The sequence below is a fragment of the Streptomyces sp. NPDC020965 genome, from assembly GCF_044333555.1.
Classification (GTDB): domain Bacteria; phylum Actinomycetota; class Actinomycetes; order Streptomycetales; family Streptomycetaceae; genus Streptomyces.
Map to the genome: position 1 here is coordinate 115,344 of NZ_JBIRRE010000006.1, position 55,527 is coordinate 170,870.

Annotated in this window: 52 protein-coding genes and 5 pseudogenes (1 of these 57 cut by a window edge); 31 read left to right on the plus strand and 26 right to left on the minus strand. The window is 69.2% G+C overall.

Features of this window, described 5'->3' with window-relative positions; translation table 11 throughout:
* Positions 1-192, plus strand: partial view of an ATP-binding cassette domain-containing protein gene (locus ACH4S7_RS19580; protein WP_398522470.1) — the 3' end only. Its footprint begins 1,770 nt before the window's first position; the window shows 192 of its 1,962 coding nt (coding positions 1,771-1,962); the start codon falls outside the window, past its left edge; the stop codon is at positions 190-192.
* A 1,108-nt stretch (positions 193-1,300) separates the two neighbouring features.
* Here the strand turns inward: ACH4S7_RS19580 and ACH4S7_RS19585 are convergent.
* Positions 1,301-1,873: a TetR/AcrR family transcriptional regulator gene (locus ACH4S7_RS19585; RefSeq protein ID WP_398522471.1), complete on the minus strand. Its 573-nt coding sequence runs from the start codon at positions 1,871-1,873 to the stop codon at positions 1,301-1,303.
* Between the two features lie 82 nt (positions 1,874-1,955).
* On the opposite strand from ACH4S7_RS19585, the gene ACH4S7_RS19590 reads away from it, so the two are divergent.
* On the plus strand, positions 1,956-2,906 hold the full coding sequence (locus ACH4S7_RS19590; protein WP_398522472.1) for an NADP-dependent oxidoreductase: 951 nt from the start codon (positions 1,956-1,958) through the stop codon (positions 2,904-2,906).
* Positions 2,907-3,151: 245 nt separating this feature from the next.
* Positions 3,152-3,775 (plus strand): multiprotein-bridging factor 1 family protein, encoded by a 624-nt coding sequence (locus tag ACH4S7_RS19595; protein WP_398522473.1) that lies wholly within the window; start codon positions 3,152-3,154, stop codon positions 3,773-3,775.
* A gap of 40 nt (positions 3,776-3,815) precedes the next feature.
* On the opposite strand, the pseudogene ACH4S7_RS19600 reads toward ACH4S7_RS19595, so the two are convergent.
* Positions 3,816-4,271, minus strand: a pseudogene (locus tag ACH4S7_RS19600) (transposase); the annotation flags it as partial.
* On the opposite strand from ACH4S7_RS19600, the pseudogene ACH4S7_RS19605 reads away from it, so the two are divergent.
* Positions 4,267-4,448, plus strand: a pseudogene (locus ACH4S7_RS19605) (transposase); the annotation flags it as partial. The pseudogenes ACH4S7_RS19600 and ACH4S7_RS19605 sit on opposite strands and share 5 nt — an antisense overlap.
* Positions 4,449-4,501: 53 nt before the next feature.
* Here ACH4S7_RS19605 and ACH4S7_RS19610 read toward each other — a convergent pair.
* From ACH4S7_RS19610 to ACH4S7_RS19620, 3 genes and pseudogenes are all read right to left on the minus strand, one after another.
* Positions 4,502-5,659, minus strand: a pseudogene (locus tag ACH4S7_RS19610) (IS110 family transposase).
* Between the two features lie 1,350 nt (positions 5,660-7,009).
* Positions 7,010-7,687: a hypothetical protein gene (locus ACH4S7_RS19615; protein WP_398522474.1), complete on the minus strand. Its 678-nt coding sequence runs from the start codon at positions 7,685-7,687 to the stop codon at positions 7,010-7,012.
* Positions 7,688-8,225: 538 nt separating this feature from the next.
* On the minus strand, positions 8,226-8,387 hold the full coding sequence (locus ACH4S7_RS19620) for a hypothetical protein (RefSeq protein ID WP_398522475.1): 162 nt from the start codon (positions 8,385-8,387) through the stop codon (positions 8,226-8,228).
* A gap of 115 nt (positions 8,388-8,502) precedes the next feature.
* Here ACH4S7_RS19620 and ACH4S7_RS19625 point away from each other — a divergent pair, with 115 nt between their 5' ends.
* The 3 genes from ACH4S7_RS19625 (at position 8,503) to ACH4S7_RS19635 (ending at position 9,638) form a co-directional block, all read left to right on the plus strand.
* Complete coding sequence (locus ACH4S7_RS19625) at positions 8,503-8,763, plus strand: DUF4240 domain-containing protein (RefSeq protein ID WP_398522476.1); 261 nt, start codon at positions 8,503-8,505, stop codon at positions 8,761-8,763.
* Entirely contained in the window at positions 8,651-9,076 is a 426-nt protein-coding gene (locus ACH4S7_RS19630; protein WP_398522477.1) for a DUF4240 domain-containing protein, read from the plus strand. The genes ACH4S7_RS19625 and ACH4S7_RS19630 overlap by 113 nt, the downstream gene beginning before the upstream one ends.
* Positions 9,077-9,227: 151 nt before the next feature.
* Entirely contained in the window at positions 9,228-9,638 is a 411-nt protein-coding gene (locus ACH4S7_RS19635) for a nuclear transport factor 2 family protein (RefSeq protein ID WP_398522478.1), read from the plus strand.
* Positions 9,639-9,657: 19 nt separating this feature from the next.
* Here the strand turns inward: ACH4S7_RS19635 and ACH4S7_RS19640 are convergent, their stop codons facing one another.
* The 4 genes from ACH4S7_RS19640 to ACH4S7_RS19655 form a co-directional block, all read right to left on the minus strand.
* Positions 9,658-9,789 carry a hypothetical protein gene (locus ACH4S7_RS19640; protein WP_398522479.1) on the minus strand — a complete coding sequence of 44 codons (132 nt, stop codon included), beginning with the start codon at positions 9,787-9,789 and terminating at the stop codon, positions 9,658-9,660.
* Positions 9,790-10,326: 537 nt separating this feature from the next.
* Positions 10,327-10,521: a hypothetical protein gene (locus tag ACH4S7_RS19645; protein ID WP_398522480.1), complete on the minus strand. Its 195-nt coding sequence runs from the start codon at positions 10,519-10,521 to the stop codon at positions 10,327-10,329.
* A gap of 453 nt (positions 10,522-10,974) precedes the next feature.
* Positions 10,975-11,199 (minus strand): hypothetical protein, encoded by a 225-nt coding sequence (locus ACH4S7_RS19650; protein ID WP_398522481.1) that lies wholly within the window; start codon positions 11,197-11,199, stop codon positions 10,975-10,977.
* Positions 11,200-11,647: 448 nt separating this feature from the next.
* Positions 11,648-12,187 (minus strand): sigma-70 family RNA polymerase sigma factor, encoded by a 540-nt coding sequence (locus ACH4S7_RS19655; protein WP_398522482.1) that lies wholly within the window; start codon positions 12,185-12,187, stop codon positions 11,648-11,650.
* A 545-nt stretch (positions 12,188-12,732) separates the two neighbouring features.
* On the opposite strand from ACH4S7_RS19655, the gene ACH4S7_RS19660 reads away from it, so the two are divergent.
* Entirely contained in the window at positions 12,733-13,017 is a 285-nt protein-coding gene (locus ACH4S7_RS19660; protein WP_398522483.1) for a hypothetical protein, read from the plus strand.
* A 115-nt stretch (positions 13,018-13,132) separates the two neighbouring features.
* Here the strand turns inward: ACH4S7_RS19660 and ACH4S7_RS19665 are convergent, their stop codons facing one another.
* Entirely contained in the window at positions 13,133-13,759 is a 627-nt protein-coding gene (locus ACH4S7_RS19665) for a hypothetical protein (RefSeq protein ID WP_398522484.1), read from the minus strand.
* A 578-nt stretch (positions 13,760-14,337) separates the two neighbouring features.
* On the opposite strand from ACH4S7_RS19665, the gene ACH4S7_RS19670 reads away from it, so the two are divergent.
* The 5 genes from ACH4S7_RS19670 to ACH4S7_RS19690 all read left to right on the plus strand — a co-directional run bounded on the left by ACH4S7_RS19670 (position 14,338) and on the right by ACH4S7_RS19690 (position 17,597).
* Positions 14,338-14,484, plus strand: a complete 147-nt coding sequence (locus ACH4S7_RS19670) for a hypothetical protein (protein WP_398522485.1) — start codon at positions 14,338-14,340, stop codon at positions 14,482-14,484.
* A 404-nt stretch (positions 14,485-14,888) separates the two neighbouring features.
* Positions 14,889-15,329, plus strand: a complete 441-nt coding sequence (locus ACH4S7_RS19675; RefSeq protein WP_398522486.1) for an STAS domain-containing protein — start codon at positions 14,889-14,891, stop codon at positions 15,327-15,329.
* A complete protein-coding gene (locus ACH4S7_RS19680; RefSeq protein WP_398522487.1) occupies positions 15,326-15,691 on the plus strand; it encodes a hypothetical protein in 366 nt (121 codons plus the stop codon). The genes ACH4S7_RS19675 and ACH4S7_RS19680 overlap by 4 nt, the downstream gene beginning before the upstream one ends.
* Before the next feature lie 291 nt (positions 15,692-15,982).
* Positions 15,983-16,291 (plus strand): GAF domain-containing protein, encoded by a 309-nt coding sequence (locus ACH4S7_RS19685; protein WP_398522801.1) that lies wholly within the window; start codon positions 15,983-15,985, stop codon positions 16,289-16,291.
* A 139-nt stretch (positions 16,292-16,430) separates the two neighbouring features.
* Positions 16,431-17,597, plus strand: coding sequence for a PP2C family protein-serine/threonine phosphatase (locus ACH4S7_RS19690; protein ID WP_398522488.1), 1,167 nt, complete (start codon positions 16,431-16,433; stop codon positions 17,595-17,597).
* Here ACH4S7_RS19690 and ACH4S7_RS19695 read toward each other — a convergent pair.
* Positions 17,575-17,916, minus strand: coding sequence for a hypothetical protein (locus ACH4S7_RS19695; protein ID WP_398522489.1), 342 nt, complete (start codon positions 17,914-17,916; stop codon positions 17,575-17,577). The genes ACH4S7_RS19690 and ACH4S7_RS19695 overlap by 23 nt on opposite strands.
* Positions 17,917-18,295: 379 nt before the next feature.
* On the opposite strand from ACH4S7_RS19695, the gene ACH4S7_RS19700 reads away from it, so the two are divergent.
* On the plus strand, positions 18,296-19,318 hold the full coding sequence (locus tag ACH4S7_RS19700) for a helix-turn-helix domain-containing protein (protein WP_398522490.1): 1,023 nt from the start codon (positions 18,296-18,298) through the stop codon (positions 19,316-19,318).
* A 1,197-nt stretch (positions 19,319-20,515) separates the two neighbouring features.
* On the opposite strand, the pseudogene ACH4S7_RS19705 reads toward ACH4S7_RS19700, so the two are convergent.
* A pseudogene (locus ACH4S7_RS19705) lies at positions 20,516-20,911 on the minus strand (transposase); the annotation flags it as partial.
* Between the two features lie 221 nt (positions 20,912-21,132).
* Here ACH4S7_RS19705 and ACH4S7_RS19710 point away from each other — a divergent pair.
* Positions 21,133-22,161 carry a helix-turn-helix domain-containing protein gene (locus ACH4S7_RS19710; protein ID WP_398522491.1) on the plus strand — a complete coding sequence of 343 codons (1,029 nt, stop codon included), beginning with the start codon at positions 21,133-21,135 and terminating at the stop codon, positions 22,159-22,161.
* Between the two features lie 103 nt (positions 22,162-22,264).
* Here ACH4S7_RS19710 and ACH4S7_RS19715 read toward each other — a convergent pair whose 3' ends face one another.
* The 3 genes from ACH4S7_RS19715 to ACH4S7_RS19725 all read right to left on the minus strand — a co-directional run bounded on the left by ACH4S7_RS19715 (position 22,265) and on the right by ACH4S7_RS19725 (position 24,222).
* The gene (locus ACH4S7_RS19715; RefSeq protein ID WP_398522492.1) at positions 22,265-22,525 is read right to left on the minus strand and encodes a hypothetical protein; all 261 of its coding nucleotides are present in this window, start codon (positions 22,523-22,525) and stop codon (positions 22,265-22,267) included.
* Positions 22,526-22,675: 150 nt separating this feature from the next.
* The gene (locus ACH4S7_RS19720; RefSeq protein ID WP_398522493.1) at positions 22,676-23,809 is read right to left on the minus strand and encodes a DUF721 domain-containing protein; all 1,134 of its coding nucleotides are present in this window, start codon (positions 23,807-23,809) and stop codon (positions 22,676-22,678) included.
* A complete protein-coding gene (locus ACH4S7_RS19725) occupies positions 23,806-24,222 on the minus strand; it encodes a hypothetical protein (RefSeq protein WP_398522494.1) in 417 nt (138 codons plus the stop codon). Before ACH4S7_RS19725 ends, ACH4S7_RS19720 begins: the two co-directional genes overlap by 4 nt.
* A gap of 242 nt (positions 24,223-24,464) precedes the next feature.
* Between ACH4S7_RS19725 and ACH4S7_RS19730 the strand changes: the two genes are divergently transcribed.
* Together ACH4S7_RS19730 and ACH4S7_RS19735 are read left to right on the plus strand one after the other, a co-directional pair.
* Positions 24,465-25,967, plus strand: coding sequence for a hypothetical protein (locus tag ACH4S7_RS19730; RefSeq protein ID WP_398522495.1), 1,503 nt, complete (start codon positions 24,465-24,467; stop codon positions 25,965-25,967).
* A 367-nt stretch (positions 25,968-26,334) separates the two neighbouring features.
* Positions 26,335-26,616, plus strand: a complete 282-nt coding sequence (locus ACH4S7_RS19735; RefSeq protein WP_398522496.1) for a hypothetical protein — start codon at positions 26,335-26,337, stop codon at positions 26,614-26,616.
* Positions 26,617-26,828: 212 nt separating this feature from the next.
* Here the strand turns inward: ACH4S7_RS19735 and ACH4S7_RS19740 are convergent, their stop codons facing one another.
* The 3 genes from ACH4S7_RS19740 to ACH4S7_RS19750 form a co-directional block, all read right to left on the minus strand.
* Positions 26,829-27,014, minus strand: coding sequence for a hypothetical protein (locus ACH4S7_RS19740; RefSeq protein ID WP_398522497.1), 186 nt, complete (start codon positions 27,012-27,014; stop codon positions 26,829-26,831).
* A gap of 251 nt (positions 27,015-27,265) precedes the next feature.
* Positions 27,266-28,357 carry a hypothetical protein gene (locus tag ACH4S7_RS19745; protein ID WP_398522498.1) on the minus strand — a complete coding sequence of 364 codons (1,092 nt, stop codon included), beginning with the start codon at positions 28,355-28,357 and terminating at the stop codon, positions 27,266-27,268.
* An 823-nt stretch (positions 28,358-29,180) separates the two neighbouring features.
* Entirely contained in the window at positions 29,181-30,062 is an 882-nt protein-coding gene (locus tag ACH4S7_RS19750) for an NAD-dependent epimerase/dehydratase family protein (RefSeq protein ID WP_398522499.1), read from the minus strand.
* Between the two features lie 133 nt (positions 30,063-30,195).
* Between ACH4S7_RS19750 and ACH4S7_RS19755 the strand changes: the two genes are divergently transcribed.
* Positions 30,196-31,173 (plus strand): AraC family transcriptional regulator, encoded by a 978-nt coding sequence (locus ACH4S7_RS19755; protein WP_398522500.1) that lies wholly within the window; start codon positions 30,196-30,198, stop codon positions 31,171-31,173.
* Positions 31,174-31,637: 464 nt separating this feature from the next.
* On the opposite strand, the gene ACH4S7_RS19760 is transcribed toward ACH4S7_RS19755, so the two are convergent.
* The 3 genes from ACH4S7_RS19760 to ACH4S7_RS19770 form a co-directional block, all read right to left on the minus strand.
* The gene (locus ACH4S7_RS19760) at positions 31,638-34,970 is read right to left on the minus strand and encodes a S8 family peptidase (protein ID WP_398522501.1); all 3,333 of its coding nucleotides are present in this window, start codon (positions 34,968-34,970) and stop codon (positions 31,638-31,640) included.
* A gap of 655 nt (positions 34,971-35,625) precedes the next feature.
* Positions 35,626-36,066, minus strand: a complete 441-nt coding sequence (locus tag ACH4S7_RS19765) for a hypothetical protein (protein ID WP_398522502.1) — start codon at positions 36,064-36,066, stop codon at positions 35,626-35,628.
* A 286-nt stretch (positions 36,067-36,352) separates the two neighbouring features.
* Positions 36,353-37,033, minus strand: coding sequence for a TetR/AcrR family transcriptional regulator (locus tag ACH4S7_RS19770; protein WP_398522503.1), 681 nt, complete (start codon positions 37,031-37,033; stop codon positions 36,353-36,355).
* 153 nt (positions 37,034-37,186) lie between these two features.
* On the opposite strand from ACH4S7_RS19770, the gene ACH4S7_RS19775 reads away from it, so the two are divergent.
* On the plus strand, positions 37,187-38,113 hold the full coding sequence (locus ACH4S7_RS19775; RefSeq protein WP_398522504.1) for an NADP-dependent oxidoreductase: 927 nt from the start codon (positions 37,187-37,189) through the stop codon (positions 38,111-38,113).
* Between the two features lie 297 nt (positions 38,114-38,410).
* On the opposite strand, the gene ACH4S7_RS19780 is transcribed toward ACH4S7_RS19775, so the two are convergent.
* Positions 38,411-39,472, minus strand: coding sequence for a trypsin-like serine peptidase (locus tag ACH4S7_RS19780; protein WP_398522505.1), 1,062 nt, complete (start codon positions 39,470-39,472; stop codon positions 38,411-38,413).
* Between the two features lie 537 nt (positions 39,473-40,009).
* Here ACH4S7_RS19780 and ACH4S7_RS19785 point away from each other — a divergent pair.
* Positions 40,010-40,390, plus strand: coding sequence for a hypothetical protein (locus ACH4S7_RS19785; protein ID WP_398522506.1), 381 nt, complete (start codon positions 40,010-40,012; stop codon positions 40,388-40,390).
* 223 nt (positions 40,391-40,613) lie between these two features.
* Here the strand turns inward: ACH4S7_RS19785 and ACH4S7_RS19790 are convergent, their stop codons facing one another.
* Positions 40,614-41,015 carry a RidA family protein gene (locus tag ACH4S7_RS19790; protein ID WP_398522507.1) on the minus strand — a complete coding sequence of 134 codons (402 nt, stop codon included), beginning with the start codon at positions 41,013-41,015 and terminating at the stop codon, positions 40,614-40,616.
* Between the two features lie 140 nt (positions 41,016-41,155).
* On the opposite strand from ACH4S7_RS19790, the gene ACH4S7_RS19795 reads away from it, so the two are divergent.
* Positions 41,156-41,536 carry a winged helix-turn-helix transcriptional regulator gene (locus ACH4S7_RS19795; RefSeq protein ID WP_398522508.1) on the plus strand — a complete coding sequence of 127 codons (381 nt, stop codon included), beginning with the start codon at positions 41,156-41,158 and terminating at the stop codon, positions 41,534-41,536.
* A 454-nt stretch (positions 41,537-41,990) separates the two neighbouring features.
* Here the strand turns inward: ACH4S7_RS19795 and ACH4S7_RS19800 are convergent, their stop codons facing one another.
* Positions 41,991-43,499 (minus strand): alpha/beta hydrolase, encoded by a 1,509-nt coding sequence (locus ACH4S7_RS19800; protein WP_398522509.1) that lies wholly within the window; start codon positions 43,497-43,499, stop codon positions 41,991-41,993.
* Positions 43,500-43,788: 289 nt separating this feature from the next.
* On the opposite strand from ACH4S7_RS19800, the gene ACH4S7_RS19805 reads away from it, so the two are divergent.
* From ACH4S7_RS19805 to ACH4S7_RS19815, 3 genes are all read left to right on the plus strand, one after another.
* On the plus strand, positions 43,789-44,409 hold the full coding sequence (locus ACH4S7_RS19805; protein ID WP_398522510.1) for a disulfide bond formation protein DsbA: 621 nt from the start codon (positions 43,789-43,791) through the stop codon (positions 44,407-44,409).
* Between the two features lie 294 nt (positions 44,410-44,703).
* The gene (locus tag ACH4S7_RS19810) at positions 44,704-45,720 is read left to right on the plus strand and encodes an MDR family NADP-dependent oxidoreductase (RefSeq protein WP_398522511.1); all 1,017 of its coding nucleotides are present in this window, start codon (positions 44,704-44,706) and stop codon (positions 45,718-45,720) included.
* 23 nt (positions 45,721-45,743) lie between these two features.
* The gene (locus ACH4S7_RS19815; protein ID WP_398522512.1) at positions 45,744-46,142 is read left to right on the plus strand and encodes a MerR family transcriptional regulator; all 399 of its coding nucleotides are present in this window, start codon (positions 45,744-45,746) and stop codon (positions 46,140-46,142) included.
* A gap of 218 nt (positions 46,143-46,360) precedes the next feature.
* On the opposite strand, the gene ACH4S7_RS19820 is transcribed toward ACH4S7_RS19815, so the two are convergent.
* Positions 46,361-46,960 carry a choice-of-anchor C family protein gene (locus tag ACH4S7_RS19820; protein WP_398522513.1) on the minus strand — a complete coding sequence of 200 codons (600 nt, stop codon included), beginning with the start codon at positions 46,958-46,960 and terminating at the stop codon, positions 46,361-46,363.
* A 422-nt stretch (positions 46,961-47,382) separates the two neighbouring features.
* Between ACH4S7_RS19820 and ACH4S7_RS19825 the strand changes: the two genes are divergently transcribed.
* The 4 genes from ACH4S7_RS19825 to ACH4S7_RS19840 all read left to right on the plus strand — a co-directional run bounded on the left by ACH4S7_RS19825 (position 47,383) and on the right by ACH4S7_RS19840 (position 52,692).
* Positions 47,383-48,036, plus strand: a complete 654-nt coding sequence (locus ACH4S7_RS19825) for an ArsR/SmtB family transcription factor (RefSeq protein ID WP_398522514.1) — start codon at positions 47,383-47,385, stop codon at positions 48,034-48,036.
* 303 nt (positions 48,037-48,339) lie between these two features.
* Entirely contained in the window at positions 48,340-50,886 is a 2,547-nt protein-coding gene (locus ACH4S7_RS19830) for an FtsX-like permease family protein (RefSeq protein WP_398522515.1), read from the plus strand.
* A gap of 273 nt (positions 50,887-51,159) precedes the next feature.
* Entirely contained in the window at positions 51,160-51,759 is a 600-nt protein-coding gene (locus ACH4S7_RS19835; RefSeq protein ID WP_398522516.1) for a cysteine hydrolase family protein, read from the plus strand.
* Between the two features lie 21 nt (positions 51,760-51,780).
* Complete coding sequence (locus ACH4S7_RS19840) at positions 51,781-52,692, plus strand: GlxA family transcriptional regulator (RefSeq protein ID WP_398522517.1); 912 nt, start codon at positions 51,781-51,783, stop codon at positions 52,690-52,692.
* Positions 52,693-52,784: 92 nt separating this feature from the next.
* On the opposite strand, the gene ACH4S7_RS19845 is transcribed toward ACH4S7_RS19840, so the two are convergent.
* A complete protein-coding gene (locus ACH4S7_RS19845) occupies positions 52,785-53,393 on the minus strand; it encodes a hypothetical protein (RefSeq protein WP_398522518.1) in 609 nt (202 codons plus the stop codon).
* A gap of 363 nt (positions 53,394-53,756) precedes the next feature.
* Here ACH4S7_RS19845 and ACH4S7_RS19850 point away from each other — a divergent pair, with 363 nt between their 5' ends.
* From ACH4S7_RS19850 to ACH4S7_RS19860, 3 genes and pseudogenes are all read left to right on the plus strand, one after another.
* Positions 53,757-53,927, plus strand: coding sequence for a hydrophobic protein (locus ACH4S7_RS19850; protein ID WP_398522519.1), 171 nt, complete (start codon positions 53,757-53,759; stop codon positions 53,925-53,927).
* Between the two features lie 424 nt (positions 53,928-54,351).
* Complete coding sequence (locus ACH4S7_RS19855) at positions 54,352-54,795, plus strand: ATP-binding protein (protein ID WP_398522520.1); 444 nt, start codon at positions 54,352-54,354, stop codon at positions 54,793-54,795.
* Between the two features lie 336 nt (positions 54,796-55,131).
* Positions 55,132-55,363: pseudogene (locus ACH4S7_RS19860) on the plus strand (esterase); the annotation flags it as partial.
* Positions 55,364-55,527: the final 164 nt, after the last annotated feature.

Below are 55,527 nucleotides of genomic sequence, written 5' to 3' on the forward strand. Positions count from 1 at the left end.
CGGACGGTCGTTCTGATCACGCACCGACTTCATTCGGTGCGTGATGCTGATCTGATTCACGTCTTGGAGCACGGTCGGGTCGCGGGTTCGGGGACGTTCGAGGAGCTAATGGATCCGGATACCGGAACGGCGAGTTTTCGCACCGCGTACCACGTCCAAGCTCAGGCGTTCCATCCCTTGGGACCCCGGTGAACCCATCGGCTCGACTGTCGTCGGCCGCCTGCGTGAGCCGTTGCCAACGGTAACTTCGATAGAACCGACAGAATGCGCACCTCCGGCGAGCAGGGCGCCGGCCGTTCCCCAGCGATCAGATCGCCTTTCTGCCGGTGAGTGCCACTGCCACTCTTCTTCTGGGTGACGGGCCTTGATTTCTCGTGGGCTGAAGTGCGAATGCCACCGGTGCACGACGGGCCGATGCCTCGCGCCGCTGGCGGCGGACGGTCATCCCAGTGGATCGGGCGCAGCGGGTTGGGTTAGCTGTGAGCGGAGAGCGGCTGCGGGCCAGGGCGGTGGTACGGCTCCCGGTTGGCACGCTCGTCATCTGCGGGGACCGTGCCGACACTCCGTTGCGCGCCCCGACGCAGGAAGCTGTGGGCGATGGCGCGCGACGCGACGGTGTCGATGTTTTTGGCGGCGGGGCGGGGCACGGTGGAGGTAGGGCAGCGGCATTACCGGCACGGGAAGTCGGCCTTGCGGCGCCGCCTCGACCGTGCTGGAGAACCTGCTCGCCGCGCATCCTGTGTGTGCGACATCCCGTGAGTTCCTCTGAGCCTCGCTGAGACCTTGCCCCCGTGGCCAGGACCTTCTGCCTCCTTGAGGTGTTCTTCGAGCCGGTGACGTGACTTCGGGATTCTCGAAGCGCTCTCACTTCGTCCGATCGATCTGCGATCAGGCTGAAGGCGAGGAGGCTCGGGTTGGCGCTGGCAGCCGTACGCGACCTGCGCGAGTTCCGAGATCCGGTCCCGGTAGAGGAACTCGAACAGTTCGAGACCGACGTGCTCGCCGGGTACGTTCTCGCGCGGGCTTCGGCGGGGCTGGCGGACGGCACCATCCGCGGGGACGTCGGGCACCTGGATCAGCTGCGGGGATGGTTCGGCCGGCCGCTGTGGGATATGGATCCGACCGATGCCGACGGGTACTTCGGGAAGGTACCGCGGGGCTCGCCGAGCGGCACCCGGCTGGCCCGCGCGCAGGCGCTGACCACGTACTTCCTGTTCCTAGAGCTGCGGCACAAGTCGAGATCCACCGGATGGCCGGGCGGGTCGTCGAGTGTCCGATCGTTCGGGAGTCGTGGGCCGACTCAGCGGGCTGTCGGAGCCGACATCGTGACCGCCTCGCACAACTCGTCGGACGCCTGGGTAATCAGCTGGGAGAGGGAGGCGTCCGGGGAGGCCAGCCAGCGGGACGTGGCGCGCCGGTGGATCGCCAGCACCACGTCGATGATGAAGCGTGCCTTGCCTGGCTCGACGCCGCGGCGCTCGAGCGCCAGCGCCAGCGCGTCGGCGATGTCGGCGAGTTTGATCAGATCGCGCTCAGCCAGTGCCGGGTTGGCGGCGATCACTCTGACGCGGCGCAGCAGGAACTCGCGCGGGCGAAAGATCTCCTCGGTGGTTCTCAGCGCGGTCAGCAGCGCCTCGATCGGCGTGAGGCCCGGGTCGGTCGCCTCGACCTGGGCGACGAGGTGGGCCTCGAGTTCGTTACCTGCGAAGAGGACTTCCCGTTTGTCGGGGAAGTACCGGTAGAAGGAGCGCTCCTTCAGACCGGCGGCGCCCGCGATCTGTGCGACCGAGGTGCGCTCGAACCCCTGTGTCTCGAACAGCTCCAGCGCCGCGCGTTCGAGCCGGCCTTGTGCGTCGGATTCCCATCTCGGCATACCACCAGGCTACGACAACAGCATCTGTTGTCACGATGGTACTGTCGATGACAACAGATGCTGTCATCACTCGGAGGTCGTCGTGAAGGCTCTTCAGTTCGACCGGTTCGGGTCCCCGGACGTGATCGTGCTCCGCGACGTCCCACAGCCGGAGCCGGGACCTGGTCAAATCCGGATCGCCGTGCAGGCGTGCGGCCTGACACCGGCCGACTGGCACGTCGTCGACGGTCTCCTCGCCGACCATCTGCCGCCGCTGCCGCGCGGGCTCGGCCTGGAGATCGCGGGCACGGTCGACGCGCTCGGTGAGGGCGTCACGGGCGTCCGGATCGGCGACCGCGTGTTCGGCCCGGCCACCTTCGACGGTCCGACGGCCGGTGCTGCCGAGTACGCGCTGATGCCGGCCTGGGCACGTATCCCCGAAGGCGTGACCGTCGAGCAGGCCGCCGCGTTGCCGATGGCGGCCGAGACGGCGTGGCGCGCGCTCGACGACCTCGACGTCCAGCCGGGTGAGCTGCTGCTCGTCCACGGCGCGGGTACCACCGTGGGTGAGGCGGCGGTGCGCTTCGCGCTGCACCGGGGTATTCGGGTGATCGCCAGCGCCGGGCGGACCCGGGCAGCAGCTCTGGATGAGATCGGCGCCCAGGTGGCCGCCTACGGCGAGGGCATGGCCGAACGTGTCAGGGCATTGTCCGGAGGCCATGTCGATCGTGCCCTCGACGCGGCGCCGACCGGGGGCCGGATCGACCGCGCCGACCAGCCCAGCCCGGCTGGCGGCTCGCTACCGACCTTGATCGAGCTGACCGGGGATCCGGACCGTGTCCTGACCGTCTCGGACTTCGCCGCCGCGGCCGAGCTGGGCGTCCGGACCACCACCGAGATCCGCTATGAGCAGATGGACGAGTTCGCCCGGCTCGCCGGCGAAGGCATCCTGGTCGTACCGGTCGCCCGCACCTACACGCTCGACCAGATCCAGGAAGCGGCCAAGCTCAGCCTGTCCCGCCGACCAGGCGGCAAGCTCATGCTCGTCCTGTGATCGCCCTGCCGGCCCGACAGAGCGAGACCACCTCGACGAGGAGCGGGAGCAGGCCCTCTTTTCCAGGCCGGCCCTCGAAGCCGCTCCCGCGTGTTCGACGAACCCACAGGTCCACCCCCGAGAATGGCACCCCTGGACCCTCGGATTCCTTCAGTTTCCCGCACCCGCAGGGATCTAGTTGCCGCATCAGACAACGTTTGCCTGGTCGTGGGAGACTGCGCCGTCGACTGGGGGAGAGTGTGGCCGTGGAGACTGCTAACCGCGTGCTGACGGCGGATGTGATCGCGGCACTGAGGTACTGGCCCGGTGTCATATGGGGAGGGCAGAAGAATCCTCCGGACCCAGTGGACGTGACTGTCCTGCCGCCCTTCTTTAACGAGGTGCTGCAGGACCTTCCGTGGTGGAACCGCGACTGGAAAGTCGACCGGGTCCAGCCGGGACTTCCCGCAGAGACCGGGGATCACCGCTGTGATCCCGCCATAAGGTTCACAGAGGTGTCGATCCCGGGAACGGTCGCCTCCGGCAACGGCGAGAGCCTGCCGTTCGTCGCGAAAGTCGGGTTCACGGGCGACCGGCTGATCCGCTTCCAGGTCAAGATCGGTGACGTTGTCATCGGCCCGGCTGTTGCCCCTGCCGGGCGGTCAGAGCCGCATCCGTTCGGACGGATGCTTACCGGCTTGATGGACCTGCGCGGGATTCCGGTCAGGGAGATGGCCAGGGCCGCCGGACTGTCGATGTCCACCATCCACATGCTCCGTCGCGGGCACAACCCGAATCTGCTGCAGGCCCGCCTGATCGCCGGGATCCTGGACATGTCCGAAGCGGACGTCAGGGTCGTTGCCGGACTTGACGACGGCAGTACGCAGTAGCTGATAGGTGGCGGCGTCACGATGCGGCCTTGGCGCTGCGTCAAGCGACGTTCGCCTTGGTAACCACTTCGCGTAGGCGCTCGTCCGAGGTGTGCTTGTTCCGCCAGATGATGTAGCGGCGGATCATGCTGCCCTGGGCCTTGTGACTGGCATGGTCGGTACCGTCGAGGGCGAAGTAGCGCAGAGCTGTGAACTGGGCCTCGATCCGGTTGAGCCATGAGCTATTGGTCGGGGTGTAGGCGATCTCGACGTTGTTCGCCGCCGCCCACGTGCCGACTCGCCGGCAGCGCTTGGTCGTCAGGTGCGGCGCGTAGTTGTCGCAGACGATCGCGATGCGCACGTCCGCCGGGTGCAGCGAGCGCAGGTAGCGGCAGAACTCCACGAACTTGGACCGGTTCTTGGTCTTCTTGATGTGGCCGTAGAGCTGGTCCTTGGCGAGCTCGTAGGCGGCGAACAGGTGCCTCACCCCGTGCGGGCGGCTGTAGGTCGCCCGTCGCGGGTTCAGGAACATCCGGCCCAACTCCTCTGCCCCGCCCGTGTTCCCCAACCTCGTGGCACAGGTCCCGGACGACCACCCGGAACCAAGAACCGCCGTCCCGCACCCCGCTACGCCGTGGGCAAGACCGTCAAACACCCCGAAACCCTCAAGGCCATCGGCAGACCCGGTAGATAAAGAACTTCCCAATGACGATGTCAAGCCGCAGCCGTGACGGTTGGTAGCACTCCCTAGCACGCTCCGTCGCGGATCATGGCCCACAAGACGTTGGCTCGTGGACGGGCCAGAGCGAGCAGGGCCTGCTTGTGTCCCTTGCCCTCGTTCCGTTTGCGCCCGTAGTAGGCCTGGGAGGCGGTGCAGGTTCTCAGGCTGGCCATCGCGGAGAGGTAGAAGGCCCGAAGCAGGCCGCGGTGGGAGCGGCGTGGGCGGCGCATGTTGTCACTGACGCGGCCGGAGTCCCGTGGCACTGGTGAGAGGCCGGCGAAGGACGCCAGGCGGTCGGCGGTGCCGAAGGCGTCCAGGTCTCCGCCGGTGGCAGCGATGAACTCGGCACCGAGGAGGTTCCCATGCCGGGCAGGCTGCGGATCACCGTAGCGTGTCGATGTTCGTTGAACCGGGCATCGATGAGCGCTTCGAGTTCGGCGATCTCGACGTCGAGGGCCTGCACGCCCTTGGCGATGCGGGCAACCATGGCCGCCCGCAAGGGTCTCTCCTGGCAGTGCGGTGTGCTGGGACCTGGCCGCCGCGACAGCTGCTGCGGCGAGCGCGGGGGCGTTCTTCACTTTGCGGTTCTTCAGCCAGGTTCCGATTCGTGTGTTTCCGCTGCGGCGGATCGCGGCCGGCGTCTGGTACCCGGTCAGCAGCATGACCGGACCCTTCTTGCTCAGGTGCAGTGACCTCTCCAACGCCGTAGAGAATTCGAGTAGTCGAGCCCGCAGCCTGTTGGTCTGACGCGTCCGGTCGTTGACCAAGTCGAGGCGGCGGGCGGTCAGGATGCGCAGGTCGACGGCTATCTCGTCGCCGGGCCGCAGGTGACCAAGGTCTTGGCGCATGCGCGCCTGGTCGGCGATGACGAACGCGTCCTTCTCGTCCGTCTTGCCCTGGCCGCGGTAGGCAGCCGATGCTTGGTGCACGGCCAGGCCGGTGATGTAGACCATCGGCTGCTCGTGGCTGAGCAGGAGGCCGATGAGCAGGGCGGCGCCGCCGTGGTTGATGTCCACCGCCCGCAGTGCGTCCTCAGAGATCGCGAGTACGTCCGCGATGAGTTCCAGCAGGGCCGGTTCGTCGTTGAAGTCTCGGTGTGAGAGAAGGCGTTCGCCTCGCTCGTCGACCACCACGCAGTGGAGGTGTTCCTTGCCGATGTCTACTCCGGCCCAGATCTGGGGCACGGTCACCTCCGCCAGCTCGTCGTCACATATCGATCCCGCTGGCGACCTCGCCGACGTTGTCCTACTCAGCGATCGAGTCGCGTATCCCGATTAGCGGTCGAGTCGTCGCGGGGTTCCGGACGGCCAAGTTCTTTGAGTCATCCAACGGCGACAAGCTCACAGCCATACCCGGAACCCCTGGGTCCGCTGATCATACGAAGGACCAGCTCAGACCCACGCTTGGGAGGTAGGACAAGCTCAGTGTGAATGTCCGACACAAAGGGCGGCACGGGGCGAACGCCGCGCCGTCCGTGTACTCGGTATCAGCACATCAGGTCGGCCGTATCACTCGCGCGCACGAGCCGTCCGAAAGCACGGTCCGATGGTGGACGTCGCTGGCCGTCCCGGCTCCCCCGGGGTGGCCAGCGACGTTCTGTCGGACAGGTCGAGGTCCACGCGGCATCGCACTGCTCGTCGCCTTCTCGTTGTGCTGGTGAACGGTCCGGTCACTCAAGGACAAGAACCTGGCGACGCAGCGCCAACGACAAGGGCGCTGGTACGTGGTTCTCTAGGCGACAGGGACGGAAACGGCGGAACCAGGTTGGCACGCACCAGCGGAAGACCCTCGGATTCCGGCCGGGCGATGCGTGTGATGCCGCTCCGATCTTTACATGCTCTCATGAAACCGGGAGAGACTTAATGGGCCGAAATCGATCTGACTCGCCGCCGTAGCATTTGCATCTGCATTAGCAACTGCTCTGAGTACGTCCCCCTCCTCAGCAGCAGTCTATTCCTGGACCACGGCGAACACGCCAGCCGACGTGTTGGGAGCGCATACCTGGGGAGAACTGGAAATCACGTCCACGCGTGTCAACGTGAGCGGCCAAGTCAAGGACTCCAAGGCTGACGGGTATGCAGCAACCTCTGGCCTCGAAATCACCTACACGGCCGGCGGGCATAGCTACGTGGATGGAGAGGATAGGTCCGGGGCCAACGACAACATTCATGGCAACTTCAGCGTCGGAATTGTCCGCAGCGAAGTCAGGAGGATCAGAATGGTCGAATGCGTAGAGTACGTAGCCTGCGGATCCTGGACACAGATCTATCCCAGGTAGCTCGCGGAAGGGCTGCGGCGGAACCAACGGGCAATCTGAATGGTGAATTGCATGAGAGGCACGTCGTGCCCGTTGGCGGAGTCTGCGGTGCCTCAGTCGATGGGCAGCGAGGAAGCGAGGGCACGCAGCACCATCAGGCGGGCCAGTTCGCCCTTGGCGGCGAACTCTCTGCTTCATCTACTGCAGGACGACTTGGCGGTTGGCCTTCTCCGCACGTGAGCGGCGCGGTTGCGCCAGTCCAGGACCTGCTCCCGGGTCAGCTCCTCCAGGACCAGCTCCTGGTCGACGTCGGCGACGTTGACCGGGTCGGGCGCGGCGACCGGACGCGTGCGGTCACCTCGGGGGCACCGACGGGCCGGGACATCGGCGGCCGGTCGCGCGGCCGCGGCTTCGGCACGGGCCTGAGCCGCGGAGCCCTGCCGGGCGCGTTACTGCTCCCACTCGGCCTCGCGGATCCACGCCTGGGCTGGGCTGTCACCTCTTGATGGAGCTGCCGCGCGGTAACCGTACGGCGCTCGTCCTCGGCGGTGCCGGGCATCATCGCGTCGACGTCGGCGGCCACTGCGCGGCGCTGCGCACGGCGGTCGGCCTGCCGGTCCTCGCAGCGCGGGTAGTCCTGCCCGGAGTCGAGCAGCATCCGGTCGTCACACCGCACGTCCCCGCACCGCTGCCGCTGGGGCAGGGCCAGGCCGATCGGCCAGCCCACCGGGTCCTTGATCGGCCCGTACAGCCGCATCTGGTCCTCCAGGCGCCGGGCCACCCGGTCGGCAAGGACCTGCGGAGCGTCCGTACGGCCGGCGAACCCGACCACCCGGGCCAACTCGCTGCGGGCAGCGGCCTCGACCAGGCGCCGGGCGGCCGGACGCTCCAGCCGCGCCCACACCAGCCGGACCGGGGCCAGAACGGCCCGCAGATCCAGCGACGGCAGAGCCACCCTCCCCCGCTGCTGCCTGCCCTGACCGCTGGGTGGGAACGGAGGGGTGGCCTCGGCCCGACCGAGTCGATCAGGTTCGGGGGGTGTCGCAACGCTGGTCCGCCGGGCATCCCGGACCACCGGTTCAGTTGAGCTGGACTCTGGTCAGGACGCAATGGGGCTCGTAGGCGTCGGCGACGATGACGTACTCGGCGATGCCGAGGGATCCGTCCGGCCCGAGCGGGACACGGCGCTGCTGGGGTCACTTCGACGAGGCGGTGCTGCCCGGCACATGCCCCTTGGTCTCGTTGATCTGGACGGTCACCGCGATGATCGCGCCGAACATGTTGGTGAGCAGTGAGAATCGGCCAGCAGAGTGTCGACCTCAGCGGAGGGCAGGCAGGGCCAGCCCTCCGGCTTGGGGCCATGCGGTTCACTCAACGGGCCGGCCCGCGCGACGGCGCTCGATGGCGGCGGTGACCGTGGTGGTGGGCAGGGTTCCGTTCAGCGCGGCCTTGGTGAGCCGGTCGCTGTTCGGCTCGGTGTCGAGCATCGCCTCTCACCACCAGCGCCGCAGAATCACCTCGGCGTTCTTGGATGCGGCGGCCAGGAGCTCGCGGTAGAACTCCATCCGGCGCCAGCCGTCGAGCGCGGCCGCGATGCCGCCGACGTTGCGCGGGGCACGGTCCGGCTCGTGGGAGTGGACTGGCTGCGCGCTCATCGGAGGCGTCCTCCTCCCGCCCGTTCCGTGGCTGCAGCCTGTCCCCCTGCCTGTGCTTGCCGCTGCTTTCCATGTGCCCGGGGCGGTGTCGTACCCCGGTGGCAGAGTGGGGTGCGTGGACGTCAACGAGTTCTGGCGTGTCATCGAGGGCGCGCGGTCGGCCGGCACGGAAGGCAGGCCGTTCGCCGATGCTCTGGTCGACGAGCTGACGACCCGTAGCAAGGACGACATCCTCGGCTACGCGGAACGGTTCGACGAGGTGCATGAAGCCGTGTACCAGTGGGACATGCGGGGCTGCCGCCTACCTCATAGGCGGCGGTTGCTCGGACGACAGTTTCATGGACTTCCGGGCCGGCCTGATCGCCCTGGGCCATGACTGGTACCAGAGGGCAGCCGCCTGCCCGGACGCCCTCGCCGCGCATCCCGCAGTGAACAACACACGGGCACCATGCGGCGAGGACATCTTCGACGAGAAGGTCAACTACGCGGCACCCCGCGCGTTCCAGCACGTCACCGGTGAGGAGGAGACCTTTTACCATGCCTTCGACGCCTACCGGGCCTCCCATGGGAAGCCCGAACAGGGCGACGCCGACATGGGCGAGGACTTCGACTTCGACGACCCCGACGAGATGCAGCGCCGACTCCCACGGCTCATCGCCCTCTACCTGGGCCACAGCGTTGCGAAATGATCAGCCCGATCAGGACCTGTGCCCCTGACGATCGCCCTCTACCGCTCACCGACTGACACCTCTCTAGTGCTGTGACCGGGATGGTTCACCGTGGTGGGGAAACGGCTCACGGGACGAGCGCGGTCCGCGAGGCGACTGGTATTACTGGTGCATGCAGGAAGAGACCGCGCGATCTGCGATCGACACGTTCATCTCCGCGTTCAACGCCTCGGACGACAGCTATGTGACTGCGCTGCTCTCCCAGGCCCTAACCTCGGACGTGGTCTTCTGGGGACCGTTGGGCCGCAGTGAGGGGATCGATGCGGTCGAGCGGTTCGTGCTGGACATCCGGCGCCACCCCGCGGGGACCGGCACGATGGTGCGCTGTTCCGCAGTGGACATACCGGACGAGTGGGCCCGGTACCAGTGGGTCTTCACGACGCCGGATGGAGGCCCCCGCCTGGCGGGAACGGACGTCGTCCATCTGCGGCGGAGCCTCATCGACCAGGTCATCGTCTTCGCGGGGGAGATCGAGCCGTCCGCCTCCACCGCCCGGCGCGCACGGGCGCGGTCGGAGAACTGAACCCGGAAACCGGCTGGGCTCACGCGGCGTCCTCTCTGGCCGGGGTGTATCCGGGCAGGTCCTCCATCGGGGTGCCGCCGGAGAAGTCGCCGGCAGCGAGCCGGTCCATCTGCGCGTCGATCTCGGCCCACGCCCGGCTGGGAGCGCCCACATCGCCAGCGTCTGGACGAGCCGGGCGGCGGGGTGCGTCCGATCTCCGCCAGGCGTCCGGGGTCGTCGGCGAGCGCCTGGCGGACGCCGTCGATCATCGCCGGGATCTGCACCTCCTGGCCGTCGATGAGCGTGGTTCAGGTCGCCTTCTCGTCCACGGTGATGCGCCCTCCTTCTGCGGTCGCCCACCGTACGCCCCCCGGCCGTACGCCGGTACGGGCCCGGACCGGGATTCACCCCTGCGGACGACAGAGCGATTCCGGCTCCCGGTGGTCTGCCGGGCCCGCAGCAAGAGTGGACGGCCAGCGTGTTTTCCGCCATCGGCTCGGCGGACACCACGGACTCGGAGGGCAAGGAAACCCGTGAGGAAGGCCGGGTGAGGAGACACTGGGTTAGCACCAGGCGTTATGGTGGTGGGCATGGCCTAGGCCACGAGATTGAGTGCAGTACGGCCCCGCCCAAGCTGGTGTGCTGACGGGGCCGCACCGCGGGATACACCGCGCGGCCCTGGGTGTCCTACCACCTGGGGCCGCAGCTCTCAGAGGAGCTGCTGCACGAGTTCGACGGCGACGGCCCCCAGGATGGTTGCGGCTAGGTTCACCCCGGCCCCGATGAGCAGCCACTTTTTCTCGTTCGCACGGTCCTCCCGGTCCTGTGACATCTCCCCGGAGCCGGGCGGCGAATCCTGTTCGCTGCTCTGTTCCGTGCCGTCGTTTTCAGGTCCGGTCGGCATTCTGCTCCTCCTCATATCGGTGGCGTGTCCGGCAGGGTGGCCAGTCCCGTGGAACTGACCACCCCAGCGGGGCACGCTGCAGAGGTTTGGAGGAACAGATATGAGATTACAGGCAGTTCGGGGTCGGCCGAGGTGGGGCGCGGCCTGCCGGTCCGCTCTTGGTGGTCACACCGGGCGCCTCCAGGTGCTCAACCTTTCTGCTATCGATCGGACTTGATGGCCTGCCCCGGGCTTGAGGGCATATGAGATTTGACCTTTCCGTGACTTTTCGCGGGCTCGGCGCGGAGCCGGCTGGACGATGTCCGGTCCGGCGGGCGGGAGACACCCGTGGTGTTCGCCGACAGTTCGGCGGACACCACGCGCTTGCACGCCACAGAAGCGGAGCCCTCCGGTGTGCGGTCAGAAGACCGTGGCGGGCAGGAGCTCCGCTGTCTTTGGTGGTCGCGGGCCGGGTCAGGTGCGGTGGGCGAAGAATTCGTAGAGGCGGTCGATCAGGCGCCGGTCGGGGCGGCGGGCGATCATGCAGGTGGAGCCGACGCTGCTGGAGGCGAGGCGGTCGACTTCCCCTTCGAGGCGGCCGGTGGGGGCGGTGGCGTCGGATCCGTGGCGGCGGACGTAGCGGGCGACGGCTTCGAGTCCTTCGATGAAGGCGTCGTCGGGTGGGGTGCTGTCGTCCATGGTGCCAGTGAGCTGGTGGTACCAGTGTCGGGATTCCCGCGGTTCGCCGAGGTGGGTGTGGTGGAGGTGGAGGCAGTAGGCGGCTGCCCGCGCCGGCCGCCCGCCGCCACCAGCACTGCGCCGACTCGCGGTGTCCGGTGAGGTAGAGCAGGCAGGTGTAGACGAGTGCGCCCTCGACGTCGAGGGCGTCCTCCTCCAGGAGGCGGGCACTCTGATCGGAGTCGTCGGCGAGCCGGTCGACGTGCAGGGCGCTGCCGGGTCCGTTGAGGATCCAGCGGGAGACGGGTGGCCAGGCACTGTCCGGCCTGTGCAGTGCGGTCCAGGTCCGGGGGTGGTGCGGGTGGCGTCGGCGGCCAGGCGGCGCAGGGCGGCGCCGATGTCGAAGCCGGTGGCGGGGTGGTGGGTATGGCGGCGTCCGCGAGGACGTCGTCGATGATAGCCGGGTGGTTCATGTGTCCCGCCTTGTGTTCTTGCCGGGGGCCGGGGGCAGTCCGAGCTGGGAGCGCAGGCGTTCCTTGCCCTTGCGGCCGTGGTAGTCGACGGTGCGTTCGTCCAGGCCCATGAAGCGGGCGATGCGGCAGGTGGGGTAGCCCATGAGGTGGCGCAGCACGATGACGTAGAACTGGCGGGTGGGGAGCTGGGTGATGGCCTCGCACAGGCCGCTGGATCCCTCGGCGATCTCTATCTCGTTCTTGATGGCGCGCAGGGCCTGGGATATGGGTCCGTTGATGACGAATGCCGGGTCCCGGCCCTCGCGTTGCAGCCGGGCGGTGACCTGGCGGTGCAGGACCGCGAGGGTCCGCTGTTCCAGGTCGCCTTCGCGCAGGAGGCCGTTCCAGCCCGCGAGGATCTCCAGGGGGACCTGGTGCACGGCCTCCTCGGCGGCGGCCCGGGTGCCGAGGTGAAGCTCGGCGAAGGTGTGGAGGAACTCCTGGTGGGTGAGGTAGAACGCCTCGAAGTCCAGGGGCAGTGCCAGCGGTAAGTCCACGGGCCAGCCCCGGCCGCTCTCACTGGGTGATACGCCCGCGCTGCTCACTTGGGCCTCCGACGTGCTGCCTCTGTCGTCCTGCGCGGTCCATCGGTTGAGGGTCAAAGCGGGCGCAGTCACCCCGCGGGGGTGGAACTGATTGGTGTCGGGAGCGTGTTGGCTCCGTCCGTTCACGATGTCGGGAACCGCGGCTGATCACTCAACAGCACCCCGAGAAAATCACCTGATGATCATGAACGGCCACGATGAGTAGCACATTCCATCGAGACTTCACCCCGGAGGAGCGCCCTGACCGGGTGAAACGCCGACACTCCTCGCGAGGGACCCGAAACCGTCGGAGGCAGTGATGTGAGTCATAGCGAGCCTCATTCCTCGCTTGACGCGACAGAACGAATGTGACGGCCGGTCAAGAAATCGGCTCACGAGGCGAACAGGAACCGCTTATGGCACTCGCCACCGCATCCCGCGAACTGCCTTACACCGCCGACCTCACCGCCGCTGACCTCGACGCCCTGGAAACGTTACTTGACGCCTGAATCCGGGAAGTGCCCCAGCCCCACAGGCTCGACACAGCCGAGTACCAGACCGCCCAGGGGCTGAAGACCGCCCTGGAACGCCTGTTCAAGCCGCTGCGCGAAGCGTTCCGCTACAGCGACGACTCCCACGAAGTGCATAAGATCAAGGACCGGTACTGGATCGACCTGGTGCTGATCACCCTGCCGTGGCGCGCTCACCCCGACTTTGACACCGCCCGTTGGCGCTCCACCGAGTTCTACGACCCCGCGCACGAGGGCGAGATGGCCGCCTACTACCGGAGCAACCTTCGGTAAGCGCCCCGTTCACGCTACTGACCGGTCAGACAGCCAGAAGAACAACGCGAGGATGAACCGGTCGAGGATCATGCACCTGCCCTTCGACAGCAGCCCTCTCCGGGAAGGGGGCAGCCTAGGCGCAGGCCGGCTCCTGTGCGGTAGGGGGCAGCCACAAGCCGGTGTCGGTGGCTGCTGGACGCCGACGCAGGTACTCCCGACCCTGGCGCCGCAACTTGCGGCGCACCCGCTCGCCGAACGCAGCCGGGTCGGATGCTCCCGCACACTGAGCGGCCTCCTGCCACGTCAAGGCGCCGCCAAATGCCCAAGCTCGGGCAACAGCCTGTTCCGCCGGGCTCAGCAAGGCGAAGACCGATGCGAGGCGCTGGTCGTCGAGCACGGTCCGCAAGACTGTCTTGTCTGGTCCACTGCCGTCAGTGACCAGGTCCCTCAACAGCATCCCCCCGGTGACAGGCTCGTCCAGCAGCCGGACCCGACGACCGCTTACCTTACGCTCCCACAGCGGCTGGAGTTGGAGGTGCACACGACGGACCTCCCGCCGTAGGTACCCCAGCAGATCCGTCGCATCGAAGGAGCCGCCGTTACTTGCTTCGACAAGCGTGTCGTACCAATCGCCCAACAGAGTCAGAGAGACCGCCTCGCGCCACTGCGTTGCCTTGACGGTCGGGAGAGAGAACACAGTTCGAGTGAAGTTGTCGATAACAGCGTCCTCCCCCAGGAAGGCCGCCTGCGAGGCTTCCAACGTAAGGAGCATCGGGTCCTCGGTGAACGGAAGACGGGGGAGCTCTACAACCCCTGCACACAGGGGATGGTCCCGAAGCTGCGGTATCCGGGACCTGAGAGCGTCCCTGTCCCACAGGACGGCCCGACATGTTGAAGGGGATAAGGGATACGAGAATGCGATCAATCCAGAGTCCGCTTCGCTGATCGTCACAGTCGTCAATCCGGATTCGTTCACGCGGCGGTCCTCTTCGCTGGTGGTTCATGGGCTGTCACTACTAGGACCGTCATGACGGTGAATCGGCAAAAATTCATGCCAACTTGTTGGGGCCGACGGGCCCGGGGGCCAGCCGGTAGCGGGGTCTGGCCGGATCAGGGGCGGTCGCGCCGCCGATCCACACGGGCTCGGCCCCGCCCCCCCCGGCCGTCACACGGCCCGAGCGAGGAGCAGGCCGGGACGGTATCGACGGCGGTGCCCTCCACTGGGCGACGGTCGGCCCAGCCGCAGCGAGCGCTAGACCGTGCACCGCACCCGCCACGCCGCGCCCCGTTCTACCACCCCAGCTCTCCGCCCCCGCACCGGCTGACCCGCCACCTCCCGTGCCGGACCCCGCACCCCTGCTGCGCTGGGGCGCGGCAGCCACCGCCGCACTCTTGTTCGGCGGTCTCGCCTTCGGGGCCGGCACCGCGCTGGGAAGCCACCTCGTCCGCCTGACCCTCGACCCCGCCACCCGGCCGCTCACCTGACCGGCGCACCGGGCCCTTTCGGTCCGACGACAAGCGCCGGCCAGCGGGTGCCCACGTCGGCCACCCACCGGACGCGAGCGGTCTCCGACGAGACGACATTCTCCCCGGGCACTGTTCAGCCCTGCTTATTGGGTGGCGGCGTCGCTCCGACAGCGTCGTCGACAACGGCCTGCGGGACCGCGGCGGGTGGCTCTTCCCCTTCTCGATCCGGTCGACGACGGGTGCGATCGCCTCATGTATCCGCCGCGAGAGCTCCTCGATGGATGAATCCGCTGTCAGACCGTTGGCTTCCGGCCGCAGCGAAGACGAGTCGGTAGACGAGGGAGCGTTGCTTCGAGGCGGGCAGCGCTCCAGCAGTCTGCTGGCCGGGTGGGCTTCGTCGGCGGGAAGGGGGCGCTTCTACGATGAGGTCCTCAGCGATTGTACCGGCGACCGGAAGTGTGGCGGCAGATGTTTTCGGTTCAGGTCAGGCCAGCGGCGGGAGCTTCAGGGGGAACTGGGCGTCGAGAGCGTGGTGCAGCTGGACGAGGCTGCGGAGACGGCGCTGGCCGTGCGGCCCAGGCCGTCGCTGGTTGGTGGTCGACTGTGTATCTCTTTCCTTCTACGACTCTTCCGGCATTAACGGACTTGTCAGGCTCTATCAGTGTTTGTCGGCGCAGGGAGGGCGGTTGCGGGTGGCGGCCGCGCCTGCGTCGGTGGACAAGGTCTTCTCGCTGACCGGGCTGGACACAGTGATCCCCCTGCACATCAGCACCGGAGAGGCCCTTGCCGCCGCCCAGAACGAGCGTGACAGGGCGGCCGATACCAGTACGGTGACCAGAATTCGGGGAAGGGGGGCGGAATGACCAGCACACCAGAGCGGCCAGTGACGCTGCAGGGTCCCGGTTCGGCGGCGTCTGCCGAAGAGGCAGATCTGCGGGGACTGTTCGGTGAGTCGACCGCGCTGTTCGCCTCGATGGCCGGCCCCATCCACCTGCTGGAGGCTGCGAACCCGGCCTTCTTCACCGCTGTCGGCCGTACCCCGGAACGCACGGGGCTGCCGCTCGGGCAGCTGATGCCCGAGTTCGCCGAGCAGGGCTTCATCACGCTGCTGAACCGTGCTACCGCACCGGCCAGCCCTGCACCGGCCGCAATGCACGGGTACTGCTGGGCGAGGGCACACAGCTGCGTGAGGCTTCTTCGACTTCACCTACGAGCCTCGCCGTGACGTGGGCGGCAACGTGATGGGGGTGCGGATGATCGGGATGGAGACCACTCAGGTCAACCACGCCCAGCGGCTGGCAGCCGAGCACCGTGCCCTGCTGGAGCAGATCGCCCGCCAGGCCCCCCTGGAGGAGGTCCTGGAGGGTATGGCGAAAGTGATCGAAGACCTGTCGCCCGGAGTTCTGGTCTCGGTTCTGCTGGCCAACGACGATGGTCTTCACCTGCGGCACGGCGCCGCCCCGAGCCTGCCCGCCTTCTACAACCAGGCCATCAACGGTATCGCTCCGGTGACGGCATCGGCTCCTGCGGCACCGCCGCGCACCGCGTCATCGTCTCCGACATCGCCGCTGACCCCTTCTGGGAAGACTTCCGTGACCTTGCCGAGCGCGCAGGCCTTGCCGCCTGCTGGTCCACTCCCATCCTGGGCCGTGACGGGCAGCTGCTGGGGACCTTCGCGATGTACCACCGCGTTCCGCGAGTCCCGGTCGAGGCCGACCTCGCACGCGCCGGTGTCTTCGCCGGCACCGCGGCGCTGGCCATCGAACGCCATCATGCCGAGCAGGCCCGCCCGGGCCGCCGAGGCAGGCGAGAAGGCAGCCCGTGACGACCTGGCGTTCCTCCTCAGGGCCAGCACCACACTCAGCTCCGACCTCCACTACGCCTAGACACTTGAGCGGCTAGCCGCGCTGTGCGTGCCGGCCCTGGCCCCGCCGTGCGCTGTCGACATCATCGAGGAGGGGCGGGTGCGCCGTATCGCCACCGCCGCCCTGACCGCGGACACGCAGCAGCTGCTGGCCTCTCACATCCCGGTTTACGAGGCCGCCGACGACGCGGTGGCCCGTGTGCTGGTGTCCTCACTGACCGAGATCCCCCGCCGCACACCCACCGGACCCGGGCCCTGGCAGGACCTGGGCGTGACCGGGTACCTGTGCGTGCCGCTGACCGACCGCGGACAGACATTCGCCACCGTGACGCTGCTGTCCACCGGCGACCACGTCTTCGACGGGCATACCGTGGCCCTCGCGGAGGAGCTCGCCCGCCGCGCGGCCACGGCCGCCTGCAACGCCCGCCAGTACACCCAGCGCGCCGCTCTCGCCCGCGACCTGCAGGCATGCCTTCTGCTGCCCGAACTGCCCACACTGCCCGGCGCGGAACTGGCCACCTACTACCACCCGGCCGGTGAAGGGCTGCAAATCGGCGGGGACTTCTACGACGTCTTCTCCCTCGAAGACGGCAGCTGGGCCCTCATGCTCGGTGACGTCTGCGGCCGAGGCGCACTGGCCGCCACCACCACCGCCCTGGTCCGGCACACCGCCCGCGCCGTCGCCTCGTTCCTGCCCGGCCGCGAAGCCGTCGTCCAGGCCGTCAACCACGCCCTGATCAAACGGCACGGCAGTCACGGCACCGGCTTCGTCACCCTCATCTACGGTCACTTCACCCCCACCAGGACCGGACTGGCGACAGAACTCGTCCGAGCCGGCCACACCCTCCCTCTGCACCTCACCGCGGACGGCACACATCCCGTCAACAGCGACGGACCACTCCTCGGAGTGCTGCCAGGCCCCCGCCTGGTCTCTCGTCGCATCAACCTCGCCCCCGGGGAGAGCCTGGTCCTCTACACCGACGGCATCACCGAAGCCCGCAACAGTGCGAACGAACTGTTCGACGAGGACCGCCTCACCCAGGCACTCACTCCTCCACCACCGCGGGCCCCAGCCGTCCTGGACACTCTCACCGCCGCAGTCCGCGCCTTCACAGACAGCCGCCACATCGACGACGACCAAGCCGTACTCGTCCTGACCGCCACCCACCTGATTCTCGAATGCGCCGCTACCCGGGCCGCGACCAGGGCCTGGCGGGCGAGATCGACACCACTCAGCTCGGTGGTCAGACGATCACCGCCCCGGTGACGTCACCGTCCAGCAGGCAGCCGGCCCGTCCACGGACGGCCGTAGCTGTCTCGGTCCGGGTGGCTGCCTGCCCACTCAGCTGCTCCAGACGCGCCGCGAGCAGGTGCTGCGCGGTGCGCTCCCTCGCTGTGCCGCCGGCTTTCGTCGCCGCCGCGATGGCGTCCGCGCCGTGCGGGTTGTGCCGGTACCAGCGCCTTCCCCGCTCGGTCCGGTACGCCCGTCCCGCCTCGGCTTCGGCTTCCTCCGTCCGTCCGTCCGTCCCAGCCGCCCCAATGCGCTGGCGCGGTACTCCCGCAGCGCCGACGTACTGCGCATCCATGCCGGGCTCTACCGGGTGATGTAAGAGGTCGGCAATCAGCGGCCGCGCCAGCGTGATGCGCCTGGGCCGCGTGCGCTGAACTCTGAGGTGATGCCTGAAGAAGACGGCTGGGCGGAAGCCGAAGAAGACCGCGTAGACCTCGCTGACGTCGCCGTATGAAGAATTTCGGGCCCCGGAACCTTGAGCACGGTCTGGTACGAGCCGCTCTCTGCCGATCAGATTGCTAGTCGATTCCGATAACCCGCGCCTTGCCATGGCATGAGTCTTGAACTACGGGTCACTTTTTCGAACCGCTCAGTGGCCGAAGATGTGCTGGTCTGCATGCATCTCCCCATGTCACGTTTCAAGCCTGTGAGAAAGACCAGATGTGGGGTGGGCAATGCTGGTGACAGAGTTCAGCACGGGGATCGTGGCAGCGTCGGAGCGGTTCGACCTGTTCGCCGACGCCACGTCACGGCCGCATATGGCCTACCGGCTGCGCAGCGAAGATCGTCACGACTTCCGTGCCACGGCGCGCCTTCTGCGTTTAGAAGGTGTGGACATTTGTTCGCACGTCAATCCGCATCTGGAACTCGTGCGGACCCCGAAGCTAGTACGGCAGTCCGATCCGGAGATCTACACCGTCCACTGGCTGATCGCGGGTCGGGGGCGGCTGGCCCAGGACGGGCGTGACACAGTCTTCCGTCCCGGCCAGTTCGTGCTCGCGCACAGCAGCCACCCCCTGGACCTCACCATGGACCCGGCCGCGGGCATCTGGTCCTCCCTCATTCTTCAGTGTCTGCGCTCCCGAATGCCCCTGCCGGAGAACATGGTGCGGCGTCTGACCGCCGTGCCGATCCCCGCGCAGCACGGGATGAGCGGGGTGCTCTCCCGCTGGCTCGCCGACCTCAACACACGCGCCGGAGAGTTCACCCCCGCCGACATCCCCACCCTCGCCTCAGTCACCCTCGACCTCCTCGCGTCCGCCCTCGCCCAATGCCTGGAAGCCGAGGACGCACTGACCCCGGAAGCGCGCCGGAACGCCCTGCGGGCCCAGATCACCACGTTCGTCGAGCGACACCTCGCCGACCCGCACCTCACCGCTCGGACGGTCGCGGACGCCCACCACATCTCCCTGCGCCACCTTCAGCATCTCCTTGCCGAGGACAACACGACACCGGCCGCCTGGATTCGCCACCGCCGCCTCGAACACTGCCGCCTCGACCTGACTAATCCGCACCTCAGCACCCGTCCGATCCACGCCATCGCCGCACGGTGGGGCTTCGCCAACAGTGCCAACTTCGCCCGCGCCTTCCGAACGGCCTACGGCATACCGCCCAAGGAGTACCGGGCTCTGTCCCATTCCCCTGGAACTGTGCGCGGAAAGACAAGTGCCGTGCCAGCCATGACAAGGACTTCCTGACCGCGGCACACCATGCTGGGAACAGCCACACCAAGCAGTTCCCGTTCCATGAAGCGACAAGGAGAAACACCCATGCGCGCACGTCTCTTACTCACCGGCATAACCCTGGGAGCAGCCCTGATGGCGGGCGGCACCGCCACCGCACAAGCAGCGCCCGCACCCTCCGCAACCAACACAACATCACCCACCACAGCTACAGGCTGGGTGCACGTCGGCACCTACTCCCAGGCGATGTGCTATTCAATGAGGGATTCTTACGCTGGCGACGCCTACTGCTCCTTCCGCAGCACCAATCGGTACGCTCTTTACGTCTGGGTGTGAGCCACAGCTCTCCAGGTCGGCGCGCCAGAGCAGGGAGCCGAGGGGTGAACACGATTCGGCTTGCGGAGCTTTGAGGGCGATTCGCTGACCGCGCGATGCGGGCCCGGCCAGCCGGGCCCGCATCGCGCCTTCTTGCTCTTCACACGAACTCGCCGACCTCAACATGGATGGTGGCGCTCAGCGCCCGCGTGGATCAGGCCCAGGGGATGTCGTCATCGCAGGGTCGCACCGTGCCGTGGTCCGGATCATGCAACCGACGCCCTTCCCGTACCCAGCAGCCATCATCACCACACAGGCCGGTCGCCAGCTCTTCTAGGACCGGTAGATCCACCTCGCGGATCGGCAGTGCAGGCGCGCATCCGGAATTCCGAAAGGTGAACGGCCCGCTGAATCCATCGTTCGTCCCCAGCCAAACGACTGACCGGGCAACGACGGCCGAACCAACCCGACCACCCACCTCATCCGTGTGCCGGACACAGTCCGGCACACGGACAAGAGCATCACTAGACTGAGAAGGAGAGGTCCGTGCTGAAGAAAATTACGGTACTACTTGCGGCCATGGTCCTGGCGGTGACGGGAGCGGTGATGAGTGCTGCGACACCCACTGCCGCCGCCGCAGCCACCTTGACCGTGAACCAGGGGTGGCCATGGCCTCCCAGGTGGTTTCCCACATGGCGGCAATGCTGGGAAGCAGGCGAGAAGCTACCTCCCACCACCCGATGGATGTGCACGTCGTCATCATCAAGCTCTGGATGGACCCTGCACGTTTGGTAAGAAAGCTCCACTCCCTGGTGCTGCGCCTCCCTGATAGCACACATTTGACAGCCCCCGCCGCCAATCACCGTCTCCTGGGCAGCGGGGGCCCTATGGGCTTGGTCAAGCTGATCGGGTGGGTTGGGGTTCGTAAAAGGTGCCGTCGCGGAGCATGGCGAAGAGGACGTCGGCCCGGCGTCGGGCGAGGCAGAGGAGTGCCTGGGTGTGGTGCTCGCCCTGGCCGATTTTTTTGTCGTAGTAGGCCCGGGAGGACGGGTCGCCGAGGGCGGCGAACACGGGAAGGAAGAAGGCCCGTTTGAGTTGTTTGTTCCCTCGCCGGGAGGGCTGTTCGCCTCGGATCGACAAGCCCGAGTTGTGGGTCGCCGGGGCGAGCCCCGCGTAGGCGGCGAGGTGACAGACGGTCGGGAAGGTGCTGCCGTCGCCGACTTCGATGAGGATCCTGGCTCCGGTCCTGATACCAACTCCCGGCATCGAGATCAGGACCTGCGAAAGAGGGTTCCGCGTGCGGGATGCTACCCAGGGCTTCCGACAAGACTTGCTTCACATCAACGTCGTTCGCGAATCGGCGAACCCCGTACGCGCATAGTCAGCGACATGCCGCAGATGCACTCGCAATGTTCTTCGCAGCAAATGCCAGAAACCTCCTGAACTCATCGAGAACGTCTCGCTGCTGTTCGGTGGAACCGGGGGGTCGGATGAAATGCGAGGAGGTGACGGTAGTGCTGGAGAAGGTGTTCGACAGCGAAGACCTTCCGGTCACAGACCGGGTGGACGCCTGGCAGGACATCGTCGCTCAGTCACTGGTCCCCAACGCGATGAGCATCGATCGCGACGGCGACTTCCATGCCTCGCTGCGCGCAGTCGATCTGGGAGCCTGCCAGGTCACCGCAGTCAGCTACTCGTCCCTGCGAACGCTGAGGACGGCGAAGATGATCCGCCGCTCCGATCCGGAGATGTACGTGATGGCCCTGGTCCTGCGGGGCCGACAAGTCATCAACCAAGCCGATCGGGTGACCGCGACCGGCGCCAACGACCTCGTCACCTACTCCACTTTCATGCCCTACGACGTCCAAGTCGACGCGGGCGGGCACACGGCCGCAACCCTCTTGGCACAGATCCCCCGGCAACTGCTCCCTCTCCCCAGTCACAAGGTCGACCGACTACTGGCGACCCGATTACCCGGGCGTGAGGGTGTGAACGTCCTGCTCACTCAGTTCCTCACCCACCTGGCCACCGGCCTCACCCCCCAACGACCCACCGATGGCCCACGTCTGGGCCTCGTCCTGCTTGACCTGTTCACCGCGATCCTCGCCCACCACCTCGACGACAGCCTCGTACCGCCTGAGTCCTGCCAGCGCACCCTGTTCCTACAGATCCAGGCATTCATCCACCACCACCTCGGCGACCCGAACCTGTCCCCGGCCGCTATCGCCGCCGCCCACCACATCTCCACCCGCCACCTGCAGAGGCTTTTCCAAAGCCACGGAGACACCGTCGCCGCCTGGATCCGCCACCAACGCCTTGAGCGCGTGCGCCGCGACTTGACCGACCCAGCTCTGAAGCACCAGCCCATCCACGCCATCGCTGCCCGCTGGGGCCTCATCGTCCAAGCCCACTTCAGCCGCATCTTCAGTACTGCGTATGGCTTGTCCCCAAGCGACTTCCGGCAACAGGCGCACGACAGAGACGGCCGATGGAAACAGGGGGAGGACCCAACGCCCCCGACAAGAACTAACGCACGCAAATGAATACGGAGCAGAGTGCCTTCACAGATATGTGAGAGCCCTCTGCTCCGCCGTACCACTCGCGGCCGGAGCGCCTCGGCGCATGCCCTGAGCGCTCAGAGACGCGTCAGTTCCACAGGTAGAGCACCCACCTGTTCCCTACCTTGTCGCACAACGTATCCTGAGCAAACTGGCTGGCGGCTTCCATGCACCCAGCCCAAGTGCGGTAGCTGGCATAGCGAACCCACCCTAAGGTCCCTGCGCTCTGCTCCGAGACCACGGATGCAGCCTGTGTGGTGGCGGGTGCTGCCTGTGCGGTTACGGCGACACCACCGATCAGCAGAACGGTTCCCAGCAGGACGCTGACAAACCGGTTTCGTGCGCGCATTGATTCTCCTCAGTCACGGTTCGGATGAGCTGCTGCCCGTTCCGTTCGGTACACCGGACCAGGCCCATCTCTCTTGTGCCAAGCATCCCGAGTTGGGTCATCGATGTCGTTGACGATGAACGACGGGGTGGTTGACGATTTGTGCCAGGGCTATCTGGTAGCTCTGTCTCGCCGGGAGAGCGTGACGAGGAGCATCGAAGATCGTGGCGGCCACGCCATTGGTGCCCGCGACCGGTTCCACGCCTGGGCAGTCACGTCCTGGTGGAGTCGCCGTACGGCGCCACTGCGCTGCGCAGGGCGGTCGGCCTGGCGGTTCTCGCAGCGCGGGCGGCGCCCACCCGTTCGCCCGACGACCCCGCCCCGGCCTTCTGGCCCCTGCTGCGCCGGTTCCGGGCAGTCGGCGTCGCGGGTGTTCCTATGCTCCTGGTGGGCGGCGAGCGCGACGAGGTACCCGGGGTTCCTCGGCCGGGGCGCGGCCGGCTGTACGGCCTGGGCCAGCTCCGTGCGCACCGGTGCGGGCGGCGCAGCGCGGCGCAGCGCGGCGGCCTCGGTCACCGCGGCCTGGCGGCGGCGCTGCGCGCGGGCCTGCCCGATCGGGGCCGGCGCATCGTCGGGGACAGCGGGCGGCTCGGGGTACGCCAGACGGGACAGCTCGCGCATCGCCCGGTTCTGCCGCTCCACCGCCTCCGTGATGCCCGGATCCACCCGGGACGGCATCGCGGCCCGACGGTGCGCCTCGATCGCCCGGCGATACCCATCCGGCGGCGTCCGGCGCTCCACCGGTACGACGGGCACGGGCGGCTGAGGCACCGGGTCAGCGACCGATACGGCGGGGCCGGCCTTCATCGACGCGGGCGCCAGGACGTGCAGGGCGCGGACGTTCGCGCCTCGCACCCGCTCGTTGGCCGCCGCGACCAGCTTCGGCGCGCTCCAGCGCAGCCGCGTGCCGGTCGCCAGGGTGTCGGGGACGACGTCCAGGCACCCGGTCTCCGCGTCGAACGCCACAGCCTTCACGCGCCCGGCGAGCTCGGGCACGACCGCGGCGAGGATGGAATCGAAGTCGGCGAGGACGCTGCCGCCGGCGGCCGGGGCGACCATGCCGCGCTCGGTCATCATCCGGCTGATCGCGCTGCCGAGCCCGAGCGGCTCACGCCCGTCGCGCCGTACGACGGTGGTGGTGCGCCGCTGCGGCTTCTTGGTGGTGGCGCCGCTCTTCTTCGCCGCTTCCCGTGCAGCGACCAGGGCCTGGCGGGCAAGGTCGACGCCGCTCAGCTCGGCGGTCATGCGATCACCGCCCCGATGGTGTCACCGTCCAGCGGGTGGACTGCGAGCTTGGGCAGCCCAGCCGGTCCGTCCACGGCGCGGACCCCGGCCTGCGCGGTCCGGACAGCGGCGCGCTCATGGAGCTGCTCCAGCCGCGCCGCCAGCAGGCACTGTGCGGTGCGCTCCCTCGCCGCGTCGGCGACCTTCGTCGCCGACGCGATGGCGCCCGCGCCGTTCGGGTTGTATCGGAACCAGCGCCGTCCCCGCTCGATCCGGCAATCCCGCTGCGCCTCGGCTTCGGCCTCTTCGGTCCGGCCCAGCCGCCCGAGCGCGCTGGCGCGCGATACTTCGGCAGCTCCTGCTCCACTGCTCGGAGCGCGGCGAAGGCGAGCGCGGATGCCGCCGCAGTCGGGTCCGCGCCCTGGCCGGTTCATCAGCGCCGAAGGCGCCATGCTTCTCGTGACGGTGAATCCGGCCTCACTGCCGTCGCCGCCATCCGGACGGAGAGGCCGGGGCGGCTGTGCCGGGTGACGGCCCGGACGGTGGCACTCCCCGGAGGGAGCAGATGGGATCCATCCCGCATCGCCGTACAACCTTTCGCCATGTTTCCCGGTCTCATCAGCAAGTCACGTCAGCAACAACAGTCACTCTGGTGACTTCTGTTGGGGGGAGCATCATGCACAAGCGCACTCTGGCCACGGCCATCGCCGTAACCTCCGCCAGCCTGGTGGCCGGGCTCGCGCCCGCCGCCGTCGCCGCCCCGGCGAAGCCGGTCAAGGCCACCTCGTCCACGGCCAAAGAAACCAAGCACGTCTCGGACTTCAACGGCGACGGCTACCGCGACCTCGTCATCCAGGAGCCCGGTAGCTACCTGGACTTCAGGCCGGGTTCCATCGTGGTGCTCTACGGCTCCAAGAAGGGGGTGGATTCGGCCCACCGCCAGATCATCGACCAGGACACCCCGGGCGTCCCGGGCACCGGTGAGCGAGCTGACCGCTTCGGCCGTACCTCGGTCGCGGGGGACTATGACGGCGACGGCTTCACCGACCTCGCCATCGCCGCCGACGGCGAGGACATGTCCTTCGGCGGCACCTACCGCCGCAACGCCGGTCAGACCGTCATCGTCTGGGGCGGGAAGAAGGGGCTGACCAAGCACGGCGGCGTCAGCGTGAAACAGACCACGCCCACCACCATCGACGTCCGCCGGAGCTACTCCCTAGTCGCGGGTGACTTCAACGGCGACGGCACAAGCGACCTGGCCACGAGTGACGGCGGCCCCGCCGCGACGGACGAGGTGCTCTACGGCCCGATCAACCGGAAGACGGGCGCGCCCAAGTCGATCGCCGGCCTGGGCGTCCCGGGCCCCACGCACTACACGGTCGTGGACTCCGGTGATGTGACCGGAGACGGCATCGGCGATCTGCTGGTCAACGCCTACGGCCCGTCCGGCTACCAGATGACGCTCCGCAGGGGCACCAAGAAGGGCCTGGCCGCGCCCGTGTCCCTGAAGGGTGCCGACGGCAAGCCCCTGCCCACCGCGCGCTGGGGCGGTATCGCGATCGGCGACCTGGACAAGGACGGGTACGCAGACATGGTGCTCGGCAACTTCGGGAGCCGTGATGACCAGGTCTTCACCGGCCGAGTCATGATCATCTACGGCGACAGGACGGGGCAGTCGGCCCGCCCCGTCCAGGTGATCACCCAGAACACCCCCGGTGTCCCGGACGAGGTCGAGCAGGACGACAACTTCGGCGGGTCGATCTCCGTCGGTGACATCAACGCGGACGGGTACGCGGACCTCGCCATCGGCAACAACACCGAGGGCGTCGAGGGCGCCGAGCACACCGGTCAGGTCACCACGCTCCTCGGCGGCCCGCAGGGCGTGACCGGTGAGGGCGCGCAGGCGTACGACCGGGGCACCCAAGGTGTGCCGGAGGGGCGCACCCCGCGCGACTTCTTCGGCACGGCCGTGCAGCTGGCCGACCTGAATGGTGACCAGCGCGCCGACCTCGTCGTCGGCACCGGCGGCAGTGAAGAGATGCACGAGGGTCGGATCAACATCCTGTTCAACGACGGTCGGGGCGCGATCACCGGCTACGGCTCCCACGCCTACTATGCCCACAACCTCGGCCTGCGGGGTGGGAACATGAGCGGCTTCAGCGGATCCTTCGGACGGTAACCACCACCGGAGAGCGGTTCCGTCCCCGTACCGGACTGATCCGGCACGGGGACGGGCACACCGGTCCCTTGAGCGGCCCTCGCGCGGCGGGGCGGGTTCTTCGCCGTTCCCGTACAACCATCCGGGCCGGCCGATGGTGTCGTCGTCATACAGGGCGTTCCGCGACCCTGGCTTCATCGCCGCCCGCTGCGCACGGGCGCGGTCGGAGAACTGGACCCGGAAACCGGCCGGGCTCACGCGGCGTCCTCTCCGGCCGGGTCGTATCCGGGCAGGTCCTCCATCGGGGTGCCGCCTGAGAAGTCGCCCGGCGGCGAGCTGGTCCATCGTCGCGTCGATCTCGGTCCACGCGCCGGCCGGGAGTGCCCACATGGCCAGCGTCTGGACGAGCTGGGCGGCGGGGGTGCGTCCGATCTCCGCCAGGCGCGCGGGGTCGTCGACGAGCACCTGGCGGACGCCGTCGATCGTCGCCGGGATCTGCACCTCCTGGCCGTCGATGAGAGTGGTCCAGGTCGTCTTCTCGTCCACGGCGGTACGCCCCCCCTGCCGGCCGCCCACCGTACGTTTCCTCGAACTCATCCTGCGTACGGTCCGGGCGGGGATTCACGCGTGGGAGCGACCAACAGAACCAGCCGGGATGGTGGTGTTCTGAGCACAGTCGGTCCGCCAACACTGCTACGGCCATGGATCCACCGCGCCCCCGCCCGCGCGGGCGGAACTACAGCGAAGTCGCTCTCCCGGCCGCCCAGCCGATCGTCGTGTACTACGTCAATGCCTCGGCCGCCCTCACCATCACCGCCGTCCGGCTGATCAGCCTCTGTCGTCCCGCTCAGCCCGGGCCGACGGAACTTCAGGGTGTCGACGTCAACCGGGTCGGCTGTCGAAGCAGGCCCGGATGCTTCCGTCGACGGGCCGGGGTAACAGGCCGCGCTCAGTCATCATCCGGCTGATCGCACTGCCGATTCCGAGCAGGTCGCGGCCGTCACGCCGTACGACGGTGGTGGTACGCCGCTGCGGCTTCGCGGTGGAGGCCGCAGTCTTCTTTGCCACTTCCCATGCCTGGCGCGAGGTCGACCCCGCTCGACTCGGTGCTCCACCGCCACCGCTGTGTCGTCGTCCATCGATCGGAGGTGAGCTCGGGCAGCCCCCGTCCACAGCACGGCCATGGCCATCTCGGTTCGAGCAGGGGCCTGCTCACGCGGCTGCTCCAGGCGCACCGTCAGCAGGTACTCGGCTGTACGGCCCCGGGTCACTACATCGCCGCGATCGTGAGGCGACGGCGCCCCGGCAGGCGGCCCCGGTTACAGGACCGCCCGGGCGGTGGGAGTCTCGCCCGCCATCGCCTGCCGGAGCCGTTCGGTGAGCATCCTCGTCAGAATCTCCAGATGGTCAGCGCCGTACACCTCCGTCCAGTCCACGGCGTCGATCTCGTAGATGACGCCGACGACGACGGTGCCGCTCCTGACCAGTGACCGGACTTCGTTTGCCGAACGCTCCTGCGACTTGCTGTAGGCGTGGCTCTCGTCGCCCAGGGCGGGCAGTGCCACGGAGGCCGGATTGCGCTCCTTCAACTGCCGGTAGAGCGACTGGGCGTCGGCGACGTCGGGGAAGGCGAAGAGTTGCAGGTGAGCGATGTTGTTCGTGTCCGGGGCCTGGTACGCGACGGTGCCGCACAACAACAGGTCCGCCGGGATGTCCGGGCACTCCGATTCCCCGTGGATCTCCGCGGCGGACTCCCGCGCCCAGCCGCTGGGCACCGCGTCCAGCCCGGGCAGGACCGACGCCGCCACGGCACGGTCCTTGAGGACCGTTCGCGTCACCCCGTCGGCGCCCGGATTCCCCGCGCCGTCGGGACGGGCGACAGTACCGTCGCCCGTCCCGACGTCCTGCCGACCCGTCGTATCGCCCCTGCTCCCGCCGTTGTACCGGCCGGGTGAGTCGTCCGCGTCGAGTACCCGCACACCGCCGTACACGGCGAGCACCACGATCCCCAGCACGAGGACGACCAGGGCCAGCAGGGCGCCCGGGCCGCCACGGGTGGTCGAGATGGTGAGCGGCCCGAGGGAGATATTGCTGCCGCGCAGCCGGTTGCCGTCCCCGACGATCACGCTCCCGGGCGGCGCCGGGGGTTCCGGGGGCGGTGGAGGTGGTTGCAGCAGGGTGGTCAGCCGCTGCCCAAACTCCCTGTCCGTGTCGAGGACGTCCCGCAGCGCCGCCTGCAGCCGGTCGGCCGCCGTCGAGTCCTCGGGTGACTCGTCCAGCCCGGTGAGGGCGGCCTGGCCCTGCTCCGAACGCCCCAGCCGCTCCCGCACCAGGCCGGAGACGGCCTGCACCGTACCCGCGCCGATCTCGGTCCCTGCTCCCGTGATCGCGGCGACGACGATCGGTGCCACCGTCGACGCTAAGCCTGCCGTATCCATTCGTCCCCCATGGGTGAAGGTCCAGTATGGGGAGCGCTCCGCTGGAAATGAAGGCTCCGGACGGGACGCACGTCGCTGTCGGCGCGGCGGTGGCCGCCGCCGGTGCATCAGCATCCGGAGTGGGCGTGCCGTTGGCGTCGTAGTGCTCATGACCGTGGTCGGTGTGATCGTGACCCTCTGACGACTGGCTGGTCGCGACGGACTCCCTGCCAGCGGGTCCACCTCTGCTTCTACGACGACTACAAGGGAACGCAGCACCACGCCTTCGTCTCCGACATGGGCCCCGGCATCAGATCGTCTCCTTCACCAATCCCCACGCGGCCGAAACGGGCGCGTGCCTGCACGTCTCCTACGCATCGACGGCCAACGACGCGGGCGCCGTCTACCATCCCTGCGACGACCCCGGCCCGGGCAGTGCGGCGACTCCTTCGAACTCCTGCCAGTCTGACCCACACCCCACGCCGAGCCCCCAACCGCCGGCCCCAGGACCACACACCGCCGCCTGAACACACCCCGGGCCGGCACGCAGATCCAGAGTCGCGGTGCCCCTCAACCACAGATCGCCGACAGCAGCACCAGCGGTTACGGGCAGGATCGCGTGCGGGCTCGGCCCGCGCGGCGGAGCGGGTCGGCGCTGCTGGACCAGGCCGCCCCGTCACGATCCGCACCACGGTCATCCCGCTGCGAGGCACACGGCCGCGCCCATGCCGTGGAGCAGGCCGACGCGGAGACCGCGGACTACGAGCGGCGCACCCGGTGCGCATCTCGGGTTGCACGGCGGCGAGCCGTCCGGCTCCTAGGAAGCGCGGTATCCCTGGGCGGGATTGCGCAGGGCGCCACAGATGCCGTCCAGCGCTTGCCCGAATACTGGTGACCAGCCGAGGGCTCGCAGCCGGCTGGCGTCGAGCGCCGCGTCCATCGCCAGGAATCCGGCCAGCGGGCCGTGGGTCTCCAGCGCCTCGGACAGGCTCCACGACGCCACGGGTACCCCGGCGGCGTCACCGATCGCGGCCGCCAGTGACGCCATGTCGACCGGGACCGGCTCGGCGATGTGGAACACCCCGTGGGCGGGGGTTTCGAGGAGTACGGCGTACCCCGTCGCGAGGTCGTTCACCTGCACGGTGGACCAGCGGTTGTCGCCCGCGCCGGTGTAGCGCGCCACACCGTCGGCGGTGGCCTGGCGGACCAGGCGGGCGACCGGTCCGCCGCCGTCGCCGTACACCATCGGAGGGCGGACGACGACGCCGCGCACTCTTGGGGCCTCCAGCACCCGGGCCTCGGCCGGGGCCAGCCAGGCGAGCGGTCCGGTGGGCTCCGCGGTGTCGTCCTCGGCGACCGGTGTCCGCGACGAGCGGGCGCGCGGTGCACCCGTCGTGGTGATGAGGACGCCGTCCTTCATCGCGCCGAGCATGGCGGTCACCGCCGCCGCGTCGATGGCGGGCCGGTCCGCCGTGTCGGTGGCGGCGGTGTGGACCACCGCGTCACCGCCGGCCGCCCGGTCCGCCAGTACGGCGAGGTCGGTGAGGCTGCCCCGGACCGGCTCACCGCCGTTCGCCCGTACCCTGGCCTCGGCCGCGTCGCTCCTCGCCAGTCCGCGCACCCGGTGTCCGCGGGCGACGAGGGTACGGGTCAGCGCCGAGCCGATGTAGCCGCTCGCGCCGGTGATGAAGATGTCCATGGTGGTCTCCCAGTTCGTTGGGGGGTGTTGAGAGATCCCGGCATGCTTGGGAGTCACTCGGGCCCCCGGGGTCTCCCGACTTCGGGCTGCTCGGGGGTTGGTTTGATCGTAGGAAGCGGCAGGAGGGGCGGACATGCGCCGGAGTCCAGGTGTTATACGCGATCGTTCACGGCCGGATGCCCTCGGTACGCTGCTCGGCCGGATACGGGTCGGCACCGGCCGGTTCGGACGCATCGAGCTCGGCGCGCCGTGGGGGGTGCGGATGGGGCCCCGGGACACCGTGACGCTGCATCATCCGCTCGCCGGCGAGATGTGGCTGGACGCCGACGGACCGATGGTGCGGATCGGGCCCGGGGATCTGGTGATCCTGCCGCACGGTGTCCCGCACTCGCTCAAGTACCGCCCGGACGCCCGGGTCATGGCGGAGGAGCATGGGCACAGTCCGCTGCCGGAGGACGGGTTGTCGGTGCGGCGCCGCTTCGGGGGCGATGGGGCGCGCACGGTGGTGTTGTGTGCCGAACTCACCCTGACCGGTGCCGCCCGCGGCCTCCTTCTGCGGGCCCTGCCGCCGGTGATTCATCTCCGGCCGGACGCGGGCGGCGATTCCGTGCCGGGGCTGCGCCGGATTCTCGACGGTCTCCGTGAGGAGGTCCGCGACGGGCGGTCCGCCTCGCCCCTGCTCGCCGCGCGGTTGGTCGAGGTGCTGCTGCTCCAGGGGATCAGGGCTGAGCTGGAGCGGCCAGCCGCGGCCGGTACATGGCGGGCCGGGCTCGGCGACGATCGCGTGGGCCGGGCGCTCGACGCGTTGTACGGGGCGCCCGGGCATCCGTGGAGTGTCGCGGAACTGGCCCGGGTGGCGGGTATGAGCCGGGCCGCGTTCGCACCGCTGTTCCGGGAGCTGGTGGGCGAGAGCCCGATCGCCCATCTCACCGGGTGGCGCATGGCACTCGCGAAGACGGCGCTGTCCGAGCAGCCCGATCTCCCCGTCGGCAGGATCGCCGCGTCAGTCGGGTACGGCAGCGAGTTCGCGTTCAGCGCGGCGTTCCGGCGGGTGGTGGGGATGCCGCCGGGCCGCTACCGCGCCACCGCAGAGACCACGGGCACCCCCTGAAATCCCCCGCGATGAGCGCGGCCCTGGCGGGCAGGACCTCTCTCTGCTCGCGCAGGTCGGGGGCGGAGAAGCTCAGCACCTTCGGAAGCATGGTCTTCTTTTTCATGGTGCGGTGCTCCTGTTCCGTGCGGGTTCTGGTGAACCGGGTCTGCTCAGGGAAGTGGGGAAATCGTGTCGGCGAAGCGGACAGGTCCCGATTCGCAAGCGGGGGCGGTTTCCCGGCCCGCCGCCCGCCGAGGTCGGTCGAGGTCGGTCGAGGCCATCGTCCGCTCGATCGTGCACGCCCACCACGGCACCGTCACACGCCAACGCCGACGGCGGCCTGACCGTACGCGCCGAGCCGCCGCCCGATCCGGGGTGACAAGGCGCCCGAGTGCCGGTGCGTGGCGGGTCCCGTACCGGGGAGAGACCGCGCCGAACTCGCCCGTGTACGACGGGCGAGCCGGGCGCGGCCCCCTGGGCTGCTACTTGCCGATGTACGCGTCGTACACGGTCACGCTCGCCCTGCCGCCCTGCGTATCGGCGACCTCACCGCGCAGCGTGACCGACTTCCCCTTGGCGGGATTCTTGACAGTGATCATCCCCTTGGTGACGGGAGCCGACTGCCAGGTCGTGCCACCGTCGTAGGAGACCGCGGCCTTGAGGGACTTCAGCCCCATGCCCGCCGCGGGGCCCTGCACCGTCACCGGGAAGGTCATCGTGCGGCCGGCCGGAACGGTGCCGTCCAGATGCACCTGGGCACCGAAGCGGACGGTGGACAGCGGCGTGCGCGTCTCGGCGTCCGTCACCGGCTTGGCGCTGCGGAAGGTCCAGGAGGCGTCGATCCGGGTGCCGACGGCGGACACCGCCGGGTCCCGTGTGACCGAGGTGGCCAGGGTGTACTCGGCGTCGGCCGCACCGACACCGTAGAACTCCCAGCCGATCAGCGAATCGGCCTTCTCCCCGATCAGGGTGGCACCCTGGTGGAGGGTGGTCTTCGCTGAGGAGTACGCGGACCGGCCGATGTTGCCCCGGCCGTCGGAGAACAGCGGCACGACGAACTCGAGCCTGTTCCCCTGTCGGAAGACGCCGTTGCGTCCCCGCATCGACGGGGAGTGGACGGCGTTGCCGAGTGTCACCCGGTGGGCCGTACCCGGGCGGTAGTCCTGTTCCGGGGCGGTGTACCCGATCTCCTCCGACCCCTGGGCGTCGAGCTGCGCCCCGAACAGGGACCAGAGGTTGGCCTTCCCGTCGGTGGCCAGATAGTGGGTCCGGGAGCCGGGCAGCGCGGAGGGGTACTCGGAACCGAAGGCGAACCGCTCCTTGCCGCCCAGCGCCGTGGTGCGCCCGCTCTTGCCCGGCACCGAGGCGCCGAGTGAGGCGGTGACCTTGGCGAAGTCTGCGGGCCCGAACCTCTTGGTGTAGCCGGTGAAGAGCCGGTTCACCTCACCTCCGGCGGCGAGGCCGTACTGGGTCGAGGCACCGCGCTCCCACTGGCTGTAGAGGGTGTCCCGGAGCTCGACACCGGTGGGCTGCTCCGGACCCAGTTGCGCGGTGCGGAAGCCGTCGAAGGTGGTGGAGGCGTGGTCCTTGAATTCCATGGACCGTGCGCCGATGCCGACGGAGACGGCCGCCGCGGCGCCGGTCATCCGGGCCTGGGGATCCGTGACGGTCATCTCGACGGGCTTGGTGGTGCGGGCGTCGACGGTGAGAGCCGTGTTCGCCGTCAGTGCCAGTTTGGGATGGACCAGCCGGTCAGAGCCTCCGGACTCGTTCCACAGACCTGAGAAGATCGCGTAGTCGCCCTTCGGCAGTCGGAGCTTCTCGGTGCCAGTGGCGCTGCCGTTCAGGGTGGTGGAGGCATCGCCCGCGCCGGACATCTGCTTCAGGTAGGTGTAGAAGTCCTTGTTGGGCAGGCCGTCCCGGCCGAGGAATTCGAGGGCCAGGTCGTAGGACTCGACCTCGCGGTCCACGGAGGCCGTGGAGCGCACGGTCTGGCCGTCACCGGTCGCGGTGACGACGGCGGTGTGGACGCCGTTGTTGTCGCCGCCGATCCGGGTGTCCGCGGTGAAGGGCACGGTGGCGGTGGCGCCAGCGGGGACGGTGACCTTGTCCGCGCCGAGGGCGAAGAGGCCCGCCGGGCTGGGCGCGCCCCGGGGGTCGAGCGTCTTGACCGCCAGGTCCAGGGTGATTTCCCGGGTGCCGAGGTTGCGGTAGGTGATCTGTTTGGTGACGGGCCGGTCGTCGGTGTGCGGCCACTGCTGACGGCCGAAGGAGACGGTGGTCTCGTCGGCGACCACGGTCTGCTCGATGGCGCGGTCGACGGCGATCCGGCCGGTGCCCTGCTGGAACACGGAGTACCCGCCGTCTTGGGCGGAAGCGGTCAGCGCGGCCTTGAGTCGCTCGCCCGTCCAGCCGGGGTGCCGCTGCTTGAGCAGCGCAGCCGCTCCCGCCACGTGCGGGGTCGACATGGACGTACCGCCGATGGTGAAGTAGCCGGCCGGGTTCTCGCCGACCTGCTCGGCGATGGTGCTGCCGGGAGCCGATGCGGCGGTGATGCCCACACCGGGCGCGGTGACATCCGGCTTGATCGCGCCGTCGTGCAGGGGACCGACGCTGGAGAAGGGGGCGATCTTGTCGGCGTCGTCCACGGCGCCGACGGTGAGAGCGGCTTCCGCGCTGCCCGGGGAGCCGATGGTGCCGGCGTCCGGTCCCTCGTTGCCGGCAGAGACGGTGAAGAGGACGCCCTTCTCCTTCGTCATCCGGTTGATGTGGGCCTCAAGCGGATTGATCTCGGGTCCGTCACCGGAGCCGAAACTCATGGTGACGATATCGGCGCCCTGGCCGACCGCCCAGTCGACGGCGGCGATGGCCCCGGACTCCACGGTCCCATGGTCGCCCATGATCTTGCCGTTGAGGATTTTGGCTCCGGGCGCGACGCCCTTGTACTTGCCGCCGGACTTGGCGCCGGTGCCGGCCGCGATCGAGGCGATGTGCGTGCCGTGCCCGTTCCGGTCCCTGGTGTCCGGGGAGGAGCTGAAGTTCGCCGCCCCGACCACCTGCGTCGCCAGATCCGGATGGGTGTCGTCGACCCCGCTGTCCAGGACGGCGATGGTGACTCCCTTGCCATCGTATCCGGACTGCCATACCTTCGGGGCGCCGATCCGGCCCACGCTGGTGTCCAGGTTCGCGGTGTACACCGCGTCCAGCCAGACGCGTTCAATGCCCGGGGTGGTACGCGCGGCCCGGATGCTGCCCGCTCCGGAACCGGTGAGGGCGGCCCACAGGCCACCCGCGTCCTGCTTCGGTACGGTCACGGCGTCCGCGTTGATCGACGGAAGCGTGCGCGCCACCTTCACGTCGGCACGAACGTCCTGCCGGGCCCCGGCCGCCGATGCGCCCCCGTACTCGACAATGACCTTCAGACCGTCGCGGTAGGCCCGCCGACTCTCGGGGCCGGCGAGCGCGGTAACGTCGAAGAGCCGCCGGTCGAGGGTGCCCCGGGCGATCAGGCGCTCGGCGTCGGCCGGAACGGCGAAGGTGCGGCCCGTCTCGGTCCAGCTCCGCACCGGTATCTGCGCGCGGCCCTCGCCGCGTTCGACGGAGACGACCCGGTCCCGGGCGTCCACACCGAGCCGGTCCCCGGTGATCAGGGTGACCCACCGAAGTCCGGTCCCGTCGCCGCCGGCTGTGCCGCCACCGGCGGTACCGGTATCAGCGAAGGTGTTCGTACTGGTCATCGCGGCGATGAGGGCCGCCGCGACCAGGGCTGTGGTGACGGTGGTCGCACCGCGCCCTTGATGTCTGGTGGAGAACAAGATGGCTCCCAGCTGTACGGGTCGGGGATGAAAGACCGGGAGCGGCCCCGTTGCCCCGCTCCCGCGGTATGAGAGCGATCAGCACCACCCGGCGATATCACGCCTGCCGCCAATGGCTGAAAAACCTCCTGGGCCACCGCCCCTTCAAACTCCTTCCATCCCAGTAATCGCACCTGACCAAGCCTCAGGCCGCGAGCGTCCTATTCCAGCCATCCGAAGCGCATCGCTGCCTTTCACCAGTCGCGAACAACGCACATCGACGACCCTTCGAACGTCGGTCGGCTGTCGGCGGGGGCAGTGATCTGTCGGGGGAAGGTGGGGGGCGCTTGAGACCGTGGGAAGAGCGTGGCCGGCTGTGGAGGTGCGGTCCCGCCCGTCTCCAGACCCCTTCGAGCTTCCGGGAGCCGGGTGGGGAACATGGCCGAGTACCCCGACGCCGTCATCCTCCGCCCAGCGATACCTACGCAGCGCCCTCCGACGGGGCCCGCCATTCATCCGGCACACCCGTCCCGCGACCAGACAGCCCCCGCCTGCCGCGACATCAGTTGCCAGCGCCGCACCAGAAGACGGACACCGACCGGCGCGTCCGCATCCATACCCACAAGCATCAAGCAGCCGACTTGCAGAGAGAACCCGTGCCCGAACCAGGTCCCGGTCAGCGGCGGCCGGTGGCTAGGATGACGAGGAACTGGCCGCCGCCCGCCTCGATGCCGGCGGTCACCGGCAGCCCTGGTAGCAGTCGGGAGAACCGGTCCACCAGCCAGTCCGCCGCCTCTTGGGCGTCCTTCCTGGTCGGACAACGGCCCACCATCTCGCGGCCCCCCTTGCGCTCCAGCCTGTCGGCAACGGCGATCAGCGGCGCGGGTTCGACTACGTACAGGCGCTCCGGCCAAGCGATGACCACCTTGACCGCACCCTTGCGGGTATTGCACCCGCGGTGTGCGAGCCGCTCGGCGACCTTGGCCTTCCGGTCGGCGGTCCTGCTGTCGACACTGGGCCCCCTCGGGTCGTTCACCGACTTGTCGGGGTCGACCGATTCATCACACACCCAGCATCGCCAGCCGTCGCGCTCGGCCACATCATCAAGAAGACTCATCCCAGCAAAGTAGCCTGCCCGGCCGCCACCCTCGCACCAGGGCCGGCAACGTCTCACCACCGGGCGGCCGGAATGAGCGCGGCCGGGGTCGGTGGCGCGCCCGCCTCGGCAACGTCGGCACGGTGGCCGTCGAGCCGCGGGGTGTCCGTGTCCGATCGACACGCGACCGCCTGGGGCGGTTGACGATCATGAGGCTCTGAAATGTCGAGCAGGATGACGGCAGTGCGGTGGTGGGGTCTGTGGAACATCCACGTCAGGCCCCCCGGGTGGAAGCCCCCCCCGGCGGTCACTCCGTTCGATGCGGTGGCTTGTAGAGGTCGTCAAGGCGGAGTGGCGCGGGCTGGGGCAGGGGCGTGCCGTCCGTCGGCAGGCAGGACTGGAGGAAGTAGGCGAGCAGGCGGCGGGATGCGGCCATGGAGGCAGCCGGGGACTCTCGCACGACGCCGTTGTTGGCCAGGAGTAGGAGGGTGACGTCGCTGGGGTCGAAATCCTTGCGCAGCTTTCCGGTGTCCTTCGCACGCTGTACCAGGTGGGCGAGGGATACCTCGGCGCGGGCACGCTCACGATGGACGTCGGACGCGTCGGGAAATTGAGAGAGGAACGCGGCGCTGAACCCACGGTCCTGGGCCTGCATCGTGCACACCTTGATGAGGACGTTGCGCAGTCCGTGCCAGGGATCGTCGTCCTGGAGTGCCTCGTCGAGAGCGGCGACGCACTGGCTGAGTTGTTCGGAGAACGCGGCGGCGATCAGCGAGTCGCGTGTCGGGAAGTGCCGGTAGAGGGTGGCAGCGCCCACGCCTGCTCTGCGGGCGATTGCACTGGAAGGTACGTCGGTGCCGTTGAGGGCGTACGCCTCGCGGGCGGCCTGGAGGAGCCGGGTGCGGTTGTGTCGGGCGTCGGCTCGCTGCCCCGGGGCAGGGGGGCCGGAGGCGGTGGAGGGTGGGTTCCGAGGCAGTTGGGCAGGCATGTCTCCCACTTAAGCACAAACGGAAGAGGTCGACCGTTTAGCGGGTTAGCGTGATCGGGTGCCGCGGTGCCCCCGCGGTCAGCTCTCTGCCGCGGAGGTGAGCGGCTGTGAGTTCTCCTGCTGAACGATGTGCCATGTGTACGGAGGTTGTCCGTGTTCGCTGTGCAATACCACCGCTATGGCGGTTCCGAGGTCCTGCGCGTCGAGGAGGTCGAAGAGCCACACGCCGGGCCGGGTCAGGTCCGCATCGCGGTGCGTGCCACCGGCGTCACCCCCGCTGACTGGTACCTGCGTTCAGGGAGGCTGCGGGACATCGCCACCGTGGACTTCCCTCATATACCTGGCATGGATGCCGCGGGAATCGTCGACGAGGTGGGAGAGGGGGTGACCGGCACCGTCGTGGGAGATGCGGTCTTTGGCCTCGTCCCCTTCCTGGATCAGGGAGGCGCCGCGGCCCAGTACGCCGTGCTGGAGGCGTGGGCGCCCAAGCCTGAGTCATGGTCTTTCGAGGAAGCGGGTGGTGCCGCGGGCAATATCGACTCAGCCACACGGGTGCTGGAAGTGCTGGAAGCCGCCGAAGGCATGACCTTGTTGATCGATGGTGCCGCCGGAGGCGTCGGTACCATCGCCGCGCAACTCGCCCAGGCCCGCGGCCTCACCGTGATCGGCACCGCGAGCGAAGGCAACCACGGCTTCCTCGACCAGCTCGGCGTTGTACCGGTCACTTACGGGGCGGGGCTGGCCGATCGCCTTGCCCCGCTGGCTCCGCTCGGTGTCGATGTGGCTCTGGACGCGGCGGGTAAGGGCTCTCTTGCGGAACTGGTGGCCATCGTCGGCGACCCGCGCCGCGTGGTGACCATCGCGGACTTCGACGCCGACCGGCACGGAGTGCGGTTCTCCCGCTCCGAAGCCGGCGAGTCGCCGGGCTGGGCAGGACTGCCGCTGGCGGCCGACCTCGCCGACCACGGCCGTCTCACCGTCCCGCTGCACGCCGTGTTCCCACTCAAGGAGGCCGCCACGGCTCATGACGTCAGCGCCACCGGCCACGCGCGCGGCAAGATCGTCATCACCGTGCCCTGACACGCGGACACTGCGGACCGCAACCAGCGGGGACCGAAGCAGGGACGGCCACGGCTACGAGGGCCTTCGCCAGCGCGACCTGGGCCGGACCGCACGCCGGCACTGGCCACCACGGCTCTACCGACCCGAACTGCCATAGCCCGGTGGCGTTCCGTCTCCCGCTCCATCTACGGGCAGGGCGGGAAGGGGCCGAGTAAGCGGCAGGTTCCCGGACCGGACCATGAGGATGTCTTCCTCGTCGTACGGTGGTCTGTGCCGCCGGGGGGAACCTGCCGCCGTGATCCGGCCGGGCGGGGGTCAGGAGTTCTGGACCGCCATGAACAACGGTTGCGTGACTCGAGCGGTGAACTGCGGTCCGACCAGGTAGCGGTGGCAGTCCACCGTGGGCGACTCACAGGACTGTCCGGCCGTGGTCATACGCGCCCCCATGCTGTTGACGCCGACGACGGTGCCCTTCCCCGTCGAGGCGTTGAATCCGGCCATCCGGGGCCCACCGCTGGAGCCGCCGCCCATATCGCACCGGACGCCCCACTGGTCCTCACGTCGCGGCACGTCACCCCATCCGAGGAATTCCCTGGCCGGGCCCCAGCAGTGGGCGAGCCGCTTCCCCGTGAACTCCGGCCGCCCCTGGTGCGCCTCCTTGTACGCGGAGGCACGCGGGTAGCCGAACTGCTGGACCGGCCGGCCTCCCGGCCGGTCGTACCCGAGGCGCTGGGTGGATCCGGCCGCTTCGGCGGCACGCGCACCTGAGGCGTTGCTGCCGAGCGTCAGGAACGCCTGGTCGTACGGGGAGTTCTCGCCGCTCTTGACCCATGCGGGGTGCACGGCCGCTAGCCGGACCGCGAAGGTGCCGTAGGGGGCCGCCGTATCGCGGTAGCCGGGCACGAAGAGCTGGTTCGTGTTCCACCGGGCGTCGTCGCCGAGGAGATCGTGTCCGAGGGTGCAGTGCGCGGCGGTCACGACGGTGCTCCGGTTGGCGGCGGCCACCAGGGTGGCCGTACAACTGGAGTCCTCACCGTCGCGGTCGGTGTAGAAGAGACGGCCGACCGATGCGGAGAGCACGGCGGAGCCCCGCCAGGCGGCTCCGTCGGGGCCGTCGGCGGGCGGCCGGTCCGACGGCGGCTCGGCGGGGACGGCCGCCATCCGCGCCGGCGTCCAGTAGTCCCGTACCACCTTCTCGTCGGCGGCTGTCGGGGCGAGGGAGTGCACCACGGCAGAGGTAGCAGCGCCGCGTGCGGTGGCCTCCCCCGCGGCGGCGGCCCCGCCTGTCGTTGTCGCCACGGCGGTGGGCAGGGAGAGCAGGGTCATGGCGGTGACGGCGGCGAGGGCGCCACCGACGCGGAGCGCGCTGTCCTTCATGCCTGTTGACAGGGTGAGCGCACCGCCACGTCCGGCTGGGAAGGGGCGGCGGTCAGCGGGGTTGGGCATGGGACCTCTATCTCTGGCTTCTCTGGCTTCTGGCTCATGCGACCGGACGGTGTCGAAGGGTGTCGGTCGTCGGAGCGAGCGCGACGGCACGGGCCGGAGCACCGGGTGCCCCCGCCCGGTTCCCCAGGCTCGTACGCGGCCCCGGCCCGAGGCCGGAACACCGTGTGGCAGATCCTGGCGCGGCGATGTGAGGATCCGGTCAGGGAGATCTTTCCGTCGCGTTGTCCCCGGCCGACAAGGGGGCCATAACGCGGATCCATGCAGCGGGGCGCCGGGCTGTTCGGCGGTGGGGCCTCGCCGAGGCCGCGCGCGAGCGGTGGTGCGGGCCCGGCAAGGCCGAGCCGGTCGGGTTGATGGGGGAAGCCGTACCACCACCGACGGGGCTCTCCCTCGGTGATGCGTCCACCACTACGACGCGGCGTTCGCGACCGACACCGCGTTCGAGATCGCCGACGACTCGCTGCCGACGTGCTCAGCGAGACCATGGACCTGCTGTCCGCGCCGGCCTTCGGGAGGGCTGGGCTGCGCGGCCGGGGCCAGCGGATCAGGTTCCGGCCGGGCTCTGCGGAGGGCTGGGTGGTCACCAGAAAACCGGAGGGGACACGGTGGGAACGCGGTCCGGGTAACGCCGATGTGGTGGTGTCGGGGGCGGTGGCGGACCTCATGCTGGTGGTCTCCCGCCGCGTCCCGCCGAACGGCAGCCAGGTGACGGTGACGGGCGATCGCGCGCTGCTGGATCACTGGCTGGCCCACACGGCGCTTTCAAGGCGGTCCCGTAATCCCTGGCGGGCGCCGCCCGACGAAAGCTACAGCACGGCCCATGGGTCCCGGGGAGGCCCCATGATCTGACGCCGCGCGCTGATCCACCACGGACTACGGGACAGCCCCTAACCTCGGCTGATTCGTGGCTCATCACCCGTGTGCACAGGTGTGATGAACGCAGCGCGCGCAACACCGTACGAGCGCGGACGTCCCCGTCTGCCGACTGGTTCCCGCGCGGCCCCGTCCAGGGACCGATGGACGCCCTTACGGCCGGGGCCGTGAGGGTCTCCCCCGTCGGACCCGATCGGGCTCAGGCAGGCAGCTTGGTATCGACGACAGTGCTGATCTCAATGACCTGGCCGGGGAAGGTCAGCTCGGTGACACCGAACGCGGTGCTGACCGGGCGGTGGTCGCCAAAGTACGCCACGTTGCCTTCCGCCATCGCCCCGGCGTTCTGCTGCAGGTTCACCACGTACAGCGTCTGCGAGACGATGTGGTTGCGGGTGACTCCGTAGTGGTGCAGAACCTTGTCGATGTTGGCGTGGGTCTGCTTGAGCTGGGCGACGAAGTCGTCCGCGTGAAGGAAGTCGCCCGCCGCGTCCAGCGAGAGCTGTCCTGAGACATGGATCAGATCGCCGGACTTGATCGCCTGCGAGTAGCCGAATTCGCTCTCCGCCGGCACGTTGTGGTTGAAGGCGTCGATGGTGGCCATGCTGGTGTCTCCTCGATCCGAGAGCCCGTGGGTTCGCTTCCACCGAACTAGACGCACGTGCTCTCTTGTGGTTACTCAGGAACTGTAGGAGAGTCGCCACTGAACTGGAAGAACGCACTTTTTAGTGACTGGGGAACCTCATGGTGACCAAGCAGTTCACGGGCTCGCCCGAGGACGCGGACCTGCGGCGCGCGGACTCGCTGGCGCGGGAGATCTTCTCGGACGTCGCCAACAAGTGGGCGTTCCTGATCATCGAGGCGCTCGGTGAGCGCACCCTGCGGTTCAGCGAGTTGCGGAACGACGTCGAGGGCGTCAGCCACAAGATGCTCACGCAGAATCTGCGCATGTTGGAGCGGTACGGTCTGGTCGCGCGGAAGGCACACCCCACCGTGCCGCCGCGCGTCGAGTACACCCTCACCGAGCCGGGCCAGGCGCTGCGGGCCACCGTCGACGGAATGTGCGGCTGGACCCACCAGTACCTCGGTCATATCGAGGCCGCTCGCCGCCGCTTCGACGTCTGAACGGTCGCCGCCCACGCGTGCGGCCTCCCGTCGAGCTCGGACCGGCCGGCCGCGTGCCGGCCCGTACGGGTGTGGCACACCCAAGCCGTGCACGGTGATGCTCTTCCGGGATTCGCGAGCACCCCCGGCAGCGGACTGCCCACGGCCCGGGGGTGCCGGTCTCGGCCACCCGACCCTCTCCGCGGGCGCGGAAGGAGCCGGGTGGCCTGAGCCCCAGGCCACCGCGTGGGATCGGGTCGGTCTCCGGGCCCGACCCGTTCGCCGTCCCGCCGTGGTTCCGTACCCGCGCGGTGACGGGCGGGGGCGTCTAGGGACCGGGCCGACGGCCAGGACTCCGCTCACGCCACGGCGGGTGACCGGACGCCGGTTCCCCGAACCGGGGTTGCATCAGGTCGGCGGCTGTGACGAGCCGGTTCCACCGGTCCGGCACGGTCGAGCCGCCCACCGTTCGGAGTCAGCCCTTCGGGTCGACGAGATAGGTGTCGATCACCCGCATCGCCTCCTCCGACGCACCTCTGCGGTAGAGCCAGTGGCCCACGACGTCCATGGTGAACAGGGTCGCCTCCGGGAAGGAGCGCTCCATCCGCCGCGCGCCCGGCAGGGGTGTCGCCAGGTCATGGGTGGCGTTGACCACGAGGACGGGCGGGAGGCCGCCCGCCGCCCGGGCGGGCTGGGGCCTGGGCGGCACGGTCCAGCCCTGGCAGGCGAGAATGGTGTCCAGGGACTGGGCGTTGTGACGGACGTGCGGGGCCGCCCTGGCGACCCGCTCACGGATGGCCCGGTATTCGGCGTAGTCGCGGATCCGGAAGTCGTAGTCCCGGCACAGCACGATCCGCGAGGCGATGTCAGTGGCGCCGGAGAGCCAGCGGACCTCGCCCTTTCCGGTGTGCAGGGCGGCCAGTTGCCGTGCCGTCGGCTCCGGGTTCCAGTCGCCGAGTGCGTAGGTGAGGAATTCGGACAGCCGGTCGGCGTCGACCGGGGTCCGCGTGGGTCCCGTGGGGCCCGGCTCGCGGAGTGTGCCCGCGTCGGCGCGGGCGAACAGGCTGTCGGTGACGGCCGTCAGGTCCTGGCCCTGCAACGCGCAGGCCGGGTCCTTCTCGCACCAGGCCGCGAGTCGTTTCAGGGCGTTGTTGACGGTGACGCTGCCGTCGGTGAGGTAGCGCTCGGCGTTCGGCCGGTCCGGGTCCATCGCGCTGTCGAGGGCCAGCGCTCGGAGACTCCGTGGGAACAGGCGCGCGTAGCGTTCGCCGATGAACGTGCCGTAGGAGTGGCCGAGGAAACTGATCCGGCGTTCGCCGAGGGCGACGCGGATCGCGTCCATGTCGCGGGCGACGCTCTCGCCGTCCATATGGGCGGCGAGCGGGCCCGTCCGCCGCAGGCAACTGTCCGCCAGCCGGCCGTTCAAGGCGCGCATCCGCTCGAACCCGGCCGCGTCACGGGGACGGGCCGGGATCGAGTCGATGATGGTCTCGTCGCACTCGGCGACCTGGCTCCGGCCGACGCCGCGCGGGTCGAAGCCGACCATGTCGAAGCGCTGGAGCATGGCCGGGTCGTAACCTTCGAGGGGATCGTCCGCGTAGAGGGCGTCATCGGCCCCGAGGTCCCCGGGGCCGCCGGGGTTCGACATCAGGACGCCGATCCGCCGCGCGGGGTCGGTGGCCCGCTGGCGGGCGACGAAGATGCCGATCTTCGGGCCTTGCGGCTTCGACCAGTCCAGCGGCACCTTGACCGTCCCGCACTGCGCCTTCGGGCTGGGGTCGGGGTACGGCGGCCGGCCCGGGGGGCAGGCTCCCCAGCTGATCGGCGGGACAGGGGCGGTGACCGGGGCGGTGGCAGGGGACGGCTCATCGGCGACCGCCGTGCCGGGGACGGCCAGGGCCGCGGAGGCCGAGAGCGCCAGGAGTACGGAGGCGACCCGCCGTCTCGTGTCGGGGCGCTTGTTCACGCGTGTGCTCGTGTTCATGCGCGTCACTGTTCCGGCCCCGTATAACGGTGCCTCCATGGGCACATGGTGGGAAGGTAACGACGTGGCGCGAGGGATGTCGGTACGCTGCCCGCCGTGACGCAAGGAGGCCCGGCGCCGTGGTGGGCACGGTGGGTCGGGTCGTCACCGCCGCTCCGGTGAGGGGTCCGTCTGAGGTGCGTACCGGCGGCGGGTCACGTATCACCCCGGGGGAACCATGGCCCGAGCCGACCGGCAACGCCCATGAGCACGACCGCCCGTGAGCACCACCGCGCGAGGAGCCGATTCGATGACCGAACAGCAGACCGTCGATTTCTGGTTCGACCCCGTCTGCCCGTACACGTGGATCACCTCGCGGTGGCTGGTGGCGGTGAGCGGCGTACGGCCAGTGACCATCCGCTGGCGGGTGATGAGCCTCTCGGTGCTCAACGAGCACCGGGACGACAGCCCCGAGGGGGAATGGGAGGAGTACATGTGGGCGCCGGTACGGGTATGTGCCGCGGTGGAGCAGCGGTTCGGCCAGCGGGCGCTCGGCGATCTCCTCACCGCGTTGGGCACCCGCTTCCATCTTCAGGGCGCCTGGGGCGATCTCGCGGGCGCCCTCGCTGACGCCGGGTTGCCGCGGGAACTCGCCGAGGCGGCCGGGTCCACCGCGTACGACGGGATGGTTCGGGCCTCGCATGCACGGGCGGTCGCACTGGTCGGTGATGATGTCGGGAGCCCGGTGGTGTCGGTCAGGGGGGCGGACGGTGAAGGGGTCGGCTTCTTCGGTCCGGTCCTCTCCCCGGCGCCCACGGGGGAGGCAGCCGGGCGGTTGTGGGACGGGTTCCTGCTACTGACCGGCGTTCCTGGCTTCTACGAGATCAAGCGCACGCGTGACGGGGAGCCGCGTTTCGACGTACGGGGCTGATGGCGTGGTGTGTCATCCCCATCGGTTGACCGCCTCGCCGGTTGTCCTGCCCATCGGGTTGTTCTCCCCACCGGTGGAATGCGTCCGCACGTCACGGCCGGCCGGTCCCGGCTCCGTGACCACGGGATCCGGGGCCCGCGGAACCTGCGGGGCCGGTCGTCCGCCCCCGCGCAGGTGACTTGCACTTGACGTACGCGTCAGGTCTTAGCGTCGCTGTCGTGCGGCCCCGTCCGCACACCCTGCCGGCGATGAGACCGGTACGGCCCGCTGTCCCCGTGCCGAGGAGAGACACCCGTGAACGCGACTCCGTCCCCCGCAGTCCACCGTGAGATCCATTTGGCCGCCCGCCCCGAAGGGCCACTCACGACCGATCACTTCAGACTGGTCGAAGCGCCCGTCCCGGTCGCCGGGCCGGGACAGCTGCTGGTGCGCAACCGGCTCATGAGTGTCACCGCGGTGATGCGCACCCTGATGCTGGGGAACGGGGATCTGCCCATGCCCGGGTATCTGCCGGGCGCCGTTCTGTCGGGCCCGGCCATCGGCGAGGTGATCAGCGCTCCGGAAGGTTCGCTGGCCCCCGGTGATCTGGTGGAACACAACGCCGGATGGCGCGAGTACGCGGTGCTCAGCACGGATGAGGCGCAGCGGTTGGACCTGACCGCACTGCCCGATCCCACCGCCCATCTCTCCCAGGGGTTCGTGGCATGGCTCGGTGTGGTGCGCGGAGCGGATGTCCGGCCCGGGGACACCGTCCTGATCACCGGTGCCGCAGGTGGTGTGGGCACCATGGCCGGTCAGTTCGCCCGGTCGCGCGGCGCCGGAAGAGTCATCGGCAGCACAGGCTCCCGGGAGAAGGCGGACATGCTGACTCGCCGGCTCGGTTACGACGCCGCTGTGATCCATTCGGCGGGTCCCATCGACGATCAGCTCCGCGCGGTGGCCCCGGACGGGCTGGACGCGGTCATCGACATGGTCGCCGGCGATCAATTGCGAGCCGCCGTCGCCCAGGCGCGCCGGGGCGCCCGTATCGCGCTGGTGGGCAGCCTCGCGAGCCAGTTGGCCGGCCGCACCACGGCCCCGGTCGCCATCGACACCAGCGTGGTGCTGAACCGGGGTATCACCCTGCGCGGTATCACGGGCTCCGCGCATCTCGACGCGCTGACGCAGTGGGCGGAGGAGTTCGGCCGAGGACTGCGCGACGGGTCGCTCACCGTCCCCCACACCCTGCTGCGAGGAGTCGGCCGGGCCCCGCGGGCCCTGTGCGACCTCCTCGCCGGCCGCCATATCGGTGCCGTGCTGATAGAACTCTGACGGCAGTCGAACGAGGAGTTGGTATGCGCATAGGTGACGCGGCGGTCGCCACGGGTCTCACCCCGCGCGCCCTGCGCCACTACGAGGAGCAGGGCCTACTCGTCCCCGGGCGCACGCCTGCCGGCCACCGGATCTACACCCCTGCCGACATCAGACGGCTGCGGGCCATCGGCGAACTGCTGCACGCGGGCCTGACGGTCTCGGATGTCCGGAGCTTCGCCCATGTCCTGGACGCCACGGCCGTCCAGGACCGGTCCGAGGCCGACGAATCCGACCGCTGTGACGTGGCGGAGGTGAGTCAGCAGCGACTCAAGGAGCTCGACCGGCGCATCGAGCGGCTGTCGTTGCTCCGGGCGAGGCTCGCGTCACAGCTCACGGACCACTTCGGTGATCTTTTCACCGAGCAGCCGCCCGCACCGTAACGGGCATCCCGGTCGTCGGCATGGCAGCGGGGCCGCACCCGACACCCGGGTACGGCCCCGTTCAGCTGTCCCGGTTCCCCCGCCCGCGTCACAGCCGCCACCGGGTGGACTATCACGGGCCGCCACCGGTGAACACGTACCGCAGGAACGAGCGACATCGACGGCCCATCGCCGCGGACGGCCCTGGGGTGGCGGTCGGAGTCAGGACGCGGCGGCCGTCATGTGGTGCACGAACACGGGGAGGAGACGGTGACGCGGACGTCGTCGATGACGGGTCCGTAGGAACCGGGCAGGGTACTGGCGAACCCGAGGGTCGTCGTCGGCGCGTTGGCCACGAACGTCACCTGTCGCTGTACGTACCCCATGGCGGTGAAAGTCTTTCCGGTGGAGTTGAAGGAGAAGTCCTGGAAGTTCTGCCCGTCGACCAGAACGTGACCGGTCTTCACCGCCGGGCCACCCCCCGGGTTGGCGGCCAGCGCGTAGGTCACCGTGTACGTGCGGCCCGGGATCGTGGTGAAGGTCTGTGCCACGGCACCCGCCTGGGTGGCGTTGAGATCAACGGACTGACCGCCCTCGGCCGCCTGCCAGAACCCCGCGCCGATCAGGTCCACGGCCCCAGAAGTGACCTTCCACGGCCCGATCGGCTGCCCGTTGGTGATGGTGGTGAATGCGTTCACCGGTGCGGTGGGGTACTCGAAGCTGCCGTCGTCGAACCGGCTGACGACCAGCGCCGAAGGGGCGGCCGACGCCGCGCCCGGACCGGCCGCGAGTACTCCCGCCGCGACAGCGAGGACGACCAATGAACGTGCAACTACCATGACTGCCTCCGGACGTTGATGAGTTTCCCGTACAACACGATCAGCATTCCGGCAGGCTGGAAGGGATGAGAAGGCCCGTGCCCAGGCGTGCGGGAGTGCAGAACAGGGCGCGTGATCCAGAAACACACCGGTGCACTCCAACGAGCCGGTCGAGCCCGCCGCGAGCCGCCGAACGGAACCCACCGCGACCGCCCCGGCCGCCGCCCTGCGGGAGATCGCACGCCGGCCGCCCACCGAGTTGCGCGGTACCCCGGGGAGGACGGTCAGGCAAGGGCCGCGGGCGGGGGCCGGGCAGCATCGCCGGACCGAGCAACTCCACTGCTCCAAAGCCGAGATAGCGGCCCGAGGCACCCCATCAACGCGGGGCCATCAACGCCGGGCCGGATTGCACAAATACCTGTGCACATGAAACTGTGCACACCATGGCCGTAGAACCCCCTGTCAGAGAGATCGCGGATCTGGCGACCCTCAAGGCGCTCAGTCACCCCCGGCGATATCAGATCTTCCAGCAGCTCGCCCTGCTCGGTTCGGCCACGTCGGCCATGCTCGCCCGGGAGCTGGATCTCAATACCGGCGCCACCAGTTACCACCTGCGGGAGCTGGCACGCCACGGCTTCATCGAGGAGACCCGCACGGACGAGAGCGGGCGCGAGCGGTGGTGGCGGACTGCCCCCGCCGACCTGCGTTTCCCCGAGCGGAGCAAGCAGAGCGCGGAGATCCGGCCCGTCGTCGACGAGATGAACCGGCGTGCCTACGCCGCGGACATCGAGCTGTTCGAGCGCCTGCGGCAACAGAGCGAGGATCCGACGGAGTGGATGGACGCATTCCGCCACGCCCGCAGCTCCTTGCGGCTGACCCTCGACGAACTCCACGCGTTCTTCGAGGAGTACATCGCCCTGGTCAACCGCTACAAGCGGCCCGACGGTGAGGCGCCCGACGGCACACGCACCGTGTTGACCCGCCTCTTCACCCTGCCTGCCCCCGACACTTCCGAGCCCCGACCCGCTACGCCGCCGAGGGTCGCGTCGGATTCATCCAGGAAAGGACCCGACCCCCGTGCGGATCAGAGCACATGACCGACCGAGACAGCGGAGCAACGAGACCCTCCGGGCCGGGCGGCTTAAGTCCGTCAGCAAGGTCCACGGCCATGGGATCCGGGGCCATGGGATCCGGGGCGTCACCGCGCCCGACCGAGTGACCGTCGGCGTCGCCCGGGGAACCCACACCGCCGTCAGGGGCCCATCGGGCTCGGGCGGGAGCGCCCTCTTACTTCGCAGCGCCGGTCCGGGCCGGCCGGACTCCGGGGCTGTCGGGATCGCCGACACCGGTCCGGCCGGGATGAACGAGACCGCGCCGCCCCGACCGGGAGTGTGGTCCTGATGCTGCGGTACGCCCTGAGCACCCTGCGGTACCGCAAGACAGGTTTCATCGGGGCCTTCCTCGCGCTGCTCTGCGCCGCCCTCCTCGTCAGCGCCTGTGGTTTTCTGCTCCAGACGGGGCTGATCGGGGAGATCAGAACCGAACGATTCGCCGCGACCTCCCTGGTGGTGGGCGGGGACCAGAACGTCCGCCAGGTGAGGGTCAAGGACAAGGGCGGCGAGCGAAAGACCAAGCGGAAGGCCAAGCCGCTGGCCGAGCGGGTCTGGCTGCCGGCTGACACCGTCGCCAGGGTCGCCGCCGTGCCCGGCGTCCGGGCGGCCGTGCCCGAGCTGAACTTCCCCGCCCATATCGTCGACGCCCGGGGCCGGGTCCTGTTCGGCCCCGACGGCAAACCGTCGTGGGGGCACTCCTGGGAGTCCGCCCCGCTGACACCCTTCGGTCTGGTGTCAGGGCGCGCACCCGGGGCGGAGGACGAGGTGGTGCTCGACCGGGAGATCGCGGCACGCGCCGGGCTCGGGACCGGGGACCGGGTCACGGTCCAATCCACCGGGGCACCGGCCGTCTTCCGGGTCTCCGGCATCGCCGCTCCGAAGAACGGCGATCTCAAGGAACAGTCGGCGCTGTTCTTCTCCACCCCGAAGGCCGAGCAGCTGAGCGGTCGCGAGGGCCGGGTGGCGGTCGTCGGCGTGCTACCGGAACCGGACAAGGACCTGGGCGCGCTGAAGAATGCCGTCACCCAGGCGTTCGCCGGCACCACGGTCCAGGTCCACGGCCGGGACGACCGGGGTGCTGTGGAGTTCCTCGACGCCAGCGACGCCCGGGTGCGGCTGATCAGCATGGGGGGCGTCATCGGGGCGGTCTCTCTCCTGGTGGCCGTTCTCGTGGTGGTGGGGACGTTCGCCCTCCTCATCCAGCAGCGGTACCGGGAACTGGCCCTGCTCCGTGCCGTGGCGGCCACTCCCCGGCAGATCCGGGGTCTGATCGGCCGGGAGGCGGTGATCGTCGGCCTGTTGGCCGGTCTCGCGGGTTCGATGCTGGGGCTGCCGACGGCCCACTGGCTCCATGAGCGGTTCGTCGGCTTCGGCACCATTCCGGCCACGCTGGAGATGCCGCTCACCCCGTATCCGGTGTTCGTGTCCGTGGCCGTCACGGTGGTCGGCGCCTGGGCGGCGGCCCGGATCTCGGCCCGTCGTATCGCCCGGATCCGTCCGGCCGATGCACTCTCCGAGGCCGCGGTCGAGACCCCGGGGACCGCGCGCGGGCGACTGATCGCCGGAGGCGTCCTGCTGATCCTCGGTGTGGTGCTGCTCTTCGTGCTGAGCGTCCTGCACACGGAGCCCGCCTCGTCGCCCGTCACCTATCTGAGCGTGCTCGTACTGTCGTCCGCGGTGGCGCTGCTGGGTCCGTTCATCGCCCGGGTGGGCATCTTCCTGCTCGGCGGACCGCTACGGATGTTCCGTATCAGCGGCTATCTCGCCGTGGCCAACAGCCGCAGCAACACCAGGAGGTTCGCCGGGGTCCTCACCCCGCTCGCCCTGCTGATCGGCATGAGCTGCACCGTCATCTTCATCCAGTCGACACTGGGGCATGCGGCCCGAAACCAGGCCGAGGACGGGAACCGGGCCACCTTCACCCTCGCCTCATCGGGCCCCGGGGTGCCGGGCCGGGCGGCCGACGAGGTGCGGGCGATGCCCGGGGTCCGCTCGGTCACCGAGACCGTACGGACGACGGTGCGGGTCGGGCTGGACAAGTACCAGGCGCGGGGCGTCACCCCCGGGGGCATCAGCGACACGATGGACCCCGGTGTCGTCTCCGGCTCCCTGGCCGGACTGGCCCGGGACGGTGTGGCGATCAGCGAGGTCGCCGCGGACGCCATCGGCGGTGTCGGCAGCGAAGTCCGGGTCACGATGGGCGACGGCACCAAGGCCGACCTCACCGTGGTCGCCGTCTATGAACGCGCGCTCGGATTCGGCGATCTGATGCTGAGCCACGACCTGGTCGCCGCCCATGTGGACAACCCGCTCAGCTCAGCTGTCGCCGTCAGGACCGATCGGGAGAAGTCAGCGCTGGCCGAGGTGGTACGAGACTATCCGGGCGTCCAGGTCCTCGACCGCGGCCAGATGGCATCCGTCGCTACGGATCAGCACCAGTCCAACGCCGCCGTCAACTTCGTGGCCATGGGACTGATCATCGCCTTCACGGCCATCGCCGCGACCAACACACTGGTGATGTCCACCGCCGGCCGCACCCGGGAGTTCGCGCTGCTGCGTCTGGTCGGTACGACCCGGCGTCAGGTACTGCGGATGCTCCGGCTGGAGTCCCTCGCGGCGGTGCTGCTCGCGGTGATCCTCGGTACGGTAGTCGCGGTGGCGACCCTCACCGCCTTCGCCCTCGGTATGACCGGCCGCGCCGCCCCGTACATGCCGGTGCTCACCTATGCGGGCATCGTGGCCGTCACCGCGGTCCTGGCACTCGTCACGACGGTGGTCTCGGCGCGGGTCTCACTGCGCGGCAGTCCGGCGGACGGGATCGGCGCCGGGGAGTGAGCCCCCGGCCGGGGACCCCTCGCCGGGGGGCCGTCGGACACGCTCCGGATCGCCTGACATGCGGCGCCGCGGTGCGCGGTGGTCCGGGTGTCGCGCGCGGCACCAGCACGGCGCCGCGGTACGAGGACGGTGCCCCCGCCCTTCGTTGACCCGAGCCGGCCGCGGGGACGGCCCGATCCGGTCACCACGGCTCCCAGCCGTGACCGGATCGGTCCGCACCCGGACCCGATGATGCCTGTCACCACCCCGGCTGTGCCGGCCACGCTTGGGGGCATGACCCGAGCACTGATCGTCATCGATGTCCAGGAATCCTTCCGCGCCCGCCCGCTGTGGGAGACCATCTCCAACCCGAAGATCGCCGACCAGGTGGACCGGCTGGTCCGCCTCGCCCGCCAGGCCGGGGACCTGGTCGTGTGGGTGCTGCACTCCGAGCCGGGCAGTGGTGGTGTCTTCGACCCCGCCATCGGCCACGTCCGGCTGCTGGCGGAACTGGAGCGCCACGCGTCGGAGCCGCTGATCCACAAGACCTCGCACAACGCGTTCACCACCACCAACCTGCGGCAACTCCTCACGGAGCGCGGGATTCACGAACTCACCGTCTGCGGTATCCGCACCGAGCAGTGCGTGGAGACCACCGCCCGCCTCGCGAGTGACTTCGGCTACCGGGTCACCTTCGTCATCGACGCCACCGCCACCAACCCCGCACCGCACCGTGACGCCCCCGCCGGTCAGAGCGTCGCCGAACTGCTGGCGGATCCGCGCACCCTGAGCGCCGAGGAGATCATCAGGCGCACCGAGTACGCCCTCGCCGGACGCTTCGCCACCATCGCCACCGTCGGGGAGCTGGAGGCCGGGGCCATGACTCGGGCATGACTCGGGCATGATGACCAGATCGTGAGCCATATCGTCTTCCTCCTGGTGCCCGGTCTCCACCTGCTGGACCTGGCGGCCCCCGCTCAGGTCTTCTCCACGGCCGAGGACTTCGGGCACCCCTACACGCTCAGTTACGTTGCCGAGCAGCCTCTGGTCCACTCCGCCCAGGGCCTGCCGCTGGTGGCCGGGGTCGACTGGCCCGAGCTGGGCCCGGAGGACCTGATCGTGGTGCCCGGCTGGCGGGCACGGACCCTGGCCGGCAGTCCTGCCATTGGCGAGACCGCTCTCCGGGCCCTTCGGTCCCACCACGCCAGCGGTGGGACGGTCGCGAGTGTCTGCGCCGGAGCCGAGGCGCTCGGTCAGGCCGGACTGCTCGACGGCCGGCGCTGCACCACCCACCACGATGTGCAGGACGAGCTCGCGCACCGCTACCCCGGGGCGATGGTCATCCATGACGTCCTCTACACCACCGACGACCGGGTGGTCACCTCGGCCGGCATCGCGAGCGGCATCGATCTGGCGCTGCACCTGGTCGCCACTCGGCACGGCCCCGCCGTAGCCGCCCGGGTGGCCCGGGACATGGTCGTCTACGCTCGGCGCAACGGCCACGAACCGCAGGCCAGCGCGATGCTCCGGTACCGATCGCACCTCGACGACACCGTGCACCGCGCCCAGGACCTGCTCGACGCCCGCTTCGATCAGCCGCTGCCGCTACCGGCCCTGGCGGCGGCCGTGGACGTGAGCGAGCGCACCCTCACCCGCCTCTTCAGCCGTGCCACCGGCGGCCTCACCCCGTTGCGCTATCAGCAGACCCTCCGCCTCGAACGGGCCGAGCACCTGATCAGCCACGGCGCCACGGTCGATTCCGCCGCCCGCGCGGTCGGCTTCGAGGATCCGCGGATGCTGCGCCGTCTACGAGCCCGCGAGATCTGACCGGATGTCCGCGCCACGCGAGACACGGACGAACGGCCTGCCGAGGGCCGCACGAGCGGTGACAGTTTGCGTGATCAGGCATACGCGGATGATCAGGCATAGGCCGAGACAGGGATCGCGAAGTCGTATCCCGCGGCGGTGTGGCCCCAGATGTAGTCATAGGGGCATAGGCCGTACTCGCCCTTATGGGCATAGCCGTTGTAGAACAGCGCGGAGCACTTGAAGCAGAACCGCCATTGGTTCTGCATCCAGGGCGGCTGCCCGATGTCATGAGGCAGCAGGAACTGCCGGGGATAGCCGCCCGGATGGATGTAGCTGTGCGCCCCACCCGCCGGGCACACTTTCGAGGTGCTGAGCGACCAGTAGAGTGACGCACATCGATAGCAGTGCCGCCAATTTCCTTGGGTGTTGGCGTTCTCGCCGGGGCCGCCGACGCCCAGGTTGTACGTCAGCCGGAAGGTCCAGCCCATGGCATAGTGCGGGCCGCGGGTGCGCGGGCAGAGGCTCTGATCGACCGTGAAGTCGACCAGGAACAAGTCGAAGCAGTTCACGCAGAACCGCCAGCCGTTCAGTTCGGACCGGATTCCCGCGGACGCCACGGTGGGCGACCATGCGGATTCGGCTACCACCGCCGATAGGCCGAGTCCGGCGACCAATAAGGAACGGCGCGGTAATCGCCCGGCTCCAGACGCATTCTGCATGAGTTCCCCTTCTCCATGCTGGTTCAGCCGTGACGGCTGCGATGGTACGGATTGAAGCACGCGATCGAGATGATCGGAACAGTGCCGAGCGGTTCTCTCCACGACGAGAATTCACGGAGATCGAAAGTCCCGTGTGGGTGTCGGCCCGACGGACGAACGGGTGGCGCACGCACCGCGGCGCCGCCTGGCTCGCACCGCACCCGCCCTGCCAGTCACCGCGACCGTCCGGGCGCGCCCTGACCCCCTGGCCGACGGCGGAATCGGGCCGCTGCGGTTTCCCCGACGGAAGGATAAGAAACACATAAAATTCGAACGTGTGATGGTGTTGCGGTGGGGCACACGGAGCCACGGAGGTTGATAACTATGGTTCCCCTGCTTCTCGTTCTTCTGCTCGCCCTGGTCCTCTTCGGTGCCGGATTCGCACTCCAGGCCCTGTGGTGGATCGCCATCATCGTGCTCGCGGTCTGGCTCCTCGGCTTCGTCATGCGCTCCGCCGGAGCCGGAGGCACCCGGGGTCGCTGGTACCGCTGGTAAACAACAAGCTGGTACCGCTGGTAAACAACAACACGTGCGTCTCGCGGGAGCGGGGCCGTCCCCGATACCGGGGTACGGCCCCGCTCCGCGTTCTCGGCGCACCTCATCCGCATCCGCGTCGCCCTGCGTGGACGATGGATGCCTGCCGGTAGGGCGTCGATCCTTCGACAGTCCACCAGGGGGGCGCAGCAAGGCCGTGAGCGGCACGCGTATCGATGCCCCCGGCCATGAGGGCTGATGACGACCCCATTTCTGCTCCCGCTATGACAGATTTTCTCTCAGGCAGAATCCCGGGCTTCTGACCTTCGCGTCACCCGAAAACTGTGCCAGAAACACACCAACAAGGGTGTACGGACCGTTGACGCGGGCATACGCACCATTCAGCGCGACACGATGTGAAGCGGCACTACCAGCCACGGACGGGGTGACTCGCTTGAACGACAACACGAATCTCACCGCACGAGCACCGGCGGCGACTGCGACGGTGGACGGCGACCACACGACCCGGGTGCACGACGCCCGCCTGACCGCCCGTACCTTCGCCGACAGTCTCAGCCCGGCACCCGGCCCCGGCAGGACCGACACCCTCGTCCTGGTCGTCTCCGAACTCGTCACCAACGCCCTGCGCCACGGTGGCGGCCGGTACACCCTCACGCTCTCCGCGGGCCCTGGCACCATGACCGCGTCCGTCAGCGACCCCAACCCCGCACCGCCCCGCGAACGCGCCCCGGACCTGGGCGGCGCGGGCGGGGGCTTCGGCTGGCACATGGTCCGCCATCTCGCCATTGCCGTCACCATCAGCCCCCACTCCGGATCGAACCGCGGCTCCGGCTCCGGCAAGACCATCCACGCCCGCCTCCCCCGGTAACACACCCCGAGGCCCCCGGCCCAGCGAGCGGTACGCCGGCCCGCGGAGGCTCAATCCAGGTGTGCGGGGCCCGATGACGGGCCGGGGAGGATCGACCGCATTCGACGGCGACTCCCGAGCCGGATCGCGGCACTCCGCACCGGAACCCCCACTCCCCCGGGGGATGGACCGCCCTTGGTAGGTGCTGTCGAATCGGGACTTCATCGACCGTGGTCACCGTCGCCCGGGAATCGGCAGACTCATCGCCTTCACGGGCCGCCCCTCCGCCCGGGGCTTGACGAGGCCGCCCCGGTCCCCTGCGTGACCGTGCCACTGCCCGGCCTGGAGGTCATGTTGAGCCGGCACAAGCGGATCTTCCTGGTCGCCGGTACGTCCCAACCCGGTGAACTGGTTCGACACCGTCAACGAGACCCCGGTGCTCGCCGGCCAGCGGGAGTTCCGGGCCCGGCTCGGCCACGCCCGTGTCCCGCACGAGTGGCATGAGGAGCCCGGCGGGGGGCGCATCCCCCGTCCCTGGATGTTCGCCCGCTACCTCGACGGCATCATCGCCCGGCTCCGTAAAGCGTAGACCGGCCACGCGCGGGACACCGGCGGTCTCGGTGAGCGGGGACGCGGACCCGCGAACGAGGTACGGGGCGGATCCACCGGCGCCACCGCGAAGCACGGCCCGCGGCCCGGGCGGTCGGTCACCGTTTCCGGTCGGGGCCCCGGCCGACCGGAAACGGTGACCGA

Bases quoted from the DNA above. Each gene is read 5' to 3' on its own strand.
- ACH4S7_RS19585 (WP_398522471.1), bottom strand. From the start codon at position 1,873: ATGCCGAGATGGGAATCCGACGCACAAGGCCGGCTCGAACGCGCGGCG.
- ACH4S7_RS19620 (WP_398522475.1), bottom strand. From the start codon at position 8,387: ATGAGCGCGCAGCCAGTCCACTCCCACGAGCCGGACCGTGCCCCGCGC.
- ACH4S7_RS19630 (WP_398522477.1), top strand. From the start codon at position 8,651: ATGAAGCCGTGTACCAGTGGGACATGCGGGGCTGCCGCCTACCTCATA.
- ACH4S7_RS19635 (WP_398522478.1), top strand. From the start codon at position 9,228: ATGCAGGAAGAGACCGCGCGATCTGCGATCGACACGTTCATCTCCGCG.
- ACH4S7_RS19645 (WP_398522480.1), bottom strand. From the start codon at position 10,521: ATGCCGACCGGACCTGAAAACGACGGCACGGAACAGAGCAGCGAACAG.
- ACH4S7_RS19650 (WP_398522481.1), bottom strand. From the start codon at position 11,199: ATGGACGACAGCACCCCACCCGACGACGCCTTCATCGAAGGACTCGAA.
- ACH4S7_RS19675 (WP_398522486.1), top strand. From the start codon at position 14,889: ATGAGGTCCTCAGCGATTGTACCGGCGACCGGAAGTGTGGCGGCAGAT.
- ACH4S7_RS19680 (WP_398522487.1), top strand. From the start codon at position 15,326: ATGACCAGCACACCAGAGCGGCCAGTGACGCTGCAGGGTCCCGGTTCG.
- ACH4S7_RS19695 (WP_398522489.1), bottom strand. From the start codon at position 17,916: ATGGATGCGCAGTACGTCGGCGCTGCGGGAGTACCGCGCCAGCGCATT.
- ACH4S7_RS19700 (WP_398522490.1), top strand. From the start codon at position 18,296: ATGCTGGTGACAGAGTTCAGCACGGGGATCGTGGCAGCGTCGGAGCGG.
- ACH4S7_RS19715 (WP_398522492.1), bottom strand. From the start codon at position 22,525: ATGCGCGCACGAAACCGGTTTGTCAGCGTCCTGCTGGGAACCGTTCTG.
- ACH4S7_RS19720 (WP_398522493.1), bottom strand. From the start codon at position 23,809: ATGACCGCCGAGCTGAGCGGCGTCGACCTTGCCCGCCAGGCCCTGGTC.
- ACH4S7_RS19725 (WP_398522494.1), bottom strand. From the start codon at position 24,222: ATGAACCGGCCAGGGCGCGGACCCGACTGCGGCGGCATCCGCGCTCGC.
- ACH4S7_RS19730 (WP_398522495.1), top strand. From the start codon at position 24,465: ATGCACAAGCGCACTCTGGCCACGGCCATCGCCGTAACCTCCGCCAGC.
- ACH4S7_RS19735 (WP_398522496.1), top strand. From the start codon at position 26,335: ATGGCCAGCGTCTGGACGAGCTGGGCGGCGGGGGTGCGTCCGATCTCC.
- ACH4S7_RS19750 (WP_398522499.1), bottom strand. From the start codon at position 30,062: ATGGACATCTTCATCACCGGCGCGAGCGGCTACATCGGCTCGGCGCTG.
- ACH4S7_RS19755 (WP_398522500.1), top strand. From the start codon at position 30,196: ATGCGCCGGAGTCCAGGTGTTATACGCGATCGTTCACGGCCGGATGCC.
- ACH4S7_RS19765 (WP_398522502.1), bottom strand. From the start codon at position 36,066: ATGAGTCTTCTTGATGATGTGGCCGAGCGCGACGGCTGGCGATGCTGG.
- ACH4S7_RS19770 (WP_398522503.1), bottom strand. From the start codon at position 37,033: ATGCCTGCCCAACTGCCTCGGAACCCACCCTCCACCGCCTCCGGCCCC.
- ACH4S7_RS19780 (WP_398522505.1), bottom strand. From the start codon at position 39,472: ATGAAGGACAGCGCGCTCCGCGTCGGTGGCGCCCTCGCCGCCGTCACC.
- ACH4S7_RS19790 (WP_398522507.1), bottom strand. From the start codon at position 41,015: ATGGCCACCATCGACGCCTTCAACCACAACGTGCCGGCGGAGAGCGAA.
- ACH4S7_RS19795 (WP_398522508.1), top strand. From the start codon at position 41,156: ATGGTGACCAAGCAGTTCACGGGCTCGCCCGAGGACGCGGACCTGCGG.
- ACH4S7_RS19800 (WP_398522509.1), bottom strand. From the start codon at position 43,499: ATGAACACGAGCACACGCGTGAACAAGCGCCCCGACACGAGACGGCGG.
- ACH4S7_RS19805 (WP_398522510.1), top strand. From the start codon at position 43,789: ATGACCGAACAGCAGACCGTCGATTTCTGGTTCGACCCCGTCTGCCCG.
- ACH4S7_RS19815 (WP_398522512.1), top strand. From the start codon at position 45,744: ATGCGCATAGGTGACGCGGCGGTCGCCACGGGTCTCACCCCGCGCGCC.
- ACH4S7_RS19820 (WP_398522513.1), bottom strand. From the start codon at position 46,960: ATGGTAGTTGCACGTTCATTGGTCGTCCTCGCTGTCGCGGCGGGAGTA.
- ACH4S7_RS19825 (WP_398522514.1), top strand. From the start codon at position 47,383: ATGGCCGTAGAACCCCCTGTCAGAGAGATCGCGGATCTGGCGACCCTC.
- ACH4S7_RS19830 (WP_398522515.1), top strand. From the start codon at position 48,340: ATGCTGCGGTACGCCCTGAGCACCCTGCGGTACCGCAAGACAGGTTTC.
- ACH4S7_RS19835 (WP_398522516.1), top strand. From the start codon at position 51,160: ATGACCCGAGCACTGATCGTCATCGATGTCCAGGAATCCTTCCGCGCC.
- ACH4S7_RS19845 (WP_398522518.1), bottom strand. From the start codon at position 53,393: ATGCAGAATGCGTCTGGAGCCGGGCGATTACCGCGCCGTTCCTTATTG.
- ACH4S7_RS19850 (WP_398522519.1), top strand. From the start codon at position 53,757: ATGGTTCCCCTGCTTCTCGTTCTTCTGCTCGCCCTGGTCCTCTTCGGT.